51 protein-coding genes (1 of these 51 running past the window's edge) are annotated in these 57,671 nt (G+C 64.7%); 25 read left to right on the top strand and 26 right to left on the bottom strand.

Annotated features, from left to right (window positions below; translation table 11 throughout):
• The 6 genes from acs to V6N07_RS15235 form a co-directional block, all read right to left on the bottom strand.
• A protein-coding gene (gene acs / locus V6N07_RS15260) for an acetate--CoA ligase (RefSeq protein ID WP_371157329.1) crosses the window boundary here: on the bottom strand, positions 1–420 show its beginning. 1,539 nt of this gene lie to the left of the window's left edge; 420 of the gene's 1,959 nt are visible here — the first part of the coding sequence; it begins with the start codon at positions 418–420; its stop codon lies off the left edge, out of view.
• Positions 421–493: 73 nt separating this feature from the next.
• Entirely contained in the window at positions 494–1,249 is a 756-nt protein-coding gene (locus tag V6N07_RS15255) for an ABC transporter ATP-binding protein (protein WP_371157327.1), read from the bottom strand.
• An 80-nt stretch (positions 1,250–1,329) separates the two neighbouring features.
• Positions 1,330–2,091, bottom strand: coding sequence for an ABC transporter ATP-binding protein (locus V6N07_RS15250; RefSeq protein WP_371157325.1), 762 nt, complete (start codon positions 2,089–2,091; stop codon positions 1,330–1,332).
• Between the two features lie 5 nt (positions 2,092–2,096).
• A complete protein-coding gene (locus V6N07_RS15245) occupies positions 2,097–3,380 on the bottom strand; it encodes a branched-chain amino acid ABC transporter permease (RefSeq protein ID WP_371157323.1) in 1,284 nt (427 codons plus the stop codon).
• Positions 3,381–3,384: 4 nt separating this feature from the next.
• The gene (locus V6N07_RS15240; protein WP_371157321.1) at positions 3,385–4,416 is read right to left on the bottom strand and encodes a branched-chain amino acid ABC transporter permease; all 1,032 of its coding nucleotides are present in this window, start codon (positions 4,414–4,416) and stop codon (positions 3,385–3,387) included.
• Between the two features lie 141 nt (positions 4,417–4,557).
• Entirely contained in the window at positions 4,558–5,934 is a 1,377-nt protein-coding gene (locus V6N07_RS15235) for a substrate-binding protein (protein WP_371157319.1), read from the bottom strand.
• A gap of 242 nt (positions 5,935–6,176) precedes the next feature.
• Between V6N07_RS15235 and V6N07_RS15230 the strand changes: the two genes are divergently transcribed.
• The 8 genes from V6N07_RS15230 (at position 6,177) to V6N07_RS15195 (ending at position 14,500) form a co-directional block, all read left to right on the top strand.
• Positions 6,177–7,424, top strand: a complete 1,248-nt coding sequence (locus V6N07_RS15230; RefSeq protein ID WP_371157317.1) for a short-chain fatty acyl-CoA regulator family protein — start codon at positions 6,177–6,179, stop codon at positions 7,422–7,424.
• 100 nt (positions 7,425–7,524) lie between these two features.
• Positions 7,525–7,956, top strand: a complete 432-nt coding sequence (locus V6N07_RS15225) for a response regulator transcription factor (RefSeq protein WP_371157315.1) — start codon at positions 7,525–7,527, stop codon at positions 7,954–7,956.
• Positions 7,946–8,254: a hypothetical protein gene (locus V6N07_RS15220; protein WP_371157313.1), complete on the top strand. Its 309-nt coding sequence runs from the start codon at positions 7,946–7,948 to the stop codon at positions 8,252–8,254. The genes V6N07_RS15225 and V6N07_RS15220 overlap by 11 nt, the downstream gene beginning before the upstream one ends.
• A 2-nt stretch (positions 8,255–8,256) precedes the next feature.
• Positions 8,257–10,932, top strand: coding sequence for an ATP-binding protein (locus V6N07_RS15215; RefSeq protein ID WP_371157603.1), 2,676 nt, complete (start codon positions 8,257–8,259; stop codon positions 10,930–10,932).
• A gap of 123 nt (positions 10,933–11,055) precedes the next feature.
• Positions 11,056–12,249: a hypothetical protein gene (locus V6N07_RS15210; protein ID WP_371157311.1), complete on the top strand. Its 1,194-nt coding sequence runs from the start codon at positions 11,056–11,058 to the stop codon at positions 12,247–12,249.
• 302 nt (positions 12,250–12,551) lie between these two features.
• The gene (locus V6N07_RS15205; RefSeq protein WP_371157309.1) at positions 12,552–12,686 is read left to right on the top strand and encodes an RSP_7527 family protein; all 135 of its coding nucleotides are present in this window, start codon (positions 12,552–12,554) and stop codon (positions 12,684–12,686) included.
• Between the two features lie 63 nt (positions 12,687–12,749).
• Positions 12,750–13,958: an RSP_2647 family RNA methyltransferase gene (locus V6N07_RS15200; RefSeq protein ID WP_371157307.1), complete on the top strand. Its 1,209-nt coding sequence runs from the start codon at positions 12,750–12,752 to the stop codon at positions 13,956–13,958.
• On the top strand, positions 13,955–14,500 hold the full coding sequence (locus V6N07_RS15195; protein WP_371157305.1) for an RSP_2648 family PIN domain-containing protein: 546 nt from the start codon (positions 13,955–13,957) through the stop codon (positions 14,498–14,500). Before V6N07_RS15200 ends, V6N07_RS15195 begins: the two co-directional genes overlap by 4 nt.
• A 20-nt stretch (positions 14,501–14,520) precedes the next feature.
• Here the strand turns inward: V6N07_RS15195 and V6N07_RS15190 are convergent, their stop codons facing one another.
• On the bottom strand, positions 14,521–16,980 hold the full coding sequence (locus V6N07_RS15190; protein ID WP_371157304.1) for a penicillin acylase family protein: 2,460 nt from the start codon (positions 16,978–16,980) through the stop codon (positions 14,521–14,523).
• 79 nt (positions 16,981–17,059) lie between these two features.
• Between V6N07_RS15190 and V6N07_RS15185 the strand changes: the two genes are divergently transcribed.
• Positions 17,060–17,938 (top strand): NAD(P)-dependent oxidoreductase, encoded by an 879-nt coding sequence (locus V6N07_RS15185; protein WP_371157303.1) that lies wholly within the window; start codon positions 17,060–17,062, stop codon positions 17,936–17,938.
• Between the two features lie 99 nt (positions 17,939–18,037).
• Here V6N07_RS15185 and V6N07_RS15180 read toward each other — a convergent pair whose 3' ends face one another.
• The 18 genes from V6N07_RS15180 to V6N07_RS15095 all read right to left on the bottom strand — a co-directional run bounded on the left by V6N07_RS15180 (position 18,038) and on the right by V6N07_RS15095 (position 35,972).
• On the bottom strand, positions 18,038–19,342 hold the full coding sequence (locus V6N07_RS15180) for a TRAP transporter large permease (RefSeq protein ID WP_371157302.1): 1,305 nt from the start codon (positions 19,340–19,342) through the stop codon (positions 18,038–18,040).
• 2 nt (positions 19,343–19,344) lie between these two features.
• On the bottom strand, positions 19,345–19,851 hold the full coding sequence (locus V6N07_RS15175; RefSeq protein ID WP_371157300.1) for a TRAP transporter small permease: 507 nt from the start codon (positions 19,849–19,851) through the stop codon (positions 19,345–19,347).
• Positions 19,852–19,909: 58 nt separating this feature from the next.
• A complete protein-coding gene (locus V6N07_RS15170) occupies positions 19,910–20,893 on the bottom strand; it encodes a TRAP transporter substrate-binding protein (RefSeq protein WP_371157298.1) in 984 nt (327 codons plus the stop codon).
• A 347-nt stretch (positions 20,894–21,240) separates the two neighbouring features.
• Positions 21,241–22,449: an NAD(P)/FAD-dependent oxidoreductase gene (locus tag V6N07_RS15165; protein ID WP_371157296.1), complete on the bottom strand. Its 1,209-nt coding sequence runs from the start codon at positions 22,447–22,449 to the stop codon at positions 21,241–21,243.
• The gene (locus V6N07_RS15160) at positions 22,449–24,137 is read right to left on the bottom strand and encodes a hydantoinase B/oxoprolinase family protein (RefSeq protein ID WP_371157295.1); all 1,689 of its coding nucleotides are present in this window, start codon (positions 24,135–24,137) and stop codon (positions 22,449–22,451) included. Before V6N07_RS15160 ends, V6N07_RS15165 begins: the two co-directional genes overlap by 1 nt.
• Positions 24,134–26,233, bottom strand: coding sequence for a hydantoinase/oxoprolinase family protein (locus V6N07_RS15155; RefSeq protein ID WP_371157293.1), 2,100 nt, complete (start codon positions 26,231–26,233; stop codon positions 24,134–24,136). The genes V6N07_RS15160 and V6N07_RS15155 overlap by 4 nt, the downstream gene beginning before the upstream one ends.
• A gap of 81 nt (positions 26,234–26,314) precedes the next feature.
• Positions 26,315–27,232 (bottom strand): LysR family transcriptional regulator, encoded by a 918-nt coding sequence (locus V6N07_RS15150; protein WP_371157291.1) that lies wholly within the window; start codon positions 27,230–27,232, stop codon positions 26,315–26,317.
• Between the two features lie 185 nt (positions 27,233–27,417).
• A complete protein-coding gene (locus V6N07_RS15145) occupies positions 27,418–28,410 on the bottom strand; it encodes an ABC transporter substrate-binding protein (protein ID WP_371157289.1) in 993 nt (330 codons plus the stop codon).
• A gap of 58 nt (positions 28,411–28,468) precedes the next feature.
• Positions 28,469–29,386, bottom strand: coding sequence for an ABC transporter permease (locus V6N07_RS15140; RefSeq protein ID WP_371157287.1), 918 nt, complete (start codon positions 29,384–29,386; stop codon positions 28,469–28,471).
• The gene (locus V6N07_RS15135; protein WP_371157285.1) at positions 29,383–30,372 is read right to left on the bottom strand and encodes an ABC transporter permease; all 990 of its coding nucleotides are present in this window, start codon (positions 30,370–30,372) and stop codon (positions 29,383–29,385) included. Before V6N07_RS15135 ends, V6N07_RS15140 begins: the two co-directional genes overlap by 4 nt.
• Positions 30,369–30,548, bottom strand: a complete 180-nt coding sequence (locus V6N07_RS15130) for a hypothetical protein (protein WP_371157284.1) — start codon at positions 30,546–30,548, stop codon at positions 30,369–30,371. The genes V6N07_RS15135 and V6N07_RS15130 overlap by 4 nt, the downstream gene beginning before the upstream one ends.
• The gene (locus V6N07_RS15125; protein WP_371157282.1) at positions 30,545–31,324 is read right to left on the bottom strand and encodes an ABC transporter ATP-binding protein; all 780 of its coding nucleotides are present in this window, start codon (positions 31,322–31,324) and stop codon (positions 30,545–30,547) included. The genes V6N07_RS15130 and V6N07_RS15125 overlap by 4 nt, the downstream gene beginning before the upstream one ends.
• Positions 31,317–31,742, bottom strand: a complete 426-nt coding sequence (locus V6N07_RS15120; protein WP_371157281.1) for a hypothetical protein — start codon at positions 31,740–31,742, stop codon at positions 31,317–31,319. The genes V6N07_RS15125 and V6N07_RS15120 overlap by 8 nt, the downstream gene beginning before the upstream one ends.
• Positions 31,743–31,794: 52 nt before the next feature.
• Positions 31,795–33,258 (bottom strand): dihydropyrimidinase, encoded by a 1,464-nt coding sequence (gene hydA / locus V6N07_RS15115; RefSeq protein ID WP_371157280.1) that lies wholly within the window; start codon positions 33,256–33,258, stop codon positions 31,795–31,797.
• 60 nt (positions 33,259–33,318) lie between these two features.
• A complete protein-coding gene (locus V6N07_RS15110) occupies positions 33,319–33,603 on the bottom strand; it encodes a hypothetical protein (RefSeq protein ID WP_371157279.1) in 285 nt (94 codons plus the stop codon).
• A gap of 4 nt (positions 33,604–33,607) precedes the next feature.
• The gene (locus tag V6N07_RS15105) at positions 33,608–34,348 is read right to left on the bottom strand and encodes a class II aldolase/adducin family protein (protein ID WP_371157278.1); all 741 of its coding nucleotides are present in this window, start codon (positions 34,346–34,348) and stop codon (positions 33,608–33,610) included.
• 152 nt (positions 34,349–34,500) lie between these two features.
• Positions 34,501–34,722: a hypothetical protein gene (locus V6N07_RS15100; protein WP_371157276.1), complete on the bottom strand. Its 222-nt coding sequence runs from the start codon at positions 34,720–34,722 to the stop codon at positions 34,501–34,503.
• Positions 34,719–35,972, bottom strand: coding sequence for a Zn-dependent hydrolase (locus V6N07_RS15095; RefSeq protein ID WP_371157274.1), 1,254 nt, complete (start codon positions 35,970–35,972; stop codon positions 34,719–34,721). The genes V6N07_RS15100 and V6N07_RS15095 overlap by 4 nt, the downstream gene beginning before the upstream one ends.
• Before the next feature lie 154 nt (positions 35,973–36,126).
• Here V6N07_RS15095 and V6N07_RS15090 point away from each other — a divergent pair, with 154 nt between their 5' ends.
• From V6N07_RS15090 to V6N07_RS15035, 12 genes are all read left to right on the top strand, one after another.
• Positions 36,127–36,741 (top strand): TetR family transcriptional regulator C-terminal domain-containing protein, encoded by a 615-nt coding sequence (locus V6N07_RS15090; RefSeq protein WP_371157272.1) that lies wholly within the window; start codon positions 36,127–36,129, stop codon positions 36,739–36,741.
• Between the two features lie 92 nt (positions 36,742–36,833).
• Entirely contained in the window at positions 36,834–39,005 is a 2,172-nt protein-coding gene (locus V6N07_RS15085; protein WP_371157270.1) for a methyl-accepting chemotaxis protein, read from the top strand.
• An 88-nt stretch (positions 39,006–39,093) separates the two neighbouring features.
• Positions 39,094–39,288 carry a preprotein translocase subunit SecE gene (secE, locus tag V6N07_RS15080; protein WP_371157268.1) on the top strand — a complete coding sequence of 65 codons (195 nt, stop codon included), beginning with the start codon at positions 39,094–39,096 and terminating at the stop codon, positions 39,286–39,288.
• A 167-nt stretch (positions 39,289–39,455) separates the two neighbouring features.
• Complete coding sequence (gene nusG, locus V6N07_RS15075) at positions 39,456–39,989, top strand: transcription termination/antitermination protein NusG (protein WP_371157266.1); 534 nt, start codon at positions 39,456–39,458, stop codon at positions 39,987–39,989.
• A 106-nt stretch (positions 39,990–40,095) separates the two neighbouring features.
• Positions 40,096–40,545 (top strand): 50S ribosomal protein L11, encoded by a 450-nt coding sequence (gene rplK, locus V6N07_RS15070; protein WP_371157264.1) that lies wholly within the window; start codon positions 40,096–40,098, stop codon positions 40,543–40,545.
• Complete coding sequence (rplA, locus tag V6N07_RS15065; RefSeq protein ID WP_371157262.1) at positions 40,545–41,249, top strand: 50S ribosomal protein L1; 705 nt, start codon at positions 40,545–40,547, stop codon at positions 41,247–41,249. The genes rplK and rplA overlap by 1 nt, the downstream gene beginning before the upstream one ends.
• 255 nt (positions 41,250–41,504) lie before the next feature.
• Positions 41,505–42,017 carry a 50S ribosomal protein L10 gene (gene rplJ, locus V6N07_RS15060; RefSeq protein WP_371157261.1) on the top strand — a complete coding sequence of 171 codons (513 nt, stop codon included), beginning with the start codon at positions 41,505–41,507 and terminating at the stop codon, positions 42,015–42,017.
• 77 nt (positions 42,018–42,094) lie between these two features.
• On the top strand, positions 42,095–42,472 hold the full coding sequence (rplL, locus tag V6N07_RS15055; protein ID WP_371157260.1) for a 50S ribosomal protein L7/L12: 378 nt from the start codon (positions 42,095–42,097) through the stop codon (positions 42,470–42,472).
• A gap of 251 nt (positions 42,473–42,723) precedes the next feature.
• A complete protein-coding gene (gene rpoB, locus V6N07_RS15050) occupies positions 42,724–46,863 on the top strand; it encodes a DNA-directed RNA polymerase subunit beta (RefSeq protein ID WP_371157258.1) in 4,140 nt (1,379 codons plus the stop codon).
• Between the two features lie 79 nt (positions 46,864–46,942).
• Positions 46,943–51,184 carry a DNA-directed RNA polymerase subunit beta' gene (gene rpoC / locus V6N07_RS15045; protein ID WP_371157256.1) on the top strand — a complete coding sequence of 1,414 codons (4,242 nt, stop codon included), beginning with the start codon at positions 46,943–46,945 and terminating at the stop codon, positions 51,182–51,184.
• A 111-nt stretch (positions 51,185–51,295) separates the two neighbouring features.
• Positions 51,296–52,162: a glycosyltransferase gene (locus tag V6N07_RS15040; protein ID WP_371157254.1), complete on the top strand. Its 867-nt coding sequence runs from the start codon at positions 51,296–51,298 to the stop codon at positions 52,160–52,162.
• Positions 52,159–53,040 (top strand): DMT family transporter, encoded by an 882-nt coding sequence (locus tag V6N07_RS15035; protein ID WP_371157252.1) that lies wholly within the window; start codon positions 52,159–52,161, stop codon positions 53,038–53,040. Before V6N07_RS15040 ends, V6N07_RS15035 begins: the two co-directional genes overlap by 4 nt.
• A gap of 76 nt (positions 53,041–53,116) precedes the next feature.
• Here V6N07_RS15035 and V6N07_RS15030 read toward each other — a convergent pair whose 3' ends face one another.
• Positions 53,117–53,923: a glycosyltransferase gene (locus tag V6N07_RS15030; protein ID WP_371157250.1), complete on the bottom strand. Its 807-nt coding sequence runs from the start codon at positions 53,921–53,923 to the stop codon at positions 53,117–53,119.
• A gap of 347 nt (positions 53,924–54,270) precedes the next feature.
• Between V6N07_RS15030 and rpsL the strand changes: the two genes are divergently transcribed.
• The 4 genes from rpsL to V6N07_RS15010 form a co-directional block, all read left to right on the top strand.
• A complete protein-coding gene (rpsL, locus tag V6N07_RS15025; protein ID WP_371157248.1) occupies positions 54,271–54,642 on the top strand; it encodes a 30S ribosomal protein S12 in 372 nt (123 codons plus the stop codon).
• A gap of 84 nt (positions 54,643–54,726) precedes the next feature.
• The gene (rpsG, locus tag V6N07_RS15020) at positions 54,727–55,197 is read left to right on the top strand and encodes a 30S ribosomal protein S7 (protein ID WP_371157246.1); all 471 of its coding nucleotides are present in this window, start codon (positions 54,727–54,729) and stop codon (positions 55,195–55,197) included.
• Positions 55,198–55,280: 83 nt separating this feature from the next.
• Positions 55,281–57,407: an elongation factor G gene (fusA, locus tag V6N07_RS15015; protein ID WP_371157244.1), complete on the top strand. Its 2,127-nt coding sequence runs from the start codon at positions 55,281–55,283 to the stop codon at positions 57,405–57,407.
• An 87-nt stretch (positions 57,408–57,494) separates the two neighbouring features.
• Positions 57,495–57,671: GTP-binding protein (locus tag V6N07_RS15010; protein ID WP_371157601.1), on the top strand; the 177-nt coding region annotated here is incomplete at its 3' end.

The raw sequence follows: 57,671 nt of genomic DNA, 5'->3' as shown, positions 1-57,671 counted from the left end.
GAGGACGACACGGTCCCCCTTGGTGACGCCGAGGGACTTGAGGACGTTCGCCATCTTGCAGACATGCGCGTGCAGCTGCTGATAGGTGATATGCTGTGCCTCGTCATCGGGGCTGTCTGGTTCCCAGATGATGGCGGTCTGCGTTCCGCGGTCCTTGAGGTGGCGATCGATGCAGTTGGCCGCCACGTTCAGGGTGCCGTCGTCGAACCATCTGATGTCGATATTGCCGGGGGCGAAGGACGTCTGCTTGACGCGGGTGAATGGCTTGATCCAGTCGATCCGCTTGCCATGCTCGGCCCAGAAGGCCTCCGGGTCTTCGATGCTGGCCTGATACATCGCGTCATAGGTGGCGCGGTCGGCGTGGGCGTTTGCGGCCATCTCGGCGGATGGCGCGTAGGTCGGGTTCTTTTCGTCGAGCATGTGGGTCTCCTCCGGTTGCCCCTTGGGGCGGAGGCGGGGGCAATCCGGTGCCCCCGCAGGTCGTTTGGGTCGGTCAGATCGCGAGGTATTCGGCGCGCAGGCCTTCGTCCGCCAGCACCTCGGCGGCCGTGCCATCGAATACGACACCGCCGGTGTCGAGGATGACGGCCCTGTCGGACAGCTCCAGCGCACGGACGGCATTCTGTTCCACGATGATCGTGGTCATGCCCAGCTTGCGCACCTCGTGAAGCGTTCTCTCGATCTCGTCCACGATGACGGGGGCAAGGCCCTCGTAGGGTTCGTCCAGCAGCAGCAGCTTGATATCGCGGGCCAGTGCGCGGGCAATGGCCAGCATCTGCTGTTCGCCGCCCGAAAGCGTCACGCCCTCCTGCTTGCGCCGCTCGCCCAACTTGGGAAACAACTCGTACAACCGTTCCAGCGACCAGCCGATGGGCGGGGCGATCTGCGCCAGCTTGAGGTTTTCCTCCACGGTCAGACCGGGGATGATGCGGCGATCCTCGGGCACGAGGCCAAGGCCCGCGGCGGATGCCTGATGCGCCTTCATCGTATGCAGCGGCTGGTGATCCAGCCAGATCTCCCCTCGCTGCAATTCCGGGTCACCGACACGGGCGCAGGTGCGCAGGGTAGATGTCTTGCCTGCGCCGTTGCGTCCCAGCAGGGCCAGGATCTCGCCCTCGTGGACGTTGAAGCTGACGCCTTGGACGATGTAGCTCTCGCCGTAGTAGGCGTGGATGTCATGGACGCTGAAATAGGCGGGTGCGGTCATTGCCTGGTTCGCGTTGCGGGTGAAGTCTGGTTTGACGTTCATCTGTCTGTTCCTTCCTGAAGAGGCGACGCGGTGATCCGCGCCCTACGGTGGGGGTAGGGCGGGATCGCCCCGCCGCTTCCTTAGTGACCGGAGCTTTCGCCCAGGTAGGCTTCGCGCACCTTGGGGTGGCCCTTGATCTTGTCGGGCGTGTCTTCGACCAGGGGTGTGCCCTGTGCGAGCACGGTGATCCGCTCGGCCAGAGAGAACACGACATGCATGTCGTGTTCGATGATCGCGATGGTGATCGGGCGGGTTTCCTTGATCTGCTTGAGCAGGTCGATGGTGTTGTTGGTGTCCGCCCGCGCCATACCCGCGGTGGGCTCGTCGAGCAGCAGGAGGCGCGGTTCCTGCGCAAGACACATGCCGATCTCCAGACGCCGCTTGTCGCCGCGCGACATGGAGGCCGCGTGCATGTGCCGCTTGTCCGCCATGTTCATGTCCTCGAGCATGTGCTCGGCACGATCTGTGATCTCCTTGTCGCCAAGCAGCGACTTGTAACCGTTCAGGGCGAAAGAGCCGTCGCGCTTGGCGAGGCAGGGGATCATCATGTTTTCCATGACCGTCAGGTCGCCGAAGATTTCCGGCGTCTGGAACACGCGGCTGATGCCCATCTGGTTGATCTCGTGCGGCTTGCGCCCGAGGACCGATTTACCTTCGAACGAGACGGAGCCCGTGTCGGGGATCAGCTTGCCCACGAGGCAGTTGAGCAGCGTCGATTTGCCAGCCCCGTTCGGTCCGATGATCGCATGGACCGTGCCTTCGGCGATGGAGAGGTTGACGTCGCCCAGTGCCTGAAGGCCACCGAACCGCTTGCCGACGTTCTTGACTTCGAGAATGCCCATGTCCGTTACTCCCCGGCTGCGCGTTGATCTGCGGCGGCCTTTTCGGCATCCGCGGATTTGCGGTCACGGCGGAATACCGTGGCCAGTTTCTGACCGCCCTGCACGAGGCCGCCGGGCAGGAAGATCACCACCGCCATGAACAGCAGGCCCAGTGTCAGGTGCCATCCCTTGCCCACGAAGGGGTAGATGATGGCGACGACGACGCTTTGCAGGCCATCGGGCAGGAAGGCGAACCATGCGTTCAGGGTCGATTCGTTGATGGTCGAGACGATGTTCTCCATGTACTTGATGAAGCCCGCGCCAAGGACCGGCCCGATCAGGGTGCCCGCACCCCCGAGGATGGTCATCAGGACAACTTCGCCCGAGGCGGTCCAGAACATGCGTTCCGCGCCGACCTGCGTGTCCATCGCCACCAGCAGACCACCGGCGAGGCCCGCGTACATGCCCGAGATCACGAAGGCCGCGAGGGTGTAGGGCTTGGGCGAGATGCCGGTGTAGTTCAGGCGGTTCTGGTTGGACTTGACCGCCTTCAGCATCATCCCGAAGGGCGAGCGGAAGATGCGGATCGACAGGTAGAAGGCGGCCAGCATGGCGATGCCCGCGATGTAGTAGCCCGCGTTCAGCGTGAAGAGCCACGATCCGACGACCAGTTCATAGCTGCTGCCCATCTCCAAGCCAAAAAGGTTGGCGCGGGGCGTGGTGCCTTGCTCGAGTGCCCCGTCGAGGATGCGGGGATCGAAATACTTCAGCTGCAGGCCCGTCTCGCCACCGGTGATCGGCGTCAGGACGGAATAGGCGAGCGCGAAGGACATCATCGCGAAGGCCAGCGTCAGGATCGAGAAGTAGATCCCGGAGCGGCGCAGCGAGATCCAGCCCACCAGTAGCGAGAACAGGCCCGCCACCAGCACCGACACGACGATCGAGGGGATGACGTTCAGCGTCAGCAGCTTCATCGACCAGATGCCCGCGTAGGAGCCTACGCCGAGGAAGGCCGCGTGACCGAACGACAGGTAGCCGGTCAGGCCGAACAGGATGTTGAAGCCGATGGCGAAGATCCCGAAGATCACGAAACGCTGCATCAGGTCGGGATAGCCCGCGTTGAACTGTGCCATCGCCGAGCCTTCGGGGAAGGGGTTCAGGATGAAGGGGGCCGCGAACACCAGGATCGCCACGAGGATCAGCAGGCCGCCGTCCTTTTTCGTCAGGCCGAGGAAACCGCCGGAGGATCTGGTGGCGGGGCGCGAGGCCCCCCCGGTTGCGATGGGTGTGTTGGATGTCTGGTCGGTCATTGGATTATTCCTCCATCACGCCCTTGCGGCCCATGAGGCCACGCGGACGGGTCAGCAGCACGACGATGGCCACGAGGTAGATTACGATCTGGTTGATGCCGGGCAGGACTTCGAGAACCTGCGTCATGGAGGCGAAGGCCTCGACGATGCCGAGCAGGAAGCCGGCCAGCACCGCACCGGGCAGGGAACCCATGCCGCCGACGACGACGACCACGAAGCTGAGCACGAGGAAGTCCATGCCCATGTGGTAGTTGGGCGAGTTGATCGGCGTGTACATCACGCCCGCCAGGCCCGCGACGGCGGCCGCGATCCCGAACATCATGGTGAAGCGCTTGTCGATGTCGATGCCCAGCAGGGTCACCGTCTCGCGGTCGGCCATGCCGGCGCGGACGACCATTCCGAAGGTGGTGAACTGCAAGAAGGCGAAGACGGCGGCGATGATGATGGCGGCGAAGAAGAAGTACACGAGGCGCCAGTAGGGATAGACGATCGATCCCGCATCGAAGCCCAGCATCAGGCCGAAGTCGAACGAGCCGACGAAGGCCGATGGGGCGGGCGTCGGGATCGGGTTGGCGCCGTAGAAGTACTTGATGACCTCCTGCAAGACGATCGCAAGGCCGAAGGTCACGAGGATCTGGTCGGCATGCGGACGCTTGTAGAAGTGCTTGATCAGCCCCCGTTCCATGAAGACGCCGATGGCGATCATGACGGGAATGGCGAACAGGATGGACAGCGGCACGGCCCAGTCGATCACGGTCGCCCCCGCGCTCTCGCCCAGCCAGTCGTAGAGATATGGCACCTCGACCGTTGCGGGGTTGCCGAGGAAGTCCGTCTTGGTCGGATCGACCACGGTGTGCGAGACCTGCAGCAGACGGCTGAAGGTGACGGCGCAGAAGGCGCCCATCATGAACAGCGCACCATGGGCGAAGTTCACGACACCCAGCGTGCCGAAGATCAGCGTCAGGCCCAGAGCGATCAGCGCGTAGGCGCTGCCTTTGTCGAGACCGTTGAGAATTTGTAGGATTATGGCGTCCATGACGTGCCCCCGGCGCGGCTATCGGATCAGGAAGATGGTCGCGGCCCGCGCAAGGCGGCGACAATATCGGGCTGTCGTCGCGGCCCGCGTGGGGCCGCGACGGGGCGGGCGGTCTGTGCCGCCCGGTATAAGGTCGGTGCCTTAGGCGCCGGGGTTACATTCACCCAGCGAGCCACCGGCGAACTGCGGGTGGTCGGGGGCGTAGGTAACCTGGTCGGCAGGGGTGACCTCGACGATTTCGACCAGGTCGAACTCGTTCTCGGGGTTCTCCTTGCCGCGCACCACGACGACGTCCTTGAAGCACTGGTGGTCGTCGGCACGATACAGGGTCGGGCCGTTGCCAAGGCCGTCGAACTCGTAACCCTCGAGGGCCTCGACGACGGCACAGGGGTTGAACGATCCGGCACGGGTGACCGCATCCGCATAGAGCAACGTCTGCACGTAGCAGGTGTGTGCGGCCTGCGACGGCGGGAAGCCGTACTTGGTGCCGAACGACTGCACGAAGGCATTGGTGCCCGCGTAACGGTCACCCAGCTGGTTCTCCAGCTTCCAGTCCCAGTTCTGCGAGCCGAGGATGCCGGCGATGTTCTGACCCGCACCGCGTGCCATCAGCTCCGAATACAGCGGCACGACGATCTCGAACTGCTTGCCGTTCACTTCGCGGGCACGCAGGCCGAACTGCACGGCGTTGGTCAGCGAGTTGACCATGTTGCCGCCGTAGTGGTTCAGCACGAGGATGTCGGCGTCCGACTGCAGGACCGGCGCGATGTAGGACGAGAAGTCCGTCTGCGTCAGCGGCGTCTTGACGGTGTTCACCGTTTCCCAGCCCATGGCTTCGGTCGAGGAGGTGATGGCCTCCTCGGTGGTATAGCCCCAGTTGTAGTCGGCGGTCAGGTGATACGCCTTGCGGTCGGTGCCGTACTGCGCGGCGAGAATCGGGGCCAGTGCGGCGCCGGACATGTAGGAGTTGAAGAAGTGACGGAAACCGTTCGCCTTCTTGTCCTTGCCGGTCGTGTCGTTGGCATGGGTCAGACCCGCCATGAAGATGATGCCGGCTTCCTGGCACAGGGCCTGAACGGCGACGGCCACGCCCGAGGACGATCCACCGGACACCATGATGGCGCCGTCCTTTTCGATCATCGAGCGCGCCGATGCGCGGGCCGCGTCGGACTTCGTCTGCGTGTCGCCGGTCACGAAGCCGACCTTGCGACCCAGGATGCCCGTGCCGTCCAGAACCTTGGACGAGAAGGTGGACAGCATGCCGCCGTCGCCTTCGCCGTTCAGGTGCTCGACCGCCAGCTGGAAGGCGCGCAGCTCGTCGGCGCCCTCGTCAGCGTATGGACCGGACTGCGGCACGTTGAAGCCAAGGGTGACACCGTCCGCGCCGGGCGCATTGGTGAAACCGGTGTGCCCGTCGGCCCAGACGTTGCTGGTGAACAATGTCGGAGCGGCGAGTCCGGCGCCTGCGGCAGCACCGGTCTTCAGCACGCCACGGCGGGTGAAGTTCGATTTGGTCATTGAGACCTCCCTTATGGTGGTTCCGCCTCTCCTCCTCCTGAAGGGGCGGTGGCCTGTCGCGTTGACAGGACACCCGCAGTATCGTCCCGGCGATGAAAATAATTCAATAAGTCACTGGTGGATGCTACGTTTTTTTGTAAACAAAATGACAAGGCGGCTGGCTGTGGTGTAAATTTGTTTTCGCGCTCATGCGGCAAATGGTCATTCGCAGGCGCAGCAATCGTGCTGAAACAGGGGGTTGAGTGGCAACAATCGGTTCAATCGGTCTGCGCATCCGGGAGCAACGTCTGGCCCGCGGGATCCGTCAGGCGCATCTTGCGGCCGAGGTCGGCATCTCTGCGTCCTATCTGAACCTGATCGAACATGACCGACGACCGATCGGGGGGCGGTTGCTCTTGCAGCTTGCGGAATCGCTTGACCTCGACCCCGCGGGGCTGTCGTCCGGCGTGGACGACGACCTGCTGGGGCGGTTGCGGTCGGCCGGCGCCGCGCAGGGGTTGCCCCCGTCGAGCCTTGCCACCGCGGACGAACTGGCCCGGCGCAACCCCGACTGGGCGCAGGTGATCGCGGCGCAATCGGCCACCATCGCGGCGCAGGCCCGAACGATCGAGGCCCTGTCGGATCGCCTGACCCATGATCCGGCCTTGGCCGAAGCGATGCACGAGCTGCTGTCGACTGTTTCGGTGGTGCGGTCCACGGCCTCCATTCTGGCACAGACGCCAGAGATCGATCCGAACTGGCTGGGACGGTTCCACGCCAATCTCGATGCCGACAGCCGCCGACTGGCGGATGGGGCAGAGGCGGTCGTGGGTTACCTCGACCGGGCGGCCGCGCGCGGCGATGACCGTCTGACCCCCTCGGAAATGGTCGCGCGTTTTCTGGACGGGCATGGTCACCGCTTTCCGACGCTGGAGGCCGAGGGACCGAGCGCGATCCCAGACATCGTTTCGGAGATCACCGAGCCGCAGGCACGGGCAATGGCCGCCGCGTTGCTTCAGGGGGATGCCGAGGATGCCGCGCGCTTGCCGCTGGATGTGGTGACCGCCACACCCGAGCCGGATGCCCTCCTGCCACTGGTCGCGGGTGAGGCTGCGGTCGTTCTGCGCAGGCTCGGGGTGGTCGATGCCGCCCGGGGACTGGTCGTGGCCGACGCATCGGGTGCGATGATCCGGCGCAAGCCGGTTGCGGGCTTTGCCCTCCCGGTGATTGGCGCGGGCTGCCCGCTCTGGCCGCTATACGAGGCATTGTCGCAACCGGGACGTCCCCTTGTCCGCGTGATCGAGATGCCGGACGGGGCGCAGTGGGTCGCCCATGCGGTCGCCGACCTGCGGCAGGCATCGGCGTTCGGGGCGGCGCAGGGTCTGCATGCGACGATGTTGCTGACGCGGGCGGTGCGGTCCGGGTCTGCCACGCCCGTCGGGCCGGGGTGCCGGGTTTGTCCGCGCGAGGGGTGCGCGGCACGCCGGGAACCGTCGATCCTGCCTGCGTGACCTGTCTGACGCGGTTCGGTCAATGATGCGGACAGGGTCTGGACATGGCGCGGCGAAGCATCGACAGTCGGGCCTTACGTGACCGGAGGGGAGGCCGGGCATGAGTGACAGCACCAAAGCCTATCCGAACGGTCCCGTTGCCGCGCCACGCCGCGTCCTCTTGATCGAGGACGAGGCGAACATCGCGACGGCCATCGCCTTCATTCTCGGACGTGCCGGTTGGCGCGTGTCGACCCATTCGGATGGCGCGACGGCCCTTGATGCCATCGTGCGCCATGCGCCCGATGTCGTCGTTCTGGACGTCATGCTGCCCGGAAGATCCGGTTTCGATGTGCTGGCCGCGATCCGCGAGGGGGATCGCCCCGACTTGCCGGTCATGATGCTGACCGCCAAGGGGCAAACCAAGGACCGGGAGCGTGCGGAGGCGCTGGGCGTCAGCCGGTTCATGACCAAGCCCTTTTCCAATCAGGATCTGTTGGACGCGGTCGACGGGTTGATCGCGCCGGGCCGCGCGGTGGACGATGGCCGCTGATCGACCCGCTTCGCCCAGCAGCGCTGCCAGCGCGGCCCAACGGCAGGCATGGCGAAAGGACAGGTTGCGAGACGCGGCGCGGCTGCTGCCTGTCCTCGGACTGGCGGCCCTCCTGTTGCCGGACCTCGTTCTGTCGGGTTCGGATGCCGCGACCGGTGCGACCCGGCCATGGCTTGTCTATCTCTTTGCCGCCTGGGCGGGCCTGATCATCCTCGCCATCTGGATTGCCCATCGCATCCGGTCCGAGACCCCCCATTCGACGGGGGACGAGGGGGACGCCCCCGGAGGGGCACCGTGACCCTGACGCTGAACCTGCTGGTTGCAGGGTGCGTCGTCTACGTCGCCTTCCTGTTCATCGTGGCCTTCATGGCAGAAAGGGCCGCCGAGGCAGGGCGCATGACCCTTTTGCGCGGGCCGTGGATCTATACGCTGTCCCTGTCGATCTATTGCACGGCCTGGACGTTCTATGGTGCGGTCGGATATGCCGCGCGGTCGGGGCTGGAGTTCGTGACGATCTACCTTGGCCCCACGCTTGTATTCATCGGCTGGTGGTGGCTGTTGCGCAAGTTGGTCCATATCGCGCGGACCGAGCGGATCACCTCCATCGCCGACATGATTTCCAGCCGCTATGGCAAGTCGAACGCCTTGGCGGTCCTCGTCACCATCCTCGCCGTCGTGGGCACCACGCCCTACATTGCCCTGCAATTGCAGTCGGTCACGCTCAGCTTTGCGGTTTTCGCCGCGCCCGGCACGCTGGCCGAGGATCTGACGTCGCTTGCCTTCTGGGTCGCCGCAGGACTGGCCGTGTTCACCATCCTGTTCGGGACCCGGCGACTCGACGCCGGAGAGCGTCACCACGGCATCGTCAGCGCCATCGCGGTCGAAGCGGTGGTCAAGCTGATCGCCTTGTGTTCGGTCGGTGTGTTCGTCGTCTGGGGGCTGAACGACGGACTCGTGGGCGTTGGACGGGCGATCGAGGCTTCGCCACTTGCCGACTGGACCGCGACACCGGGGCGCTGGGCGGGCCTTATCGTCGTGTCAGGGGCTGCGGTGATCTGCCTGCCGCGCATGTTTCAGGTGCTGGTGGTCGAGAACACGGACGAACGCCATCTCATGACGGCATCATGGGCCTTCCCGCTCTACCTCATGGCAATGTCGGTCTTCGTGGTGCCGATCGCGGTCACGGGCCTTGCGCGCATGCCTGCGGGGTCGAACCCCGACCTCTTCGTTCTGACCCTGCCGGTGGCAGAAGGGCGGGACGGGCTGGCGATGCTGGCTTTCCTCGGGGGATTCTCGTCGGCCACTTCGATGGTGATCGTCGCGGCGGTGGCCCTTGCGACGATGTTGTCGAACCATATCGTCATGCCCCTGTGGCTTTCGTTTCAGGGCGAAGGCCGGGCCACGATTTCCGGCGATGTGCGGACCGTTGTTCTGCGCGCGCGGCGTGCATCCATCCTGATCGTGCTGGCGCTGGGATATCTCTACTATCTCGTCACGGGCGGCACGGCTGCGCTCGCCTCGATCGGGTTGATCTCCTTCGTCGGCGTGGCCCAGGTCCTGCCCGCGCTGGTGTTCGGCCTGTTCTGGAAAGGGGCGACGCGTCTTGGGGCCGGGGCGGGCATCCTGACCGGGTTCGCCCTTTGGGCATGGTCGATGCTGATGCCGGTGTTTGCGGGCGGGGCGGCCATCGACGGGATCCTCGCGTCCGGCCCATGGGGGGTGGAATGGTTGCGCCCGCAGGCGATGTTCGGCGTGTCCGGCGACCCGTTGCTGTCGGCTGTCATCGTCTCGCTCGGCCTGAACTGTCTGGCGTTCTGCGTCGTTTCCCTGCTCAGCCTGCCATCCCCGCTGGAACAGCTTCAGGCCCCGAGGTTCGTGCAGGTTTTCGACCGCGCCGCCACGCCCCGCGGACGTCAGGGCGGTCGCGCCGGCGCCGAGGAACTGATGGTGATGGCCCAGCGGATTCTGGGCGATGCCGAGGCGCAGCATCTGTTCGCGCAGGAGGCGCGCGCCCAGGGCCGCAACGGCGACCTGCCCGAACCGACACCAGACATGATCGAACGTCTCGAACGGCGCCTTGCGGGGTCCGTGGGGGCGGCGACGGCAAACGCCATGGTGACGGGCATCACCGGCGATTCCGCCGTATCCGTCGAGGACCTGATGGCCGTGGCGGACGAGACCGCGCAGATCATGGAGTATTCGGCCCGCCTCGAAGCGCAATCCACCGAACTGACCCGAACCGCGCGGGAATTGCGGGAAGCGAACGACAAGCTGACCGCGCTCGGGGTGCAGAAGGACGCGTTTCTCAGCCAGGTCAGTCATGAACTGCGCACGCCCATGACGTCGATCCGTGCCTTCTCGGAGATTTTGCGCAGTGGCGGGCTGGAGCCGGAGGAGGCCGAGCGGTATTCCGGGATCATACTGGATGAAAGCCAGCGCCTGACCCGGTTGCTGGACGATCTGCTGGACCTCAGCGTTCTTGAGAACGGGCAGGCTCAACTGACGCAGACACATGTCACGCTGCGCGATGTTCTTGATCGTGCCGAGCGGGCGTCTTCCTTGGCGCAGGCGCGATTGCGTGTTCTGCGCACGCCAGGGGGCGAGGACATCACCATAGCGACGGACCCTGACCGTCTCAGCCAGGTCTTCATCAATCTGATCACGAATGCCGCGAAATACTGCACGGCGGATGCGCCGGAATTACGCATCGACGTGACGTATGTGGGGGGCGACGTTCTTGTCGATTTCACGGACAACGGCGCAGGCATCGCGCCGCGCGACCGGGGGCTGATCTTCGAGAAGTTCGCCCGCCTCAGCGATCAGGCCGCAGCCGGAAGTGCCGGCCTCGGCCTCGCCATCTGCCGCGAGGTGATGGCCAGACTTGGCGGGGGAATAGACTATCTGCCGGGCCGCAATGGCGCATCTTTCCGCGTGCGCCTGCCGGGCGTGAGCGACGTTCAGGAAGCTGCGCAATGATGCGGGCCCATGTGGGGGCAAGGCTTTGTTAACCTGAATGGGCCAGAACAGTCTCGCATCTTCAGCTTGCCGAGTTTCATGCCCAGCGATTCGTCCAAATCCATTCTTCGCCACATGGCGGGCATGACCGCACCCGCAACGTCGGAGGCGCCACAGCCACCATCGCCGTTGGAGCGTGCCCTTGCCACAGCGGCAATGCGTATTGCGGACGGCATCCCGGCCCTCGGCCTGTCCGTCCGCGCGCGCACATCGCACAGCGGCGCGGCCGAGACGGCCTTCGACGGATTGCCGGACCTTGGCCTGTGCCTGATGATAAACCCACCGCAACCCGCCGGTATGGCGGAGCCGTCCGCCGAACGGCTGTCCATGACCAGCGGTGCGATCGTTCTGGACGGGGCCCTCGTCGACAGCATGATCGAGGTGCAGACCATCGGCCGGGTCGAGGGCGCCGCCCGCCCCGCCCGCCGTCCGACGCGTATCGATGCCGCATTGTTGCAGCCTTTTGCGCAGGACCTCGTGGATCAGGCGGCGACCCTGCTTCCGCGTGACCACTGGGGGCCGCGGCCCGGGCGGATGCGGGCGGGCACCTATCTTGCCGGGACGGCATCCCTGCCCATGGTTCTGACGGCGGCACGGTATCTGACGGTTGCAATCGACCTGTCCCTCGGCGATGGCGCGCGGAGTTCGACCCTGACGCTGCTGCTGCCGGACGGGGCAGGCGACGAGGCGGAGGACGATGTGCAGATCGTTCAGCCCGATCCCGAGTGGTCGCGCAAGATGGATGCCACGGTCCGATCCGCCCCCGTCCGCCTGGAGGCCGTGCTGCCGCCCATCAAGATGACCTTGGCCGGTTTGGTCGCCCTGCGACCGGGGGACCTGATCGAGGTGGAGGGGCAGGCCTTGCAGGATCTGCGGCTGACGCCCGGGTCGCTTGGGTTGGGCGCGGCATCCCGGCCTCGCATGCCCGTCGGTGCACGGATCGGCGCGCGGCTCGGTCAACTCGATGGCGCGCGCGCGGTGTGCATCCAGACCTGCCCGAACGACCGGAAGACCGCTGACCGGGATCGCATGCAGGAAATTCCGGTCCGATCCGGCATGGCCCTTGTCGATGGCAGGGCGCTTGGCGGCGAACAGTCTTCTGCCCCGGATCGGACCGCCGCTATCCACGGGGACGACACCGGAATGCCTGCACCAAAGGTCGCGGCGGGCGGCGGCGCCAAAGCCGAAGACGACTCCCTTTCAGGCCTCGGCGATCTTCCGGATCTCCCGGACCTGCCGGGTTTGGGGGATCTGCCCGATCTGCCGGACGTGCGTTGATCACATGCCAATGCCGCACCGGACACGATCCCGACGATGATCGCTTCACGACGGGCAAAGACCTCGTCCGTAGCGGACGATCCGAATGGTCCCGCACGGGGCGGACATCGTCACCTTGGCAGGCGCGACGACTGCGTCGGCAGGCTTGGAATATCTGTCTGAGGCAAGACCATCATGCGGCTGACGCAGGACGGGGTTTCTGCGCGTGCATTGGTCATTCTGCACCTGCACACGTATATCGGTCTCAAGGAACACGGACGCTTGGCCATGGGGGTCACGGTGTCCGAAACCGGAGAAGCAAGATGCCCAATACCGTTGAAATCGACTTTGTAGAAATCGAAAACCGTGCCCGTGCCCTGCGTGCCGCCTATGTCCGCGAGCTGTTCGCATCGGTCGCCGCGCGTTTCCGCCTTCCTGCCCGCACCGCAGAAGCCTGATCCGATTGCCCGGCCCTGCGGGTCGGACATTGAACCCGCGCCGGGGCAGCGCTAGGGCAGGGCATGACTGATACGCCCGCGTCCTCCGACCGCCCCGTTTTGCGCCTGAAACCCAAGGCCGATGCCCGCCGCCTGCGCCACGGGCACCCTTGGGTCTATACAGACGATATCGTGACTGACCGACGCGCCCGCGCCTTGACGCCCGGGACGATCGCCGTCCTGCAGGACGCCGAGCGGGTGGATATCGCCACGGTCGCGGTCAACCTGTCGTCGCGGATCGGCGCGCGTGTCCTTGACCGCGACCCCACTGCGCGCATCGATGCCGGTTGGCTGAAGCAGCGGCTGTCTGCGGCGCTCGACCACCGGACCCGGCTGTTTTCCGAACCCTATTATCGCCTCGTGCACGCGGAAGGCGACGGCCTGCCCGGTGTGGTCATCGACCGTTTCGGGGACTTTGCCGTCTTGCAGCCGAATGCGGCTTGGGCCGACGACATGGCGTCGGTCTTCGCCGACGTCCTCGGATCGCTGGGCATGCCCCAGGTTCTGCTGAACGCCAGCGGACGCGCCCGCAGTGCTGAGGGGCTGGCGGGCGAGACGCGCTGGCTTGCCGGTGGGCAGGATGCGCCGGTGCCGGTCACCATGAATGGCGCGACCTACATGGCCGACCTTACCGGGGGGCAGAAGACCGGTCTCTACTATGACCAGCGACCGAATCATGGGTTTGTCGCCGAACTGTCAAAGGACGCGCGCGTTCTGGATGTGTTCAGCCACGTCGGCGGCTTTGCCCTCGCTGCCTTGGCCGGGGGGGCGAGGCAGGCGCTGTCCGTCGATGGGTCTGCGCCGGCGCTGGCTCTGGCCGAAGCCGGGGCAGAAGCGATGGGCCGCGCTGAAGATTTCGCGACCCGCAAGGGCGATGCCTTCGACGTCATGACCGCCCTCGCGGAGGAGGGAGCCTTGTTCGACGTCGTCGTGGCGGACCCCCCCGCCTTCGCGCCTGCGAAACCGGCCCTGACCGCCGGTCTGCGCGCCTATGAACGGGTTGCCCGGTTGGCGGCGCCATTGGTGGAGCAGGGCGGCTATCTGACCCTATGTTCGTGCAGCCATGCGGCGGATATGGTCAAGTTCCATGCCGCCTGCGTGCGCGGGATCGGTCGCGCCGGGCGCAGCGCGCAGCTGATCCGCACGGGATATGCCGGGGCGGATCACCCCGTACACCCGCAACTGGCCGAAACGGGATACCTCAAGGCGCTGACTTTCCGCCTGCTGCCGTGAAGGTCTTTCTGGACGCCTGTGTCCTTTACCCGACGGTCCTGCGCGAAATCCTGATCGGGTGTGCCGGTGCCGGGCTCTATCAGCCGTTCTGGTCCCCGCGGGTGTTGGAGGAATGGGCCCGCGCCGCCCGCAAGATTCCGGGGGGCGAGGTCGTGGCGCGCGGCGAGATCGCGCTGCTGCGGGCGAATTGGCCAAGGGCCGAAACAAGGCCGGGCGAGGCGACGCAGGCGCGTCTGTGGTTGCCGGACGAGAACGATATTCACGTTCTGGCGGCCGCATCCGATGCCGGGGTGGATCGTCTGGTGACCCTGAACATTCGCGATTTTCCCCGTGCCGATGTCGCGGCCGAGGGGATCGACCTGCAACCGCCGGACGCGTTCCTGATGGACCTGTGGATGCAGGACGGGCGCGCGGTGGCCGATGTGGTCGAAGGGGTGCGCGCCACGGCGGAGCGTCTGTCGGGAGAGCGGTGGCCGCTGCGCCCCCTGATGAAGCGCGCCCGCCTGCCGCGTCTTGGCAAGATGCTGACGTCCGGGGCCTGACCCCGAGGCGGCGATCCGCCCTATTGCATCGGCAGGAGCGTGGTCACCCCGACCGCGCCCGCGCGGGCCAGCGTCGGATCGAGCGTCATGGGAATGTATTCCCCCCTGCGCCACAATTCCCCGAGGTCATCGTAGTGACGCGACAGCGGGTGACCGGATTGGCCCGTGGAAGTGATGAAGATCGAACTCTCGGGATCCGCGAAGTCATAGACCCCGCGATAGGTGGCCGCGTGAACATTGGCGAAGGGGGTCGGCATTTCGCCGGACGTTCGCCCCCGGTTCAACGTGTTGTCCCCGCCCGAGGTCGACTGACGGATGTTCACCACCGCCCCCAGAAATGGCACGTCGCCCAATACGGGGTGATCGTGGCGCGCCTCATGGGCGTCGCCCCAGCGCCACGCTTCGACCCGTCCGCCGTAGGTTTCGTCGAGGTAGGTAAGCGCGTCGTCCAAGGCCAGCCGCGCAATGTCGGTGCAGCTTTCCACGACGGATGACTGAATGACGTCGCACCAGGCCGCCGCCCCGTCGGTATTGCGGAACACCCGTTCTATCAGCAGCGGTTCCAGCCGGTTGTAGGCATCCGCGAGCGGGCCGATGTCGTCGCGGATCAGACGATCCTGCAAGGCGCGCATCCAGGCCGCGTAGATCAGCGGTTCCGGCAGGTGTTCCGACATCTCGCCGTTCCACGCCGCCAGAAGTTGTAGCGCTGTCTGGCGTCGGCGTTCGGGGGTGCCCGCGGGCGCCGCCTCACCGGTGAACCACAGATCGGCACCCACCAGAGGCAGGAGGGCGCGCGCGGCGTTCGAAACCGTGTCGAGCTGCGCCTCGATCAGGCTTTCGCGCGTGTGGATATCGCGCGCTTGCATCAGGCGTTCCATGCGTTGCACGCGCTGACTGTCGCCCCAAACATATGTCAGGTGGCCGGGGAAGGGACGATCGACGACCTTGTTGTTCGTGTTGCCCAACAGGCCCGAGGCCGGGTCCAGCCAGACGGGGTTGTCGGTGAACGGGCGCAGACCATCCCAGCGGTTCGACGCGATCCAGCCGGGCGCGGGGATGCGGCCCTGGCTCTGATGGGCGGGGTCGCGGGCGGGCTGCCGCCCCATTACCTGCATCGCGATCCTGTTCCGATCCGCCAGCATCAGATTCTGCGCAGGTGCCACGAAATGACGGGCCGCCATCAGGCCATCCTCGATGGTCGTGGCGCGCATCAGGTCCAGCCCGGTGCGCAGCGACGTATCCTCGGGTGACAGGCCCGTCCACGACATTGCGGCGACATGACCCGGCGGCGTGACCGTGCCAAGGTCGAACTGGCTGCCGGTCAGAATGGGTCCATTGACGGATCGGCGCAGGGTCAGGGTCACGGGGGGCGCGTCCTTGATGGTGATGATCGACCGCTCCGTCTCGAATGCCGCAAAGCCGTCGGGCGTCTCGTATTCCTGCGGATTGTCCGGGTTCAGGCGCTCGATCAGGATGTCCTGATCGTCCATGTAGTTGGACGTCAGCGCCCAGCCGAGTGATTGGCTGCGTCCGGCCAGAATAATCGGCATTCCGGGGATCGTGCCGCCAATGACCCCGCCGGAGGTCAGTTCGAGCCGGGCGAGATACCACAGGGTCGGCGCGGTCAGGCCCATATGCGGATCGTTTGCCAACAGGGCACCGCCCGCCGCCGAATGGTCGCTTGCCACCGCAAAGCTGTTCGACGCACCGGCCAGCCCACGCTCGGGCACGGGCCAGAGGGTGGGGCGCTCCGAAGACGCGTAGTGCCGGGGCCCGAGCGTCGGGAAAAGGTCGGCGGCCATGGCCAGTTCGGCGGTTCCTGCGCCGGGAACGTCGGGATGCAGATCGCGCAACCTCTCCTCGGGCAGCAGGAGCGAGGCGCGTGCGCGCAGGACCTCCTCGCCGACATGGCCGGACAGTTGCAGGGCCATCAGTTTGACCACCGCGATGCTGTCCGCCGGTTGCCACGGCGCGACCTGTGGTTCGAACAGGAAGAATTCCGGCGCGCCCCGGCCCGAGGCGTCACGGTTCAGCACGTCGATCCGGGCGTTCACTCCGGCGGCATAGGCCTCGAGCATGGCGAGGGTGTCCGGATCCTGCGCCGAGACGCTGGCCGTTGCCGCGCGGTAGAGGCCAAGTCTGCGCAACAGTTCGTCCGTGCGCAGGGTCCGGTTGCCGAAAATCTCGGACAGGCGCCCCTGCGCGGTCCGGCGCAGCAGGATCATCTGCCAGAGGCGATCCTGTGCATGGGCATAGCCGAGGCCGAAGAACACGTCGTCATCGGTCGAACCGAAGACATGGGGCACGTTGTGCGTGTTGCGCACGATCTCGACCGGAGCGGTCAGGCCGCGCACCTCCTGTGTCTGATCGTATTCGGGCAGGGATCGCGAGGCGAGCCAGAGCGCAAGCGCAAGCGCCACGCCAAGCAGGATCAAGGTCAGGGTGACGATCCGGAAGGACCAGCGAAACACCTGCTGCATTCAGTAAACCCCCTGTTGACCCGATGGCCCGGGCCTGCATCTAACCGTCTGCAAGTATGGATGCAAAGGGAGGGTCGTCATGGCCAACGTCGCGTTTTTGGGAATGGGAGTCATGGGGGCGCCGATGGCGGGCCACCTGGCCGAGGCCGGTCATGCGGTGCGGGTCTACAATCGTACGGCCACCAAGGCCGAGGCCTGGGTCGCCAAGCACGGCGGCGGTCACGGCGAGACGCCGCGCGCGGCCGCCGAGGGCTGCGACATCGTGATGGCCTGCGTGGGCAATGACGACGATCTGCGGGGCGTCTGCCTCGGCGAGGACGGGGCATTCGCCGGCATGGCCAAAGGGTCGCTGTTCGTAGATCACACCACCGTTTCCGCCGGCGTCACGCGGGAATTGGCCGAAGCGGCCGCCGAACAGGGGATCGCCTATGTCGATGCGCCCGTCAGCGGCGGGCAGGCCGGGGCCGAAAACGGCCAGCTGGTCATCATGTGCGGTGGCGCGTCGGACGACTACGACCGGGCCGAACCGATCATGGCCAGCTATGCGAAGTTGACCAAGCGGATGGGCGATGTCGGCGCGGGCCAGCTGACCAAGATGGTCAACCAGATCTGCATCGCCGGTCTGTTGCAGGGGTTGTCCGAGGGGATGGCCTTTGCCCAGAAAGCCGGACTGGACGGTGAGGCGGTCGTCGATGTCATTCAGGGGGGCGCCGCCGGGTCGTGGCAGATGGTCAACCGCCACAAGACGATGCTGGCCGGGGAATACGATCATGGTTTCGCGGTCGACTGGATGCGCAAGGACCTTGCGATCTGCCTGTCGGAGGCCGAGGCGATCGGCGCCCCGCTGCCGGGAACGGCCCTGATCGATCAGTACTACAAGGACGTTCAGGCCATGGGCGGCGGGCGTTGGGATACCTCCAGCCTGATGGCACGTCTCAAGGCCCTGTCCGAGGGCTAGACATATCGGTCACCCGGAGCATCGCGGGCGCCGATGTTCCGGGTGTGTTTCCGGCCGCGCGCCGTCATGATGCGGGCCGCACCCGCGACGGCACGAACCCTACCTGAACATCAGGTTCGGCAGGAATGTCACGATCGCCGGGAAGGCGACGATCAGGACGATCGCGAACAAAAGCAGCAACAGGAAGGGCAGGGTTGCCTTCGCGATCTCTCCGACGCCCCGCCCTGTCATCGACTTCAGCACGATCAGGTTGAAACCGACCGGTGGCGTGATCTGTGCGCATTCGATGACGATCACCGCATAGACCCCGAACCAGATCGGATCGATGCCCGCCGCCTGGATCATCGGCAGGACGACCGAACTGGACAGGACGAGGATCGAGATTCCTTCGAGAAAACATCCCAAGATCAGGAAGAATACTGTCAGAACCGCGATCAGGCCGATGGGCGACAAGTTCATGCCATCGACCCACGATGCGACGACCCGCGGGATGTCGGCAAAGCCGACTGCGATCGACAGGCAGGCGGCGCAGGCGATGATGAAGGCGATCATGCAGGAAATGCGCGTGGCCGACAGAAGGCTGTCGATGAACATCTGGCGGCTGAGCGTGCGGTTGATGCCTGCAAGGATCAGCGCCCCGAGGATCCCGATCGAGGCGGCCTCGGTCGGGGTGGCGATGCCGCCGTAGATCGACCCGATGATGGCCACGATCAACAGGACCACGGGGATCAGCTCACCCGAGGCACGCACCCGTTCGCGCAGGCGCATGGCGGGGGGGACGTCTCCGTTGCGGTCGGGGTTCAGACGCGACCAGATGGCGATGTAGCCCGAGAACAGCAGGACCAGCATCAGCCCCGGCAGGATGCCCGCGATGAACAGGCGTGCAACCGATTGTTGTGCCACGACGCCGTAGACGATCATGATGATCGACGGCGGGATCAGCAGGCCGAAGGTGCCCGCCCCGGCCAGTGAGCCGACCATCATCCGGTGATCGTAGTTGCGGGCGCGCAGTTCCGGCAGGCTCATGCGGCCGACGGTTGCACATGTCACGGCGGAGGAGCCGGAGACCGCCGCCATCACGCCACACCCGATGACGTTCACATGCATCAGCCCGCCGGGCAGCCCCGCGACCCACGGTGACAGGCCCCGGAACAGGCTGGACGACAGGCCCGAGCGCATCAGGATTTCGCCCATCCAGACGAACAGGGGCAGGGCCGTCAGGGCCCAGTTCCAGCTGGCGTCCCAGATCGTCGACGCAAGGATCGATCCGGGCGGCAGCGGCGCGAAGAAGGCGAAGGTGATGAACCCGGCCGTCAGCAGGGACAGGGCGATCCAGACACCGCTGCCCAGCAGGACCAGCAGCGACAGGACAAGGACGAGCGAGGCGAGCGCGACAGGATCCATGCCTATTCCGCCACGCCATCATCGTTGGTCGCATAGTCCGGTTCCTGCCCGCGCAAGACGACGACGGCCTGTTCCAGCAGGGCCAGCACAAGAACGGCGAGGCCAAAAGCGACGGCCGATTGCGGTATCCACATCGGGATCGCCAGCAGGCCCGGGCTAAGTTCGTTGAAGCGCCATGTTTCGAGTGCAAAGAACCCGACCTGCCATGTCATGAAGCCGGTGATCGCGAGTCCTATGGCGCAGCACCACAACTCGACGATGCGGCGCACGCCGTCGGGCACGAATTGCGACACGAGGCTGACGCGCACATGTCCGCCGGCGATCAGGGTGTAGGCCAAACCGAGGAAGGTCGAAGCGGCGAGGAAAAAGCCCGAAAGTTCGGTCATCTCGATCGGGTGGCCAAACTGGCGCGCGCCGATCTGGACCAATGTGGCCACCGCGATCGCGGCAAGAAAACCGGCGGCAAGCCAGCCGCAGGCAGTGGCAAGGGCATGGACGGTGCGGCGCATGTGGGGTCTCCTGCAAGTAAAAGGGCGGCGCCCCGAAAGGCGCCGCCCCCGGGGGGTGTTACTGCGTTGCGTCGCGATAGGCCTGCAGGACGGCCAGCTCCGCCTCCGAGGCTTCGGCGCTCCATTCCTCGATCATGGCATCGCCGATCTCGGCCAGTTTCGCCTGAAGCTCGGGCGAGGCATCGCTGACGGTCATGCCCGCGTCGCGCAGCCGCTGCGTTGTGGCGTCACCGGCTTCGCGGCTCATCTCCCACGCGCGTTCGGTCGCGCGTTCGCCTGCGGCGATGATGGCCTCCTGCAACTCGGGCGACAGGCGCGCCAGAGCACGTTGATTTACGATCATCCCGTTCTTGTTGTGCATCGATCCGGTGTAGGTGAAGTGATCGACGTAATCCCAGGCCTGGATGTCGTTGCCGGTCTGGGCCGACGTGAACAGCGCCTCGATCAAACCGGTCGAGAAGGCCTGCGGCACTTCGGCGAAAGGCAGGATCGTGGCTTCGAAGCCCAGAAGCTCTCCCATCCGTTGGGTTGCGGGGGAATAGATGCGCAGTTTCACACCTTCGAACTGGGCGCCATCCTCGACCGGGAAGGTCGTATAGAACCCCTGGCCCGGCCAAGGGGAATAGCTGATGACCTTGGCGCCCGCGGCCTCGAAGGTCTCGTCGAACCAAGGTTTCTGCGCCTCCATCAGGGCCCAGCCGGATTCGTAGTCGCCCGCCACGTTGGGCAGGCTGTCCAGCGTGTACATGGGGCTTTCGTTGCCATAGACGCCGAACCGGATCTGGCCGATCTGGATCTGGCCGGACTGAACAGCGCGGCGGATGGCGTCCAGCTTGATCAGCTCGCCGTTGGGGCGCAGATCGATCTCCAACTCGCCGTTCGACGCCTCTTCGACCTCTTCGATGAACATGCGGATGTTCTTCGTGAAGAAGCTGTCCTCGGGATAGCCGGAGGCCATGACCCAGGTTGTCTGCGCAAGCGCAGGGGCCGACACGGCGAGGGTGGCCGCCAGCGCGGCGCCCAAGGCTTTGGTATAGGTCATGTAGTCTCTCCTTTTAGTGGTCGTGGGGGGCGGCGCCGGAGGCCAGCCATCGTCTTCGCGTCACAGGTTAAGATGCGCGCGCTTGCTGTTGCCTAGAGCGAGACAGGCAATCGGATCGTCGTGACAGGTGTTTGCCGGATCGTCGGGCGCCATCGGACCCCGTTCGGCGTAGAATTCAGCAGCCGAGGATTCCCTGCCGTAGCAAGGACGGCAACCATGGTGCTGCACGCGACAGACGCGCGTCCCCCAGCACGGGAAAGTCGCGGATCACCCGGGCAGGTGCGGGCTGGATGATATGCAGGGGGCAGGTCGCAAAACCCGTGCCAGATGGTTGGTGGGGCGCGGGCTTAGATCACCGCCTTTTCGACATAGGGGCGGTTGGCCGGAATGCGGTCATAGGCGAAGGGTGTAAGGTCGAGGCTGCGATAGGCGCCATGGGTGATCCATTCGGCAAGGCCGCGTCCCATCGCAGGAGATTGCTGCAACCCGTGGCCCGAAAACCCGTTTATGAACAGGAAGTTGCCGACCTCCGTATGGGGGCCGAGGATCGCGTTCTGGTCGAAATGGTTGTATTCGTAGTGCCCGGCCCATTCGGCGGTGACGCGGATCGCCTCGAACTGGGGGATGCGCGTGGCGATCTGGGGCCATGCGTGGTCCTGCCAGATCGCGTCCTCCATCGGAAAATGATCGAAGGCGGGCGGCGTGTCGTCATGCGGCTTGCATCCGGCCAGATAGGTGCCGCCGCCGTTTTCGCGCACGTGCACGCCCGACGGATCGATGGTCAGCGGCAGGCGTCGGTCCAGCGGCTTTTCGGCCTTGAAGATCCAAGTGTAGCGCAGCCGCGGCTCTACCGGCAGGTCCGGGATTCCGGCCATAACCGCCGTGACGGCCGCGCGCGGGCCGGTTGCATTGACCAGCATGCCGCAGCCGATCGTTTCGCCCGTGCTCAGGGTGACGCCCGTGACCCGGTCACCGTCGCGACCGATGGCCGTCACCTCGGCCTCGACCCATTCCACGCCCCGTTCCCGCGACTGGCGGCGCCACCAGTCCCCCATGGCGAGGCCGTCGAAGTAGCCTTCGTCGCGGGTGCCGTGGCTGCCCAGCAGGATGCCATCCAGATCGTAGAAGGGGTATTCCGCGGCGATTTCCTCGGGGGACATCAGGCGCGTGCCCGCCCCTGCCGCGCGCTGAATCTCGTAGGAGCTGCGCAGGGTTGCCGCGCCCGTCTCGGTACTGGTCAGATACATGTAGCCATAGTCGTGGATCGGCAGGTCGGGCACGCGCGCATCCCCACCCATCCAGTCGCGCATGTTGCGTACGAACTCCGCTCCGAACTGGCTGATCCGGACATTGATTTCGGTCGAGAACTGCTGCCGGATGCAGCTGTTGGTATGGGTCGTGGTGGCCTTTTCGAAAGTCAGGTCGCGATCCAGCACGAGAACGCGCCCGTCGAACCCCTCGTGCGTCAGCCACCATGCGACCGACGCGCCCATCTGCGCGCCGCCGAGGATGATGACGTCATATGTGCCATGCGCGGGCGTCGTCGCTGTTGCCATCAGATGTCCGTCCCCTTGCGTGCGGCGGCAAGAACCGCATCGACCCTGTCCTGCGGCATGCCATAGACATCCCGCGCCGTCGCCGCGTCGATGTAGCCGCGTGCCAGATCGCGGGCGACGGCATCCCCGTCGCGTGCCGCCGGATCGCCGTAGCCACCGCCACCCGGAAACGCCATGACGACGCGGGCGCCTTCGGGAACATGCTGCTTGCCCTTCACCTGCATCGCCGCGCCGTCGGAACGCCCGATCAGCGTGGCCGCACCGGAGGCCCCGCCGCGGCGGCCACGGGCCGGGTGGTCGCGGCGGTCGAACATCGCCTGCAGGTCGAACTCGTGACCGGGCAGGGTTCCGACCTCCATATGCTGACCCAGCCCCCCCCGACGTTCGCCCGCGCCACCGGATCCTTCGCGCAATTCCTTGCGCCAGATCACCACCGGGCCGGCATGTTCCGTGGCTTCGACCGGCATCGTCATCACGCCGGACGGAAAGGCCGTCGCATTCAGCCCGTCCGCCGTCGGTCGCGCGCCCGAGCCGCCGGAATTGAAGGTCAGCACCTCTGCGCGACGCCCGCCTGCGCCCGTGGGCCGCACAGAAACCTGGAAGTTGCACAGGCACCCGGCCCCCTCGGCGGGGACGAGATCGGGCACGATCTTGTCGAAGGCGTCGAAGACCGTGTCGGGCACGAAATGCCCGACGATATGGCGCAGGGCGACCGGCGCGGGGTGGACGGCGTTGACGATCGTCCCCTCCGGGGCCGTCACCTCGAACGGGGCCAGCGAGGCATGGTTGTTGGGAATGTCCGGCGCGATCGTGACCTTCAACGCATAGCAGGCATAGGCCTTGGTATAGACCAGGGGACAATTGATGCCCTTCGGATCGACGGCGCTGGTTCCATCGAAATCGGTGACGATCCTGTCTTCATGCACGGTCACGGTCGCGCGCAGGGTGATCGGCGTCGCAAAGCCGTCCACCGTCATTTCCCCCATTGCGGTCATGCGGGGCAGGGCTGCGATCCGCTCCAACGTGGCGCGGCGGGATGCGCCAAGGATGAAGTCCGATACCTGTGCCAGGTCGGACAGCGCGAATTCCCGCATGGTTTCGACCAGACGGCGGTGGCCGATCTCGTTGCAGGTGGCCAAGGCATAGAGGTCTCCGACCAGCTGATCGGGTTCGCGCACGTTTGCGCGCACGATCCTGATCAGGGCCGGGTCGACGGTGCCGCGATCGGCGAACCGCATGATCGGCAGGCGCAGCCCTTCCTCGTAGACCGAGGCGGCATCCGCGCCAAAGCCGCGTCCGCCGATATCCACAATATGCGCCGTGCAGGCGAAATAACCGACCAGCCGCCCATCGAGGAACGACGGCGTGACCATCGTGATGTCATGCAGGTGACCGGTGCCCAGCCACGGATCGTTGGTCAGGTAGACATCGCCCTCGGCCATGGTGTCGAGGCCGATGGCCTCGATGAAATGCGCAACCGCATCTGCCATGGCGTTCACGTGACCGGGCGTGCCGGTCACGGCCTGCGCCAGCATCCGCCCCTCGGCATCGTAGACACCCGCGGACAGGTCACCGGCTTCGCGTACGGAGGTGGAAAAAGCGGTCCGCACGAGGGCCTGTGCCTGCTCCTCGACCACCGAGATGAGGCGGGTCCAGATGACCTGGAGAGCTACGTCAGCAACGCTCATGCCGCGTCCTCCGCTTGGGTGTTCGAAAGAATGAGGTCGAGACAGCCATCGGGCTGTCGGATGGCGGTGTAGCCGACGGGTACGATCACCGTCGTCTCGTCCTCGACGATGGCGGCTGGGCCCGCGACGCGCGCACCGGTCGCAATGTCGGCACGGGCGACCTCGTGGGCCTGTGCCTGCGTGCCGAGGCCTGCGTCGAACAGGCGACGGGGAACGCCCTGAACCGCGTGGCCCGCCGGCGCGGCGGCGATCCGGTCCACGGCGTCGGTCGCGGTCGCGGCGTTGACTGCCCAGACCGTGATCTCCACGTCCAGTCCCGCCACCGTGCGCGAGAACAGCCTTGCGTAATCCGCTTCGAACCGCGCAAGGATCGCATCCGCATCGGGGGCAGCCGCAAGATCGGCGTCGAGGGTGATGGGAATTTCCCATCCCTGTCCGACGTAGCGCATGAACAGTTTCACCTCGGTATCGATCCGCGCCTCTGCGTCGCAACTGCGTACGAAGCCGGTCGCCTCCTGCGACAGTTCTGCGAGAAGATGCCGCGCCGCATCAGCATCGAAATCACCCATCCGCATGTAGGCCGAGCGCGTCGCCTCGAAGCTGGCCGGCGCGCGCAGGAACCCGATGGCCGAGCCGACACCCGCACCCTCGGGCACCAGCAGCCGCGAAATACCCAGTTTCTGGGCCAGCCGCCCGGCATGAAGCGGGGCCGCGCCGCCAAAGGCGATCATGGTATAGCCGGACAGATCCTCGCCGTTTTCGACGGCGTGAACGCGGGCCGCGTTTGCCATCGTCTCGTCCACCACTTCGGCCACGCCGTGGGCGGCGGACTCGGCATCCATGCCAAGACGGTCCCCGACATGTGCCGCCAACGCGGCAGCGGAGCGGTCCGGGTAGAGGGGGATCGTCCCGCCGGCAAAGTTCGCAGGGTCCAGCTTGCCCAGCACGAGGTCGGCATCCGTCACGGCGGGACGCTCGCCCCCGCGGCCATAGCAGGCAGGGCCGGGTTCCGACCCTGCGCTTTCCGGGCCGACCTGAATGCGTCCCATGGCGTCGACCGATGCCAGCGATCCGCCGCCGGCCCCGATTTCGACCATGTCGATGACCGGGATCGAGATCGGCATCCCCGATCCCTTCTTGAACCGATAGCTGCGCGCCACTTCGAAGACGCGCGCGGTCTTGGGCGCGCCGTCCCGGATCAGGCAGATCTTGGCCGTCGTGCCCCCCATGTCGAAGCTGAGCACGCGGTCGAGGCCGTGCTGCATCGCGATATGGGCCGCGAACACGGCTCCGCCCGCGGGCCCGCTTTCGACAAGGCGCACCGGATAGGCCGAGGCATCGGCAACCGACATGATGCCCCCGCCCGAATGCATCAGGAACACCGGGCAATCCGCGCCCGCATCGGCCAACCTCTGTTCCAGCCGTCCGAGGTAGGAGGCCATGAGCGGTTTGATATAGGCATTGGCCACGGTCGTGTTGAACCGTTCGTATTCGCGCATCTGGGGCGAGACATCGGACGACAGGGAAACCGACACCTCGGGCAGGCGTTCGGCCAGTACATCGCGCACCAGGCGTTCGTGGATCGGATCGAGGTAGCTGTGCAGCAGGCCGACGGCCACGCTCTGTACCTCCGCCTCGGCGAGGCGGTCGGCAAGCGCCTCCACCTCTGGCCGGTCCAGCGGAATTGCGGTCGCGCCATCCGCCGTCACCCGTTCTGACAGGGTGAAACGCATCTGCCGGGGCAACAGCGGCTCGGGCAGGGTCAGGTTCAGGTCATATTGTTCAAAGCGGCTTTCGGTGCGCATCTCGATCACGTCGCGAAAGCCTTCGGTGGTGATCAGCGCGGTCTTGGCGCCGCGCCGTTCGATCAGCGCGTTGGTTGCCAATGTCGTGCCGTGAATGATCTGCGATATCGCGCCCGGATCGATCCCGGCTGCGGCGCAAACGCGGCCCATCCCCTCCAGTATGGCATTCTCGGGGGCTGCGTAGGTTGTCAGGACCTTGGTGGAATGGCGCTCTCCCCCGGTCGTTTCCAGAACGACGTCCGTGAAGGTTCCGCCAATATCCACGCCCAGCCGGGCTTTCGATCCAGTCATTGTGCCTACTGTCCAGTGTTCTTGAGGTGCCTTCCCGAGAATGAGCACGGGGCCTAGGATCGCGCAAATCGTTTGTTTTCATCAGGGCGATCGGAAATCGCGATCCTCCGCTGCGACTTCCTTGGCGATCTTTACGCTGTGCAGGACGACCGGTGTTGCGCGGTCGGGGGCAAACCGGGCCAGCACGTTCAGCGGGGAAGGTGACCAGTCCGGATGGATCTGTTGCAGCGCGCCTTGCGCGACGGAGCCACGGGCCATGGCCAGCGGGATCAGCGCGACACCCATGCCGTCCTCGGCCATTTGCAGGCAGGATGCGCCACTGGATGAACAGACGATCCGGTGCGTCGGCAACCCCTCACGCGCGCAGACCGCCAACAGGTCCTGCACCGCGGTCGTATGTCGCGAATGCGTCAGGATCGAATGCGGCATCAGGTCGGCCAACGAAGGGGAGGGGGCAAGCGCCTTTGCGATGTCGGGCGGGGCGAACCATGCGAATGGTTCGAGGCCAAGGTCATGGTCGCCCGGCCCGGATGCCGGTTCCGCGCCCGCCATCAGGATCAGATCGCATTCCCCGTCCCGCAAGCGGCGGGCGATTTCGATCGACAGGTCGATGCCAAGCTCGACATCGACCGAAGGGTACACCGCACGGAAGCGGCGCAGGAACGCGCGCAACCATGTGGCCGCGACCAGTTCCGTCGTGCCCAGCCTCAGCCGTCCTCCAATCGCATCGCGGCGGCCGGCGGCCTCCAGCAAGGCATCGGCGGCGCCCAGAACCGCCCGTGCCTTGACGAGCAGCACCTCGCCCCGTTCCGTGAGGCGCACGGAGCCAGCGTTGCGATGCATCAGGCGAACGCCGAGCAATGCTTCGAGCGCGGCGATCCGGCCTGAGACATTCGATTGCGTCGTGGCCAGAAGCTCGGCTGCACGCCGGAACGAGCCGGCATCGTTGACGGCCGCGAAGGCTTCGAGCTGTTTGAGGGTGAGGCGGCTGATGTTCATGTCTGCGGCCCCGTTGCCGTTCGTTTGGGACGTTCAGCACGGTCCGATTGCCGCGTGCGGCCGGACGGCGGCGCCCCGCAATCCATGCGATGTTGTGATCAGTGGATATGTCCGCCAAGCCACGGAGCATGGCGCGTCGTTGGCCGCGGGATGCCAGCCCGGCACCCCGCGGCCACTGTCATCACCTAGTTGAGCGCGGCGTCGGTGATCACGGAGGTCCAGGCACCCTCGGGCTGTGCCGTGATGACCGGGTCGGAGCCACCTGCCAGCAGGGTGTCGACCGTCCGCTGGAAGTCGGCCTCATCCAGAGACCCGTCGGAGCCTGCGGTCAGCTTGGCGATCTCGCCCATCATGCGGACCTGATGCGCTTCCGACTGTGCGCCTGTCTCATCGTTCTCGAGCACGATCTCGGCGGCCTCTTCGGGGTTCGCCTCGGCGTATTTCCAGCCCTCCATCGAGGCGCGGACAAAGCGGGTCATCTTGTCGACGAACACCGGATCTTCGAGGTTCTCTTCGAGGACGTAGATCCCGTCTTCGAGGGTCGCGACGCCCATGTCCTCGTACTTGAAGGTCACCAGTTCATCCTCGGAGACGCCCGCGTCCAGAACCTGACCGTATTCGTTGTAGGTCATGGTCGAGATGCAATCGGCTTGCCGCTGCAACAATGGATCGACGTTGAAACCCTGTTTGAGAACCGTGACGCCATCTTCGCCACCGTCGGTGGAAATGCCTTCCTGGCTCATCCATGACAGGAACGGATACTCGTTGCCGAAGAACCAGACGCCGATCGTCTTGCCCTTGAAGTCCTGCGGACCCTCGATGCCGGTATCCTTCCAGCAGGTCAGCATCAGGCCGGAGGTCTTGAACGGCTGCGCGATGTTAACGACCGGCAGGCCCTTTTCGCGTGCGGACAAGGCCGAGGGCATCCAGTTCAGCATGGCGTCCGCGCCACCACCGGCCAGAACCTGCGGCGGAGCGATGTCGGGGCCACCGGGCAGGATGGTAACGTCGAGATCCTCGGCTTCGTAGAAACCCTTGTCGAGGGCGACGTAGTAGCCCGCGAATTGTGCCTGGGTGACCCACTGAAGTTGCAGGGTGACGGTGTTGGCGTGACCATCGGCAAATGCGCCGCCGGTCATGGCCAGCGCGAGGGCGGCGGAGGTGATCAGGGATTTCATCTGTGTCTCTCTGTTGTTGTGGGTCCGGCGGTGCCGTCCCGGTGGGTGCGGCGCGGGTTCAGGCCCGTGCTCTTTGCGAAGGATGCCAGAAGGTCAGCCGTTTCTCCAACAGCGCAATTGCACCGTAGGACAGACTGCCCGCCACGGCAGCGACAAAGATGGAGGCCCAGACCATCGGCAGGTTCAAGCGCCCGACCTCGGTCGAGATGCGGAAGCCCATGCCTATCGTCGGACTGCCGAAGAATTCGGCGACGATGGCGCCGATCAGGGCAAGGGTCGTTGCAATCTTCAGGCCGTTGAAGATGAACGGAAGGGCGGCCTGAAACTTGAGGTAGCGCAGCTCCTGACCGCTGCTGGCGCCATAGGTCCGCATCAGGTCGCGTTGCATCGGTGATGTATCCGCAAGCCCCGCGACGGTGTTGATCAGCACCGGAAAGAACACCATCACGACGACGACGGCGGCCTTGCTTTCCCACCCGAAGCCGAACCACATCACGAGGATCGGCGCGGTGCCGACGATGGGCAGGGCGGCGACGAAGTTGCCCACCGGCAGCAGGCCGCGGCGCAGAAAGTCCGAGCGCGCAACCAGAAGAGCCGTGGCGATGCCGGCAGACGCGCCGATGATCCAGCCGGACAGCGCACCCTTGAGCACCGTCTGGACGAAATCGCCCCAGAGGATCGGCAGGTTCCGGACCACGGCGCCCGCGATCAGGCTGGGCGCGGGAAGGATCACCGTAGGCACGTCATAGAGACGGACCGTCAATTCCCACAGCATCAGAAGGGTCACACCGAACAGGATCGGCGCGGCCCAGTGCCCGATGCGGGACCGGGCCAATGCCGCGTTCGCGACCCATAGGGCGATCCATGCGGCGAAGATCGCGAGCGCCTTGAGTGCGCCTGTCGCCACGAGGAGGAGCGCCACCAATGCCGTCAGGGCGAGGCGCCATCCCGCGCCGTTGATCGTGCGCGCGCTCATCGGGTCAACCCCATGCGGCGCAGGGTGACGCGTTCGATCAGGGCGATGACCATGACCAGCAGGCCCGCAACGATGGCCGCCGCGAACAGGGCCGACCAGATCTGCACCGTCTGGCCATAGTAGCTGCCGGCCAGCAGGCGCGCGCCAAGGCCACGGACGGCCCCGGTGGGCAATTCGCCAATGATGGCCCCCACAAGGGCGGCGGCGACGGCGATCTTGAGCGACGCGAAGAGGTAGGGCAGCGAATTAGGTAAGCGAAGGCTGACCAATGTGCGCATGGCCGAGGCGTTCCATGTCCGCATCAGGTCGAGGTCCGCGGCCGAGGGCGCGCGCAGGCCCTTCACCATGCCCACCGTCACCGGAAAGAACGACAGGTAGGCGGAGATGATCGCCTTGGGGATCAGCCCTTGTACCCCGACGGAGTTCAGGACGACGATTATCATCGGGGCAATCGCAAGGATCGGGATCGTCTGCGAGGCGATGGCCCAGGGCATGACGCTCAGGTCCATCACCCGGCTGTGCACGATGCCGATGGCCAGAGCGACCCCCGCGAGGGACCCGATGAGAAAGCCGAGCAGGGTCGGTCCAAGGGTGATGCCCGCATGGAACACGAGACTGCGTTTGGAGGTGATCTTCTTGCCGACCGTCGTGTCCCAAAGCTCTGCCACGACCTGATGCGGGGCAGGCAGGCGGGGACGATCCTGCACATAGGCCCCGGCAAGGGCGGGGCCGGGGTTGGCGACCGCGATGGCAAGGCCCGCCATGTCGCGCCTCTCGGCTGCTGTCGGTGGGGTGATGGTCGCGCCCGCGCGCTCTGCCTCCAGCACGGATTGCTGCGCGTTCATGGGAATGCAGGCGGCATACCACAGGGCGATAATCGTCAGGGTGACGACGACGACAGGCAGAAGGTGACCGGTCACGGACCGCAGGCTGCGCCCGATGCCAGCGCCGGGGGCGCTTGCGGGGGCTTCGGTTGCGGCCGTCATGGCCGCTGCCTCAGGCGTTGAATGATGCGCACCGCGGACAACAGGATCACGAACAGCGCCACGGCATCCAGAATGCGTTTGTAGGGGATGTCGGCGAAGTCGGCCGAAAAGATGAACCACAGGGCGATGACGATCCCGAGGATATCGCCCAGGGATTTGCCCAGAACGGCGATCATGCGGCCTCCATCCCGTCCCGCAGGCCTTCGCGCACACGGTGCGCCACGGCAAGGAATTCGGGCGTGTCGCGGATGTCGAGGGGGCGGTCCCGCGGCAGGGGACTGTCGATGATGTCGGTGATCCGCCCCGGACGGGGGGACATGACGACGATCTTGGTCGACAGGAAGACGGCCTCGGGGATCGAATGGGTGACGAAGAGGGTCGTCTTGTTGGTGCGTTTCCACAGCGCAAGCAGTTCTTCGTTCAGGCGGTCGCGGACGATTTCGTCCAGCGCGCCGAAGGGTTCGTCCATCAACAGGATCGGTGCGTCGAAGGCGAGGGCACGCGCGATGGAGGCGCGTTGCTGCATTCCGCCCGACAACTGCCACGGATACTTGTTGGCGAACTGATCGAGTTCGACGAGGGCGAGGACATCCTGCATCCGCTGCGCACGGTCCGCCTTGGAGTATCCCATTATCTCCAGCGGCAGGGTGACATTCCTGCCGATGGTGCGCCAAGGATAAAGGCCCGCAGCCTGAAAGACGTAGCCATAGGCGCGCGCGCGGCGCGCCTCGTCCGGGGTCATCCCATTGATGCTGAGGGTGCCGCCAGTGGGGGTCTCAAGCGCCGCGACACAGCGCAGGAACGTCGTCTTGCCACAGCCCGAGGGGCCGATAAAGGAGACGAACTCGCCTTCGTTCACGTCGAGGGAGACATCGGACAGGGCATGGACGGGGCCGTCACCGGTCTGGAAGGTGAGGTCGAGGGAATGGGCGGAAATGACGGGGTCAGGCATCGAATATCCTTCGGTGAGGCAGCAGGGCCCAGATCACGGCAAGCGCGATGCCCCCGCCGATCTGGAGCGCCCAGCGCAGGACGCTGAATCCGTCCCGCTGCGCCAAGGCAAGCTCGACGATCGTGGCGGCGGGGACCAAGAAGGCGAGGGTGGCCGCTGCGCCCGCGACGATGCGGCCGCGCGGGTGCAGAGCCGCTAAGACGCGCCGAACCACTGGCGCCCCGGCAAGGGCGAAGACGAGGGCGAAGGGCGTCGCAACAGGCAGCAGCCAGTAGAGAGACGTGACCACCTTCCAGACTGCGCCCGCGAAGGTATCGGCCTCTGCCCTGGTCAGGAGGAAATAGACCAGAACGGCGTTGCCGTAGGTCAGGAGGGCGAGCCGCAAGTGGAGCGCGCGGTCGTACGGCGCGCGCCTCATGCGAACACCCGTGACCGGGCAGCCGCGGTCCACGCCGGGTTTGCGTATCCCATCAGACCCCCGCCGGGATGTTCATCGGATCACGCTCGATCTTGCGGGGCGTGTTCAGGGCCTTCCACTTCGACAGCGCCTTGGACGGCGACGCCATGGGCGGGCGTGACACGAAACGGCCGCGTCCCGGCTGCGGCTGGCTGTTCTGGCCGTGGGCCCAGATGACTTCGCCGCGCGACAGGGTGAACCGGGGCGCGGCTTTCAGCTCCATGCCCTCGAACACGTTGTAGTCGATGATCGACTTCTGGGTGCTGACCGACACGGTGCGGTGGATCGACGGATCCCAGACCACCAGATCGGCGTGGCCGCCGCGCATGATGCCGCCCTTCATCGGATAGATGTTCAGGATCTTGGCAATGTTGGTGGAGGTGGTGGCGACGAATTCCTCGGGCGTCAGGCGACCCGTTTCGACGCCCTTGGTCCAGAGCATCGACATGCGTTCCTCAAGTCCCCCGGTGCCGTTGGGGATCAGGGTGAAATTGTCGAGGCCCATGCGCTTCTGCTCATCCGAGAAGGCGGCGTGGTCGGTGGCGACGACCTGGAGCGAGCCGGAAGACAGGCCCGCCCAGAGGCTGTCCTGATGCATCTTGTTGCGGAAGGGCGGGGACATGACGCGGCGCGCGGCGTATTGCCAATCCTTGTTGAAATACTCGGATTCGTCCAGCGTCAGGTGCTGGATCAGCGGCTCGCCGTAGACGCGCATTCCCTTTTGGCGGGCCCGCCGGATCGCCTCGTGCGCCTGTTCGCAAGAGACGTGGACGATGTAGAGGGGGCAGCCTGCCGCATCGGCGATCATGATGGCGCGGTTGGCGGCCTCGCCCTCCACCTCGGGAGGGCGGGAATAGGCGTGACCCTCCGGCCCGGTGATGCCGTCGGCCAGCAGCTTCTCCTGCATGGCCTGCACGATGTCGCCGTTTTCGGCATGGACCAGGGGCAGGGCGCCCAGTTCGGCGCAGCGGCGGAAGGAGGCGAACATCTCGTCATCCTCCACCATCAAGGCGCCCTTGTAGGCCATGAAGTGCTTGAAGGTGTTGATGCCGCGGTCGCGGACCACGGCCTCCATCTCGTTGAAGATGCCCTCGTTCCAGCCGGTGATGGCCATGTGGTAGGAGATGTCGGTGCAGATCTGGTCCTTGGACTTGGCGTCCCAGGCATCGATCGCGTTGAGCAGGCTGCCATCCTCGCCGGGCAGGCAGAAGTCGACCAGCATCGTGGTTCCGCCCGCGGCGGCCGCAAAGGTGCCGGATTCGAAGGTTTCCGCGGCCGTCGTGCCCATGAAGGGCATTTCCAGATGCGTATGCGGGTCGATGCCGCCGGGGATGACATAGGCGTCGGTGGCGTCGATCACCTCGTCTGCGGTCAGGTTCTCACCGATCTGGGCGATATGTTCCCCCTCGATCAGGACGTCTGCCTTCCATTGCAGGTCGGCGGTGACGATGGTGCCGTTCTTGATGACCTTGGACATGGGGCGGTCTCCTTGGTGAGGGCGAGGTGCGGCGCGGCGCCGGTTGGGAATGGGGCGGCGTCAGATGCAGTACTGCGTGCCGCGTGGGTTGAGGACGGGATAGACGACCCCGCCGGAGGCGTAGCCGTAGCAATTGTCGCGCACCCGGACGTCGGATTCGATGACACCGCGTGGCAGCAGGCTGCGCACGGCGAAGGGCACGGGGGCGTCGGTCTGTAGGTACAATTCCGGGCTCGCGACGGGGTTGCGCAGCGAAGCGGCACAGCCCGCAGCCATCAATACGGACAGCCCGATGCAAAGCAGGGCAACGCGGTGATGGGCGCGCGACAGGGTGGGGGGGATCATCGGGTCACTCCGCATAGTCGGGTTGTTCGTCGTCGAGGATACACTTCATTTCCGCGAAATGCGCCACCTCGGCATCCTTGTAGACAGCCCACCCTGCGGCCGTCTCCTCGGCCAAGGCATCATCCATGACGGCGAGGTCGCGCCCTGTCGACAGGGCCAGAACCATGGTGCGGGCTGCCCGCTCCAGATGATACATCGCATCCCATGCTTCCGCGACGCTGCGCCCGAGGACGGTAACCCCGTGGTTTCCCATCATCACCGCGTCGTGGTTGCCGATCGCTTGCGCGATCCTCGCGCCTTCCTCGGCCTCGTGGGCGATGCCGCCGAAATCGCGGTCATAGGCCAGGCGGTTGTGCCACCGTGCGGTGACCTGATCGATGGGCAGGATGCGCGGGTCGCGAAGTCCTGCGAGCGCCGTGGCATAGGGCGGGTGCAGGTGCAGGGCGACACGCGCCTGCGGCAGATCGCGGTGCAGCGCGGAATGGATGGCCCAGGCCGACGGGTCGGGGGCGTCCGGTCGGTCCATCGTCGTGGGGTCATCCGCGTCCACCTCGATCAGGTCGGACGCCCGGACGCGGCTGAAATGCTTCCAGCGCGGATTGACGAGGAACTGCCGTCCATCTTCGGACGTGGCGGCGGAAAAGTGGTTGGCGACGCCTTCGTGCCACCCTTCGCGGGCCGCAAGCCTGAGGACGGCGGCAAGATCGATGCGCAGCTGGGTGATGGTGTCCGGTCGGGTCAGCACTGGTTTATCCGTCCTTTGGTCAAGATGATCCGGCAAGAAGGTTGCACATCAACGCGCGGCTTCTGCCACAAGGGGGGGCGTATCGATCGCCGTCTTCAGGATTGCATGGCGGCGACCCTCATAGCGTTGCCCATTGCAGTCCCGAACGACGGTCACGGCGAAATCCCTTTCGTGCCAAGCACGATGAAACGGACCGCCCAGCCTATGGCGAATGGCAGCGGCGCGAAGAGATATCCGACGCCGACATATTCCATGAACCTTGCAAAGCTGTAGTACGGCCAGCCTTCTACCGTCCCGTATATGCAGAACGCCAGGAACAGGACGGAGCCGAGCATGCCGACCCAGTAGAGGACCGTGATGGCCCGTTCCTTCACGCCACCACCTCTGCCGTTTCCAGCACGGCATGCAACAGGACGTCTGCCCCGGCACGGGCCCAGTCCTTCGTGATGTCTTCCGCCTCGTTGTGGGACAGGCCGTCCACACAGGGACACATGATCATGGCCGTCGGCGCGACGGCGGCGATCCAGCAGGCGTCGTGTCCCGCGCCCGAAATGATGTCCATATGGCTGTAACCCAGCCGCTCGGCTGCGCCACGCACCGCGGTGACGCAACTCTCGTCGAAGGTGACGGGGTCGAAGCCGCCGACCTTCTCGAACGCGACCTCGAGGCCCATTTCATCGGCAATCCGTGTGGCCGCCGCATGCAGCCGGGCCTCCATCTCTTCGATCACCTTGATGTCGGGGGAACGGAAATCGACGGTGAACACCGCCTTGCTGGGGATCACGTTGCGGGAATTCGGGTAGATATCGATATGCCCCGCCGCGCCGACGGCATGCGGTGCATGGGACAGGGCAATGGCGTCCACCTCCTCGAGGATGCGGGCCATGCCAAGACCGGCGTTCCGGCGCATCGGCATGGGGGTGGACCCGGTATGCGCCTCGCGACCCGTGACGGTCACCTGCGTCCACGACAGGCCCTGACCATGCGTGACGACGCCGATGTCCTTCTCCTTTGCCTCGAGGATCGGTCCCTGCTCGATATGCAGCTCGAACATGGCGTGCATCTTGCGCGCGCCGACCTCCTCGTCTCCGCGCCATCCGATCCGGTCGAGTTCGTCGCCGAAACGCTTGCCCTCCGCGTCCGTCCGGTCCTCGGCCCATTGCTGCGTGTGGATACCGGCGAACACGCCGGACGCCAGCATCGCGGGGGCGAACCGCGTGCCTTCCTCGTTGGTCCAGTTGGACAGGACGATCGGATGCTTCGTCTTGATGTTTAGGTCGTTGAGCGTGCGGATCAGTTCCAGCCCGCCCAGCACCCCCAGAACGCCGTCGTATTTGCCGCCCGTCGGCTGGGTATCCAGATGGGATCCGACATAGACGGGCAGGGCATCCGGATCGGCGCCCGCGCGCGTGGCGAACATGTTGCCGATGCGGTCGACGCCCATCGTCATCCCGGCCGCTTCGCACCAGCTCTGGAACAGGGCGCGCCCTTCCGCGTCGGCATCCGTCAGGGCTTGACGGTTGTTCCCGCCGGCAACGCCGGGGCCGATCTTAGCCATCTCCATCAGGCTGTCCCAAAGGCGGTCGGGGTCGATACGCATGTTCTGTCCCGCTGTCGTCGCCATCTTCCGTTCCCCCGTCCAAAGATTTGACCGTCTGGTCAAAGCGACGCTATCACGGGGCAGCGATCAGTCAACCGGCGCTCCTCTCCCCGAGTGATCGGACAGCGTCTGCTGAGAAATTTGGCAGAATGCTGCAGTAGTCGCCCGAGGAGCGCGCATGCCCGACGACGCCGGACCGACCCGAATCCAAGCCCGCAACCGGGCCCGCATCCTCGAAGCCGGCCTCGATGTCTTTTCGACGGATGGATTCCGGGGGGCAACCTTGGATGCGATTGCCGGCGCGTCCGGTCTGTCGAAACCCAACCTGCTCTACTACTTCTCCTCCAAGGAGGCGATATACCTCGCATTGCTCGACAGCCTCCTTCAGACATGGCTCGACCCGCTGCGCGCGCTCGACCCCCATGGGGACCCGGTCGAGGAGATACTGGCCTATGTCCGTCGCAAGCTGACCCTCGCACGCGACTTTCCCCGTGAAAGCCGCCTGTTTGCCGGAGAGATCCTGCGCGGCGCGCCGCAGATCGAACATGCCCTTGCCGGCGATCTGAGGGACCTTGTCGATTCCCATGCCATCATCCTGTCGGAATGGATGCGCGCCGGTCGGATCGCACGGTCCGATCCCCATCACCTGATCTTCTCCATCTGGGCGTTGACGCAACACTACGCGGATTTCGACGTTCAGGTCCGCGCGGTCCTCGGGGACGAAAGGGACGCATGGGCCGAGGCCGCGACAGAGGTGGAGCAGCATTTCCGCCGCGTCCTGCGGCCGGACTAGCCGCGCATGACTTCGGGTCGCAGGCGTCGATCACGAAAGGAATTCTTCAGGTTTGAGGCTTAGCGCTGTCGTCACATGCAGGAGTGACGGTTATGGCCAGCGACCTTCCAACCCTTACAGGACCCGTCGAGGATGCGCAGGGCCCGGACCCCGACATTTCGCGGGCGGATGGCGCCAGAATTGCACCGGTCTGGAGGTCACTGGCGTTTCGGTGCGCCGCCGGAATCTGTGGTGTCCTCATCCTCGGTTTCGCCGTCATGCATTGGTTTGCGGCACGCAGCATCGATGCGGGGCTGTCGCAGCAGTTCGAGATCATGATCCGCGGTGACGGGGAATTGCTTGCCGATCAGCTGTCAGAGGTGCTTCTTGCCGGGGACATGGCGGCCGCAGAAGATCTGGCGCGCGCCAGGGTCGACGCGCAGCACAATCAGATTGCGGGCATCCGCGTCGTTACTGCCGATGGTCGCCTGCTGATGGAGGCTTTTGCAGACACCGCCGATAAGCCGGTGTTTCCAGCAGTCGCGTCGAACGGATCAACACAGCAGGTTTCCGTCACCCGTCTTGGCGAGACATCCGTCGCGGTGTTTCCGGTTTCCGATGGCACGGGGCAACCGTCGCTTTCGGTCCAGGTTGCGTATTCGCGGGCGATGGTGGCGGCATCCCGCGGCAACATCCTGGGCGCCCTGTTCTGGACGGAACTGCTCCTGCTGATCGCAGGCTGCGCCACGGTCATCCTGCAAGTTCACCTGCACGTGGTGCGCCCTGTCTCGAAGATGACGGAGGCCATGCAGGATATCGCAGAGGACCGATTGGAGGGGGCGCTTCCAAAGGCGCATACGACGGAGATCGACAGGATCAGGCATGCGTTGGAGATCATCCGCGTAAGCGTCGCATCCCGGCATGCGGCCGAGGAGCGGAGCCGGCGTGCCGAAGCGGAGAGGGCCGGCCTCGAGGCGGAGAAACGCCTTGCCGTCGAAAAGGAGCGGCAGGCAGAGGTCGCCCGGGCAGATGCACGACACGCGGCATCCACCTTGCGTTTCGAGGAGCAGGCCAAGCTGCAGGATGATCTGCACAGGCTTGTCTCGGCGGCCTCGGACGGAGATTTCGCGGTCCGCATGGACGAGACGCATGTCGCCGAAGATCAGGTCGCGCTGAGACAGATGCTAAACAGTCTGTTCGGCAAGATCGAGCAGGGTTTCGCGGATGTGATCGATCTGACCGCCGAGCTGGCCGAGGGCCGTCTCTACGCACGGATGGAGGGCGAGCGCAGCGGCGTTTTCGCCTTGCTGCAGGAAGCGATGAACCGGGTCGCGTGCAATACGCAGGAAGCGTTCGAAGACCTGTATCGCAACGCGTCCGAGGTGATGGAGGAAACCAGCGACCTGTCGGCCTCGGCCGAGGAATTGTCGAAACGGACGGAGCGGACGGCGGGGTCGCTGGCCGAAACGACAGGCGCGGTCGAGCAGATCACAGGTGCGATCGGTGCAACGGCGAAACTTGCCCAGGACGCGAAGGGCTTTACGGAATCGGCGCGGGAAGACGCACGGCAGAGCGATGAGGTTGTCCAGAAGGCCATCGAGAGCATGCGCGAGATTCAGGCCGCCTCCGACGAGATCTCGCATACCCTTGGCGTCATCAACGATATCGCGTTCCAGACCAACCTTCTGGCCCTGAATGCCGGTGTGGAGGCCGCACGCGCCGGCGAGGCAGGGCGGGGGTTTGCGGTCGTCGCCTCCGAGGTGCGGGCCCTTGCCCAGCGTGCATCGGACGCGGCCCAGCAGATCGGTGTCCTGATCACACGGAGTTCTGACCAGATCAGTCTCGGCGTCCAGCGCGTTGCGCGGACGGGCGATACCCTTGTCACCCTGGGCGAGCGGATCGACCGGATCGGAGACCAGGTCGCAGAGATTGCCCAATCGGCCGACGATCAGTCCGGATCGGTGGCGGAAATCAATCGCGCCATGGGCGAGATCGATACGGCAACGCAGCAGAACACCGCCATGTTCGAGGAGATGTCGACAGCAAACCTGTCCCTCAAGGAAGCGGCCTCGCAGATATTGTCACAGATCGAACGCTTCGATCGCCATCCCGGGGTCGACCGGGCGATCAGCGGTGCCGCAGGCGTTCCGCGCAAACCCGTGGCGCGACAGCCGGTGGTTCCGCCGCGGGAGTACGGCGTCCTGACCGCGGATGCCGAAGAGGTGCGCAAATGGGATCTGGCGCTGTCATCATCCGCACCGCTGCCGTCACGATCGGCATCCTGAAGGTATTCCGTGCCAAGCAGCCGACAGCATGCTTGCGCTTTGCCGCATCTCGCCATATCTGCGGCGGACGTAGCGAGAGGAACATGCCGTGGCAAAGACCAACCCGGTCCAATTCGTGCAGCAGACCCGAGCCGAGATCGGAAAGATCGTCTGGCCCGGACGTCGTGAGGTCGTCCTCACGACGGTGATGGTGTTTCTTCTCGCAATCGTCGCGGCGACATTCTTCTTCTTTGTGGATCTGATCATCCGCACGGGCCTGACGGAAGTTCTCGCCTATTTCTGACCGACCGGATCGCAGGCCTTGTGCCTTCTGTCCTGCGGGGGTATGGGGTCGCGACTTGATCACAGAGCTGGCGCACATTGATTCGGATGTGCGCCGTTTCACGTTTTAAAGACGGGTTCTCGGCGCGATCAGGCGGACGGAACGCAAGGCAAGGGCGGACGAGGTAGATGGCGAAGCGATGGTATTCAGTCAGCGTGCTGTCCAACTTCGAGAAGCGGGTCGCGGAGCATATCCGCACCGCTGTTGAGGAGCAGGGCCTCGAGGATCAGATCGAAGAGGTTCTGGTCCCGACCGAAGAGGTTTTGGAAGTGCGTCGCGGCAAGAAGGTGACCTCCGAGCGTCGTTTCATGCCCGGTTATGTCCTTGTCCGCATGGAAATGTCCGACGAGGGGTATCACCTCGTCAACTCGATCAACCGGGTTACCGGTTTCCTTGGTCCGCAGGGTCGGCCGATGCCGATGCGCGACGCCGAGGTGAACCAGATCCTGAACCGCGTTCAGGAAGGCGAGGAAACGCCGCGCAGCCTGATCACCTTCGATGTGGGTGAGGACGTCAACGTGACGGACGGGCCGTTCGAGGGGTTTGCTGGTCAGGTCGAGGAAGTCGACGACGAGGCGCAGAGCCTGAAGGTAAGCGTGTCGATCTTTGGGCGTGCGACGCCGGTGGAATTGAAATTTACGCAGGTCAGCAAGGCCGCGTAAGTCGGACGTGGGAGGCAGCGCCGAGGCGTCGTCGAACCACGGCAGAACGTCCCGCAAGGGGCACATGTAGGGCGGGAATTCCCCGCCGCCGTAAAGGAGAAAGCCAATGGCGAAGAAGCTCGTCGGCAAGATGAAGCTGCAGATCCCTGCAGGCAAGGCCAACCCGTCGCCCCCCGTGGGCCCGGCGCTGGGTCAGCGCGGGATCAACATCATGGAATTCTGCAAGGCGTTCAACGCCAAGACGCAGGAGATGGAGGCCGGTGCGCCGTGCCCGACCGTGATTTCCTACTACCAGGACAAGTCCTTCACGATGGAAATCAAGACGCCGCCCGCGTCTTATTACCTCAAGAAGGCTGCTGGTCTGAAGCCCGTCGGCAAGCGCAACCGCCCCAAGGGCGCGGTTCTGCCGGGTCGCGAAACCGTCGCGACGGTCACCGTCAAGCAGGTGCGTGAGATCGCCGAAGCGAAGATGAAGGACCTGTCGGCAAACGACGTCGAAGCGGCAATGAAGATCATCGTGGGGTCCGCGAACTCCATGGGCATCGAGGTGAAGTGATGGCAAAACTCGGTAAGCGCGCAAAAGCGGCCCGCGAGGCATTCGCCGGCAAGGAAAACATCTCGGTCGAGGAAGCCGTTGCTCTGGTCAAGAACAACGCCAAGACGAAGTTCGACGAGACTGTCGAGATCGCCATGAACCTTGGTGTTGACCCGCGTCACGCAGACCAGATGGTCCGCGGTGTGGTCAGCCTGCCGAACGGCACCGGCAAGACGGTCCGCGTGGCCGTGTTCGCCCGTGGTGCCAAGGCCGAGGAAGCACAGGCCGCAGGTGCCGACATCGTCGGTGCCGAGGACCTGATGGAGACGGTTCAGTCGGGCAAGATCGATTTCGATCGCTGCATCGCGACCCCTGACATGATGCCGATCGTCGGTCGTCTGGGCAAGGTGCTGGGCCCCCGGAACCTGATGCCGAACCCGAAGGTCGGCACGGTGACCATGGACGTCAAGGAGGCCGTCGAGGCCGCCAAGGGCGGACAGGTTCAGTTCAAGGCCGAGAAGAACGGCGTCGTGCATGCGGGTATCGGCAAGGTTTCGTTCGACGAGGCCAAGCTGACCGAAAACCTGAAGGCTTTCGTCGACGCGGTCTCCAAGGCTAAGCCGGCGGGTGCCAAGGGCTCCTACATGAAGAAGATTTCGCTCAGCTCCTCCATGGGGCCGGGCGTGTCGGTAAGCGTCGATAGCGCGACCGGCAACGAGGCGTAAGCTTCGACGCATCTGGTCCGTGCCTGACGGCGCGGGCCGGTCGGCGGGGTGGCGACACCCCGTTCTGTCCGAGACGGAGGGTAGGGGGCGACCCTGTTAAATCCTTCCCGAGATGGGACCCGAAAGAGATTTCCGACCTGGTCGGGCGATCTGGACGGGGCCCGTAAGGACCCTGAGAGGGATGGTAAGGCCCATCCTAAATGAGCTGGGGGAAACCCCATCCGCGAGGTAACTTGCGGTTATTGGAGAGAAACTGTGGATAGAGCCCAGAAAGAGAAATTGGTCGACGAACTCGGCCAGATCTTCGAAAGCTCTGGCGTCGTAGTGGTCAGCCACTACGAGGGTATGACAGTTGCCGAAATGCAGGACCTGCGCGCACGCATGCGTGAAGCGGGCGGGTCTGTACGCGTTGCCAAGAACAAGCTCGCCAAGATCGCCCTGCAAGGCAAGCCGGTGGAAAGCATCACCGACTACCTGACGGGCATGACCGTACTCGCCTATTCCGAAGATCCCGTCGCTGCGGCGAAGGTGGTCGACGCATATGCCAAGGAAAACCAGAAGCTGGTGATCCTGGGCGGTGCGATGGGCGAGAACGCGTTGGACGTCGACGGTGTGAAGGCCGTTGCTCAGATGCCGAGCCGCGAGGAGCTTATTGCCTCCATCGTGGGTTGCATCGGTGCACCTGCTTCCAACATCGCCGGGGCCATTGGCGCGCCTGCTTCCAACATCGCCAGCATTCTTTCGACCATCGAAGAGAAAGCTGCCTGAGGCAAAACCTGTCATCCCTCGTCGTGGTCTTGAATGGCACGACACCGGAACACATCTAAACGAACGGAAATCGAAAAATGGCTGATCTGAAAGCACTCGCCGAAAGCATCGTCAACCTGACCCTGCTGGAAGCCCAAGAACTGAAAACCATCCTCAAGGACGAGTATGGCATCGAGCCCGCCGCTGGCGGCGCGGTCATGATGGCCGGTCCCGCTGGCGACGCCGGCGCGGCTGCTGAAGAGCAGACCGAATTCGACGTCATCCTGAAGTCGGCCGGCGCCTCCAAGATCAACGTGATCAAGGAAGTCCGCGGCATCACGGGTCTCGGCCTGAAGGAAGCCAAGGACCTGGTCGAAGCCGGCGGCAAGCCCGTCAAGGAAGGCGTCGACAAGGCCGAAGCAGAAGAGATCAAGGCCAAGCTGGAAGCAGCCGGCGCCGAAGTCGAACTGAAGTGATCGGACGGCGGTTGGCTTTGCCCCACCGCTACTGACACCAAGATTGGGTGGGATCGGGCAATCCGGTCCCACCCTCTCCTGTCTCGAAAAGCCGCGCATGGCGGTTTTTCCGGTCAGGAGGATGGAACGGGGGCGTGTCCGTGGGACGATGCGCCAGATGGTTCCGACCTCAACGACCTCTTCGCTGGCCCACGGCGTCCGATGCCCGACGGACACCCGTGCGCGCGAAACCGAAAGAAAGAGACCACCACATGGCTCAGACGCAAGCGTCCTCCAAACGTATCCGCAGGTATTTTGGCAAGATCGACGAAGTCCTCGCGATGCCGAACCTGATCGAAGTCCAGAAGTCGTCCTATGACCTGTTTCTGCGGTCCGGCGATCAGGATCAGCCCGTCGACGGCGAAGGGTTGAAGGGCACGTTCCAGTCCGTCTTCCCGATCAAGGATTTCAACGAGACCGCGACGCTGGAGTTCGTCAGCTACGAGCTGGAAGAGCCCAAGTACGACGTCGACGAATGCCAGCAGCGTGACATGACCTATGCCGCGCCGCTGAAGGTCAAGCTGCGCCTGATCGTCATGGATATCGACGAGGACACTGGCGCGAAGGACGTCAAGGACATCAAGGAGCAGGATGTCTTCATGGGCGACATGCCCCTGATGACGCCGAACGGCACCTTCATCGTCAACGGCACCGAGCGGGTCATCGTTTCCCAGATGCACCGGTCCCCCGGCGTGTTCTTCGATCACGACAAGGGCAAGACGCACAGCTCGGGCAAGCTGCTGTTCGCCTGCCGCATCATTCCCTACCGCGGGTCCTGGCTGGACTTCGAGTTCGACGCGAAGGACCTCGTGTTCTGCCGCATCGACCGTCGCCGCAAGCTGCCGGTGACGACGCTGCTCTATGCGCTCGGCATGGATCAGGAAGGCATCATGGATGCCTATTACGACACCGTGACCTACACGCACCGCAAGGGTGAAGGCTGGGCGACCAAGTTCTTCCCCGAGCGGTATTCCGGCACCCGTCCCGCGATGGACATCATCGACGCCGACAGCGGCGAGATCGTGATCGAGGCGGGCAAGAAAGTGACGCCGCGCCAGGTCAAGAAGCTGCGCGAAGAGGGGGGTATCAACGATATCCTCGTGCCGTTCGACGCGATCGTCGGCAAATTCGCCGCGCGCGACATCATCAACGAGGAAACCGGCGCGATCTACGCCGAGGCCGGTGATGAGCTGACGTGGGAAATCGACAAGGCGGGCGAAGTCTCGGGCGGCACCCTGAAGGAGCTGCTGGACGCGGGTGTCGAAGAGATCCCGGTTCTCGACATCGACAACGTCTCTGTCGGTCCGTACATGCGCAACACCATGGCGGCGGACAAGAACATGGGTCGCGAAACCGCGCTCATGGATATCTACCGCGTCATGCGCCCGGGCGAGCCGCCCACCGTCGAGGCCGCGCAGACCCTGTTCGACCAGCTGTTCCGCGACAGTGAGCGTTACGACCTGTCGGCCGTGGGCCGGGTCAAGATGAACATGCGCCTCGCACTGGATGCCGACGACACCGTCCGAACCCTGCGCGACGAAGACATCATGGCCTGTATCAAGGCCCTGGTGGAGCTGCGCGACGGGCGCGGCGACATCGACGACATCGACCACCTCGGCAACCGCCGCGTGCGGTCGGTCGGCGAACTGATGGAAAACCAGTATCGCGTCGGCCTGCTGCGGATGGAGCGCGCCATCAAGGAGCGTATGTCCAGCGTCGAGATCGACACGGTCATGCCGCAGGACCTGATCAACGCGAAGCCTGCTGCCGCCGCGGTGCGCGAATTCTTCGGTTCGTCGCAGCTGTCGCAGTTCATGGACCAGACGAACCCGCTGTCCGAAGTGACGCACAAGCGTCGCCTGTCGGCCCTCGGGCCGGGTGGTCTGACGCGCGAACGTGCGGGCTTCGAGGTGCGCGACGTGCACCCGACCCACTATGGTCGCATGTGCCCGATCGAGACGCCGGAAGGCCCGAACATCGGTCTGATCAACAGCCTCGCGACCTTCGCGCGCGTCAACAAGTACGGCTTCATCGAGACCCCTTACCGCAAGGTGGTCGACGGTGTCGTGACCGACGACGTTCAGTACATGTCGGCGACCGAGGAAATGCGTCACACGGTGGCGCAGGCCAACGCGCAGATGACCGAGGACGGGCGCTTCGCCAACGAGTTGGTGAGCACGCGTCAATCGGGCGACTACATGCTGCAATCGCGTGACAACGTCGACCTGATCGACGTGTCGCCCAAGCAGCTGGTCTCCGTTGCTGCCGCGCTGATCCCGTTCCTTGAAAACGACGACGCCAACCGCGCCCTGATGGGTTCGAACATGCAACGTCAGGCCGTGCCCCTGTTGCAGGCGGATGCACCTTTCGTGGGAACCGGCATGGAAGCCGTTGTGGCGCGCGATTCCGGCGCGTCCATCATGGCCAAGCGCGGCGGGATCATCGACCAGGTCGATGCCCAGCGTATCGTTGTGCGTGCGACCGAAGACCTGGCCCTGGGCGACGCGGGCGTGGACATCTATCGTCTGCGCAAGTTCCAGCGCTCCAACCAGAACACCTGCATCAACCAGCGTCCGCTGGTGAAGGTGGGCGATACCGTTCGCAAGAACGAGGTTCTGGCCGACGGTCCGTCGACCGACATGGGGGAGCTGGCGCTCGGCAAGAACGTCGTCGTCGCCTTCATGCCGTGGAACGGCTACAACTACGAGGACTCCATCCTCATCTCCGAGCGGATTGCCCGTGACGACGTCTTCACCTCGATCCACATCGAGGAATTCGAAGTCGCCGCGCGTGACACCAAGCTCGGGCCGGAGGAGATCACGCGCGACATTCCGAACGTCGGTGAGGAAGCCCTGCGCAACCTCGACGAGGCCGGGATCGTCTACATCGGTGCGGACGTAGAGCCGGGCGACATCCTCGTGGGCAAGATCACCCCCAAGGGTGAAAGCCCGATGACGCCGGAAGAAAAGCTCCTGCGCGCCATCTTCGGCGAAAAGGCATCGGACGTGCGCGACACCTCGCTGCGGGTGAAGCCGGGCGACTACGGCACCGTGGTCGAGGTGCGTGTCTTCAACCGTCATGGCGTCGAGAAGGACGAGCGCGCCCTCCAGATCGAGCGCGAGCAGGTGGAACGCCTTGCCCGCGACCGCGACGACGAGCGTGAAATCCTCGACCGCAACATCTATGCGCGTCTGCGCGGGATGATTGCGGGCAAGACCGCCGTGAAAGGCCCCAAGGGCGTCAAGCCGAACACCGTCATCACCGACGATGTCCTGTCCGACCTGTCCTTTGGCCAGTGGTGGCAGCTGGCGCTGGAAGGCGAGGAAGACGCCCAGCAGGTCGAGGCCCTGAACGAGCAGTACGAAGTGCTCAAGCGTGGTCTGGACGCACGATTCGAGGACAAGGTCGAGAAGGTCCGCCGCGGCGACGACCTGCCGCCGGGCGTGATGAAGATGGTCAAGGTCTTCATCGCGGTGAAGCGCAAGCTTCAGCCGGGCGACAAGATGGCCGGCCGTCACGGCAACAAGGGCGTCATCTCCAAGGTCGTTCCGATGGAGGACATGCCCTTCCTCGGTGACGGCACGCCGGTCGATTTCGTGCTGAACCCGCTGGGTGTGCCTTCGCGCATGAACGTCGGCCAGATCCTGGAGACGCACATGGGCTGGGCCGCACGCGGCATGGGCATTCAGATCGATGATGCGCTGGACGAATATCGCCGTTCCGGCGACATGACCCCCGTGCGTGACGCGATGAAGATCGCCTATGGTGAGCAGGCCTACGAAGACTGGCTGGCCGAGATGTCCGAGGAAGGCTTCCTCGAGGCGGCGGGCAATGTCACCAAGGGTGTTCCGATTGCCACGCCGGTGTTCGACGGTGCCAAGGAAGGGGACGTCAACGACGCCCTGACCCGTGCCGGGTTCTCGACCTCCGGTCAGTCGGACCTGTTCGACGGACGTACGGGCGAGAAGTTCAGCCGTCAGGTCACCGTTGGCGTGAAATACCTGCTCAAGCTGCACCACCTCGTGGATGACAAGATCCACGCCCGTTCCACGGGGCCGTACTCGCTCGTCACGCAGCAGCCGCTGGGTGGTAAGGCGCAGTTCGGTGGTCAGCGCTTCGGTGAGATGGAGGTCTGGGCCCTCGAGGCCTACGGCGCCGCCTACACCCTGCAGGAAATGCTGACGGTCAAGTCGGATGACGTCGCGGGCCGGACCAAGGTCTACGAGAGCATCGTCAAGGGCGAGGACAACTACGAGGCGGGCGTTCCCGAGAGCTTCAACGTGCTCGTCAAGGAAGTCCGCGGTCTCGGCCTGAACATGGAACTCCTGGATGCGGAGGAAGACAGCGAGTGACGGTTTCGACCGTCACTTGCCGGGCGGGGATCACCCCGCCCATCGCTTCCCCACGCGCCCCTTTTCAAAAGGTTACCAAATGAACCAGGAACTGACGAACAACCCGTTCAACCCGATCGCCCCGCAAAAGGTGTTCGACGAAATCAAGGTCTCGCTGGCCTCGCCCGAGCGGATCCTCTCGTGGTCCTATGGTGAGATCAAGAAGCCCGAGACCATCAACTACCGCACGTTCAAGCCCGAGCGTGACGGCCTGTTCTGTGCGCGCATCTTTGGTCCGATCAAGGACTACGAATGCCTGTGCGGCAAGTACAAGCGCATGAAGTATCGCGGCGTCGTCTGCGAGAAATGCGGTGTGGAAGTCACGCTGCAAAAGGTCCGCCGCGAGCGGATGGGCCACATCGAACTGGCCTCGCCCGTCGCGCACATCTGGTTCCTCAAGTCGCTGCCCTCCCGCATCGGCCTGATGCTGGACATGACGCTGCGCGATCTGGAGCGGATTCTCTACTTCGAGAACTACGTCGTGATCGAGCCGGGTCTGACCGACCTCGAATACGGTCAGCTGATGTCCGAAGAGGAGTTCATGGACGCGCAGGACGCCTATGGCGCCGACGCGTTCCAGGCCAACATCGGCGCGGAAGCCATCCGCGAGATGCTGGCCGCCATCGACCTGGAGCAGGAAGCCGCCACGCTGCGCGAGGACCTGAAAGAGGCGACCGGTGAGCTCAAGCCCAAGAAGATCATCAAGCGCCTGAAGATCGTCGAGTCCTTCATCGAGTCGGGCAACCGCCCGGAATGGATGATCCTGACCGTGATCCCGGTCATCCCGCCCGAGCTGCGTCCGCTGGTGCCGCTGGACGGTGGCCGTTTCGCGACCTCCGACCTCAACGACCTGTATCGCCGCGTCATCAACCGCAACAACCGCCTGAAGCGGCTGATCGAGCTGCGCGCGCCCGACATCATCGTCCGCAACGAAAAGCGGATGTTGCAGGAATCCGTTGACGCGCTGTTCGACAACGGCCGTCGTGGCCGCGTCATCACGGGCGCCAACAAGCGCCCGCTGAAGTCGCTGTCCGACATGCTCAAAGGCAAGCAGGGCCGCTTCCGCCAGAACCTTCTGGGTAAGCGGGTCGATTTCTCGGGCCGGTCGGTCATCGTGACGGGGCCGGAGCTGAAGCTGCATCAATGCGGCCTGCCCAAGAAGATGGCGCTGGAGCTGTTCAAGCCGTTCATCTATTCACGGCTGGAGGCCAAGGGCCTGTCGTCGACGGTCAAGCAGGCCAAGAAGCTGGTCGAGAAGGAGCGCCCCGAGGTCTGGGATATCCTGGACGAGGTGATCCGCGAGCACCCCGTCATGCTGAACCGTGCGCCGACGCTGCACCGTCTCGGCATCCAGGCGTTCGAGCCGGTTCTGATCGAAGGCAAGGCCATTCAGCTTCACCCCCTCGTCTGCTCGGCCTTCAACGCCGACTTCGATGGTGACCAGATGGCCGTCCACGTTCCGCTGTCCCTCGAGGCTCAGCTGGAATGCCGTGTTCTGATGATGTCCACGAACAACGTTCTGTCGCCGGCCAACGGTGCACCGATCATCGTGCCGTCGCAGGATATGATCCTCGGGCTTTACTACGTCTCCATGGACCGCAAGGGCATGAAGGGCGAAGGCATGACCTTCTCGTCCATCGACGAGGTGACGCATGCGCTGGACGCGGGCGAAGTGCATCTGCACGCCCGCATCAAGGCCCGCATCACCGAGATCGACGAGATGGGCGAAGAGGTCTTCAAGATCTACGAGACCACGCCGGGTCGCGTGCGTCTCGGGTCCATGCTGCCGCTGAATGCCAAGGCGCCGTTCGAACTGGTGAACCGCCTTCTGCGCAAGAAAGAGGTGCAGCAGGTCATCGACACGGTCTACCGCTACTGCGGTCAGAAGGAGTCGGTCATCTTCTGCGACCAGATCATGACCCTCGGCTTCCGCGAAGCGTTCAAGGCCGGCATCTCGTTCGGCAAGGACGACATGGTCGTGCCCGACAACAAGTGGCCGATCGTCGATGCGACCCGCGAGTTGGTCAAGGATTTCGAGCAGCAGTACATGGACGGCCTGATTACTCAGGGCGAAAAGTACAACAAGGTGGTCGATGCCTGGTCGAAGTGTAACGACAAGGTCACCGAGGCGATGATGTCCACGATCTCGATCGCGGGCGAAGATGCCAACGGCGCCGAGAACGAGCCGAACTCGGTCTACATGATGGCGCACTCCGGTGCGCGTGGCTCGGTTACGCAGATGAAGCAGCTGGGCGGCATGCGCGGCCTGATGGCCAAGCCGAACGGCGACATCATCGAGACGCCGATCATCTCGAACTTCAAGGAAGGTCTGACCGTTCTTGAATACTTCAACTCGACCCACGGCGCCCGCAAGGGTCTGTCGGATACGGCCCTGAAGACGGCCAACTCCGGTTACCTGACCCGTCGTCTGGTTGACGTGGCCCAGGACTGCATCGTTCGCATGGATGACTGCGGCACCGAAAAGGCGATCACGGCATCTGCCGCGGTCAACGACGGTGAAGTCGTCGCCTCGCTGGCGGAGCGTATCCTTGGCCGTGTTTCGGCGGACGACGTCTATGCGCCGGGCACCGAGGACATCATCTGTCATGCAGGTGAGTTGATCGACGAGCGCAAGGCAGATGCCATCGAGGCGGCCAACGTCGCAACGATGCGTATCCGCTCGCCGCTGACCTGTGAGGCCGAGGAGGGCGTTTGCGCGACCTGTTACGGTCGTGACCTGGCGCGCGGCACCAAGGTGAACCTTGGTGAGGCCGTTGGCATCATCGCGGCCCAGTCCATCGGTGAGCCGGGCACGCAGCTGACGATGCGGACCTTCCACATCGGCGGCGTTGCCCAGGGTGGTCAGCAGTCCTTCATGGAGGCCTCTGCCGCCGGTAAGGTCGAGTTCCGCAACAGCAACGTCCTGACCAACGACGCCGGTCAGGTCCTCGTGATGGGCCGCAACATGTCCATCGCGATCCTCGATGCTGCGGGTGAGGAGCTGACGTCGCACAAGCTGGGCTACGGTACGGTTCTGCACGTCACCGAGTTCCAGGAAGTTGCGCGCGGCGACAAGCTGTTCGAGTGGGACCCCTTCACGCTGCCGATCATCGCCGAAGCCGACGGCAAGGCGAAGTTCGTCGATCTCTACGCGGGCATCTCCGTCCGGGACGAGACCGATGACGCGACCGGCATGACCCAGAAGATCGTCACCGACTGGCGCTCCGCCCCCAAGGGCAACGAGCTCAAGCCGGAGATCATCCTGGCGGGCGAGGACGGAGAGCCTGTGCGCAACGAGGCCGGCAATCCGCTGACCTACACCATGTCGGTGGATGCGATCCTGTCGGTCGAGGACGGCCAGCAGCTCAAGGCCGGTGACGTCGTGGCGCGTATCCCGCGCGAAGGCACCAAGACCAAGGACATCACCGGCGGTCTGCCGCGGGTGGCGGAATTGTTCGAGGCCCGCAAGCCCAAGGACAACGCGATCATCGCGGAGGCCGACGGCTATGTGAAGTTCGGCAAGGACTACAAGAACAAGCGCCGGATCACTGTCATCCCCGAGGATGAGAGCCTGGAGCCGATCGACTACATGGTGCCCAAGGGCAAGCACATCCCGGTGGGTGAGGGCGACTTCATCCAGCGCGGTGACTACATCATGGACGGCAACCCCGCGCCGCACGACATCCTGCGCATCCTCGGGGTAGAGGCCTTGGCCGACTACCTCATCGACGAGGTGCAGGACGTCTACCGGTTGCAGGGCGTTAAGATCAACGACAAGCACATCGAGGTGATCGTCCGCCAGATGCTGCAGAAGTGGGAGATCCTGGACTCGGGTGATACCACGCTGCTCAAGGGTGAGAACGTCGACAAGGCCGAGTTGGTCGAGGCGAATGCCAAGGCCGAAAAGCGGGGCGACCGCCTTGCCAAAGCCGAGCCGATCCTGCTGGGCATCACGAAGGCGTCGTTGCAGACCCGTTCGTTCATCTCCGCCGCCTCCTTCCAGGAGACGACGCGCGTTCTGACCGAGGCGTCGGTGCAGGGCAAGAAGGACAAGCTGGTCGGCCTGAAGGAGAACGTCATCGTGGGTCGCCTGATCCCGGCGGGCACCGGTGGCGCCACGCAGGAGATGCGCGCCATCGCCACCAAGCGCGACAGCGTCGTCATCGAAGCCGCCCGGATCGAGGCCGAGAAGGCCGCGGCACTTGCCGCGCCCGAGCCGACGACCTCGGCGGACGACGTGTTCAAGCCGGCACCGGCCACGACCTCGGCCGACGACGAATAAGCCGGTCGCAGGACCGCGCAAGACAACCGCCCCGCCGGAGCGATCCGGCGGGGCTTTTTCGTGCCCGTCACCCTTCTTGCCCCGGCCCGCGCCCCGTGCAACGAACCTCCCATGGCCATTCGCAACCAGATCATCGGCGTCATGCGCTTTTCCTATCCGGCGAAGGAGGGGTTCGCCGTCAGCCAGATGGACGAGGCCGCGCTCGAGGCGCATCTCTACGATGAACCCCGCCTGTTGCAGCGCTTCATCTACCTCGAGACGATCACGCTGCCGTCCCTTGCCGCGCAAACGGACATGGATTTCCGCCTAGTCATCCTGTCAGGCACCAGCCTGCCGATGCGCTGGCGCAAGCAGCTGCGCACGCTGGAGGAACGCTATTCTTGGGTGAAGATCGTCTTCCTCGACCGCATGGGGGCGCTCGCGGCGGCCAAGCGCAGTTTCCGGCGCGGCACGGATGAGGGCACGACCCATATCACGGGCTTCCGTATCGATGACGACGACGCCGTCGCCACCGATTACATTGCCCGCACACGCGACATCGCGGACCGCACCCTGCACGCCGGGCTGGCCGATGACCCCTATGCCATCGCCTTCAGCCGGGGCATCTACTGGAACCTCTACGACCCCGATCAGCCGTTCCATGAGTTTCGGGAGCCGCAGCCATTGGGCTTGGCCTGTGCGATGATCACGACCGCCGACCTGCCGACCTGCATCTATCGCTATAACCACCGCCGGCTGGGTTGCTACGTGCCCACCTACATGGAGCCGGGGCGCGACTACATGTTCCTGCGCACATTGCACGAGCACAACGACAGCGGCCGCTCCATCCCGCCGCACGCGGTTGAGATGGCGACGCGACGTGGGCGCAAGCTGCTGGGGGAGCGGTTCGGACTGGACCCCGAGGCCGCGATCTCGCTGATGCCCGAGGCGCCGCGCGGCGACGGGCGCGACATGGGGCCGAAGGGGCCGCTGACGTGACCGACAACCTGCGTGGCGCCACGTTGATGATGGCGTCCATGGCGACTTTCACCTTCAACGATGCCTGCATCAAGTATCTGGCCGAAGGCCTGCCGACGTTTCAGGCCGTATTCCTGCGCGGCGTCGGCGTCTCGATCCTGCTGACCGTCCTTGCGTGGCGCACCGGCGCGCTGACCCGTCCGATCCCCGTGGGCGACCGTGGTCGCGTTGTCGCCCGCTCGGTCGCGGAGGTTTGCGCCTTTCTACCGTTCATAATCGCACTGACCCACATGCCGTTGGCAAACATCACCGCCATTCTCCAGGCCTTGCCCCTGACGATCACGGCGGCCGGTGCGCTGCTGTTGCGTGAAACGGTCGGGTGGCGGCGCTGGACGGCAATCCTGATCGGGTTTGCCGGCGTCCTCCTGATCGTGCGGCCGGGAACGGAGGGGTTCAATTCCTGGTCCCTGCTGGCCGTCCTGTCGGTCCTGATCATCACGGCGCGCGATTTGATAACCCGTCGTCTGTCGCCCGAAGTGCCCAGCCTGAAGGTCGCCCTGATCACCGCCGTCGGCGTGACCCTTCTGGGGCTTGCACTGTCGCTGCGCGAGACATGGCAGATGCCGACCGGCGGGCAGGGGGGTGTCGTCCTGCTGGCCAGTGTATTCATCCTCGGCGGCTACCTGTTTTCGGTCATGGCGATGCGCGTGGGTGAGGTCGCGGTCGTCACGCCCTTCCGCTATACCGCGATGATCTGGGGCCTGCTGCTTGGCTACCTCGTCTTCGGGGATTGGCCGACACCATTGACCCTGATCGGGGCCGCGCTGATTGCCGGTACGGGCATCTATACACTCTGGCGGGAAACGCGCGCACCGGTCCGCCCCCTCAGGCCCCATTGAGGGAAACGCGCCCAGCTTCCTTAGTCCCGAGACACATCGGGTGGGTTGCAGGCCGGGTAGAGCGCCCTCCGACCCATCAGCGAAAGCTGCCGGCAATTGCGTCAAGGTCCAGGCCGAACCGATCCGTCAGAACAGCGCGATCCTCATCGGTCGCGGGCTTCAGAAGGTTCGTGCGATCGCGGACGCGGGAATCGTTCGTTCCGTCCACCCCGCGCACCCACATAGGCACTTCGGGAAGGGTGACGGACGGCATCAATCGGCCCAGCTTGTGATGCGGGAAATGAATGCCGGTGCGTTGGTTCGACGCCCGCAGGATGACCGGCTGTGCGACGCCGAGGTGGGTTTCATGCAGGGTCTGCACCCTTGGGCCATCGGGGGTCAGGTGAAGACGCATGCCTTTCGTGAAATCGAGGGCCAGCTTGCCGTGACGCTCGAACAGCGGGGCGACATCGCGGAACGCCTCGCGTGTGCGGGCGACGAAACGGCGCGCGACACCGTCGTCGTCGTCCTGCCGGATATAGGCCACGGGCGGGCCGCCCCGATCGACGCGGGGGCGTATGACCTCGGCCAGGGCGTCCTGCTGTTGCTTGGCGGGGTAGAAGACCGCTTCGGCCCCGTGCAACGTGGCGGCCAGATCCCTCAGACGGTCGGCATGAGGCCGGGGCAGGGCATCGCCCGTCAGGATGATCGTGCGGAATCCTCCGTCCGTCTGTTGCCGCAAGGTCCGCAGGCAGACATGCTCCAGCGTGCGAAACCTTGCCTCAATGCGTTCGGGCGCCCAGAGGTGGGCCTGACGTGCGGCGATGCTGTCATGCTCCGTCTGGAACATGCCCGGGCCGGGATAGGCGAAACGCACGACGAAGAGGATCTGAAGGTCCGACATGACCTGCACGCTGCCGCGCGAGGGCATGAAGGACAAGCTATCTGTGACGTTTCGGCAGGGCGATCGTGTCCGGCGTCAGCGGCAGGGCGTGACAAGTTCGACCGGGCGCGACAGTCAAGTTGACACCCACCTGCGATTCCTTTAGGCGCTGCGTCAATTCGGTCCGGTTGCTCAGCATCCGGGACCGGCAAGCCAGAACCGTCGGTCAAGATCCGGGATACTGCTTCCCGCGTCCTCTGTCACTCAACCGCATTGCCCAGGTCGGAATTCCGGGTGCTGCGGTCGCACGCTTTTGGTCGGTCGGAACCGAACGAGAGATTTGAGATGAACAACCGGGGACACCCTACATGCCCACGATCCAGCAGCTGATCCGCAAGCCGCGTCAGCCCAAGCGTCAGACATCGAAGTCGCAGCACCTTGAAGGGTGCCCGCAAAAGCGCGGCGTCTGCACGCGCGTCTACACCACCACGCCGAAGAAGCCGAACTCGGCCATGCGGAAAGTCGCCAAGGTGCGTCTGACCAACGGTTTCGAGGTCATCAGCTACATCCCCGGTGAAAGCCACAACCTGCAGGAGCACTCCGTGGTCCTGATCCGTGGCGGTCGTGTGAAAGACCTTCCCGGCGTCCGCTACCACATCCTGCGCGGTGTGCTTGATACGCAGGGCGTCAAGGATCGTCGCCAGCGTCGTTCGAAGTACGGCGCGAAGCGTCCGAAGTAAGGGGAACGGCGGGGATCACCCCGCCCTACCGTCACCCATAGGGCGGGGATCACCCCGCCGCCCCATGCCAAGAGGATACACGACATGTCACGTCGTCACGCCGCCGAAAAACGCGAAGTCCTGCCTGACGCCAAGTATGGCGACAAGGTTCTGACCAAGTTCATGAACAACCTGATGCTGGACGGTAAGAAATCGACCGCGGAGCGCATCGTCTACAACGCGCTGGAGCGGGTCGAGACCAAGCTCAAGCGCTCCCCGATCGAGGTCTTCTCCGAGAGCCTCGACAACATCAAGCCGTCGGTCGAAGTCCGGTCGCGCCGCGTCGGTGGTGCCACCTATCAGGTGCCCGTCGAAGTGCGCCCCGAGCGCCGCGAAGCCCTGGCCATCCGCTGGCTGATCAAGGCCGCCCGCGCCCGCAACGAGAACACCATGGAAGAGCGTCTGGCCGGTGAGCTGATCGACGCGGTCCAGTCTCGTGGCTCGGCCGTCAAGAAACGCGAAGACACCCACAAGATGGCCGATGCCAACAAGGCATTCAGCCACTACCGCTGGTGAGTTTCGCGCTTATCTAAGCAATACCACGGGGGCCCACACGGGGCCCCCGAACCCGTTTTCTCCTGCTATCTGAGGCAAGCTTCATGGCACGCGACTATCCCCTCGCCCGATACCGTAACTTCGGGATCATGGCCCACATCGACGCAGGGAAAACCACCTGCTCCGAGCGGATCCTGTTCTACACCGGCAAATCCCACAACATCGGCGAGGTCCATGACGGCGCCGCCACGATGGACTGGATGGAGCAGGAGCAGGAGCGCGGCATCACGATCACGTCCGCCGCGACGACCACGTTCTGGCAGCGTCAGGAAGAGCCGACCAACGACGGCACCTCCGACACGAAATACCGCATGAACATCATCGACACGCCCGGCCACGTCGACTTCACCATCGAAGTCGAGCGTTCGCTGGCTGTTCTCGACGGTGCCGTCGCCGTGCTGGACGCCAACGCCGGCGTCGAGCCCCAGACCGAGACGGTCTGGCGTCAGGCCGACCGCTACAAGGTTCCGCGGATCGTGTTCGTCAACAAGATGGACAAGATCGGCGCCGATTTCTTCAACTGCGTCAAGATGATCAAGGACCGTACGGGCGCCACGCCTGCCCCGATCCAGATCCCGATCGGCGCCGAGAACGAGCTGGAAGGCATGGTCGACCTCGTCACCATGGAAGAGTGGGTCTGGGAAGGCGAAGATCTGGGCGCGTCCTGGGTCAAGAAGCCGATCCGCGACAGCCTCAAGGATCTGGCCGACGAATGGCGTGCGCACCTCATCGAGACCGCGGTCGAGATGGACGACGAAGCCATGGAGAATTATCTGATGGACGGTGCGGAGCCGGACGTCGACACGTTGCGCGCGCTGATCCGCAAAGGCACGCTGGGCATCAAGTTCATCCCCGTCCTCTGCGGCTCCGCGTTCAAGAACAAGGGTGTTCAGCCCCTGCTCAACGCCGTCATCGACTACCTGCCCAGCCCGCTGGACGTTGTCGATTACATGGGCTTCAAGCCGGGCGACGAGAACGAAGAGCGTGTCATTCCCCGCCGTGCGGACGACGAAATGCCGTTCTCGGGCCTTGCCTTTAAGATCATGAACGACCCCTTCGTCGGCTCGCTGACCTTCACGCGCATCTACTCCGGTGTGCTCAAGAAGGGCGAGACGATGCTCAACTCCACCAAGGGGAAGAAAGAGCGCGTCGGTCGTATGATGATGATGCACTCGATCAACCGCGAGGAGATCGAGGAAGCCTTCGCAGGCGACATCATCGCGCTGGCCGGCCTGAAGGACACCACCACGGGTGACACCATCTGTGATCCGTCCGATCCGGTCGTTCTGGAAACGATGACCTTCCCCGATCCGGTCATCGAGATCGCGGTCGAGCCCAAGACCAAGGCCGACCAGGAGAAGATGTCCGCCGGTCTGGCCCGTCTGGCCGCCGAGGATCCGTCCTTCCGCGTCGAAACCGACCTCGAGTCCGGTCAGACCATCATGAAGGGCATGGGCGAACTTCACCTCGACATCCTCGTCGACCGCCTCAAGCGGGAGTTCAAGGTCGAAGCGAACATCGGTGCGCCGCAGGTTGCCTACCGTGAGACGATCGACCGCGAGGCCGAGCACACCTACACCCACAAGAAGCAGTCGGGTGGTTCGGGTCAGTTCGCCGAAGTCAAGATGGTCATCACGCCGACCGAGCCGGGCGAGGGTTTCTCGTTCGAATCCAAGGTCGTGGGCGGCAACGTTCCGAAGGAATACATCCCCGGCGTCGAAAAGGGCGTGAAGTCGGTCATGGACTCCGGTCCGCTGGCGGGCTTCCCGGTCATCGACTTCAAGGTCGCGCTGCTGGACGGTAAGTTCCACGACGTCGACTCGTCGGTCCTGGCGTTCGAGATCGCTGCCCGTGCGTGGATGCGTGAAGCCATGAAGAAGGCTGGCGCCAAGCTGCTCGAGCCGATCATGAAGGTCGAGGTGGTGACGCCCGAGGAATACACCGGTGGTATCATCGGCGACCTCACGTCCCGTCGCGGTCAGGTCAACGGTCAGGACACGCGCGGCAACGCCATCGCGATCGACGCCTTCGTGCCGCTGGCCAACATGTTCGGCTACATCAACACGCTGCGCTCCATGTCCTCGGGCCGCGCGCAGTTCACGATGCAGTTCGATCACTACGATCCGGTTCCGCAGAACATCTCGGAAGAGATCCAGAAGAAATACGCCTAATCGGTGCGGCGGGGGCGACCCCGCCACACTCATACCATCCTGGCAGGGGCCGACCTTGCCCCTTTCCTATCAGAAGGAGACCTTCCCATGGCGAAGGCAAAGTTCGAACGCACGAAACCGCACGTTAACATCGGCACGATTGGCCACGTTGACCACGGCAAGACGACGCTGACGGCTGCGATCACGAAGTATTTCGGTGACTTCAAGGCCTACGACCAGATCGACGGCGCGCCCGAAGAGAAGGCCCGCGGCATCACGATCTCG

The organism is Jannaschia sp. 2305UL9-9, assembly GCF_041403465.1.
GTDB lineage: Bacteria > Pseudomonadota > Alphaproteobacteria > Rhodobacterales > Rhodobacteraceae > Jannaschia.
This window is presented reverse-complemented; position numbering and strand designations above follow the sequence as displayed.

What these genes read in the sequence shown, in the direction of transcription:
- fusA (WP_371157244.1), top strand. Translation starts at nt 55,281, where the DNA reads ATGGCACGCGACTATCCCCTCGCCCGATACCGTAACTTCGGGATCATG.
- V6N07_RS15160 (WP_371157295.1), bottom strand. Translation starts at nt 24,137, where the DNA reads ATGAGCGTTGCTGACGTAGCTCTCCAGGTCATCTGGACCCGCCTCATC.
- V6N07_RS15180 (WP_371157302.1), bottom strand. Translation starts at nt 19,342, where the DNA reads ATGGATCCTGTCGCGCTCGCCTCGCTCGTCCTTGTCCTGTCGCTGCTG.
- V6N07_RS15090 (WP_371157272.1), top strand. Translation starts at nt 36,127, where the DNA reads ATGCCCGACGACGCCGGACCGACCCGAATCCAAGCCCGCAACCGGGCC.
- V6N07_RS15225 (WP_371157315.1), top strand. Translation starts at nt 7,525, where the DNA reads ATGAGTGACAGCACCAAAGCCTATCCGAACGGTCCCGTTGCCGCGCCA.
- V6N07_RS15030 (WP_371157250.1), bottom strand. Translation starts at nt 53,923, where the DNA reads ATGTCGGACCTTCAGATCCTCTTCGTCGTGCGTTTCGCCTATCCCGGC.
- V6N07_RS15155 (WP_371157293.1), bottom strand. Translation starts at nt 26,233, where the DNA reads ATGACTGGATCGAAAGCCCGGCTGGGCGTGGATATTGGCGGAACCTTC.
- hydA (WP_371157280.1), bottom strand. Translation starts at nt 33,258, where the DNA reads ATGTCCAAGGTCATCAAGAACGGCACCATCGTCACCGCCGACCTGCAA.
- rpsL (WP_371157248.1), top strand. Translation starts at nt 54,271, where the DNA reads ATGCCCACGATCCAGCAGCTGATCCGCAAGCCGCGTCAGCCCAAGCGT.
- V6N07_RS15145 (WP_371157289.1), bottom strand. Translation starts at nt 28,410, where the DNA reads ATGAAATCCCTGATCACCTCCGCCGCCCTCGCGCTGGCCATGACCGGC.
- V6N07_RS15110 (WP_371157279.1), bottom strand. Translation starts at nt 33,603, where the DNA reads ATGATCCCCCCCACCCTGTCGCGCGCCCATCACCGCGTTGCCCTGCTT.
- V6N07_RS15140 (WP_371157287.1), bottom strand. Translation starts at nt 29,386, where the DNA reads ATGAGCGCGCGCACGATCAACGGCGCGGGATGGCGCCTCGCCCTGACG.
- V6N07_RS15130 (WP_371157284.1), bottom strand. Translation starts at nt 30,548, where the DNA reads ATGATCGCCGTTCTGGGCAAATCCCTGGGCGATATCCTCGGGATCGTC.
- V6N07_RS15190 (WP_371157304.1), bottom strand. Translation starts at nt 16,980, where the DNA reads ATGCAGCAGGTGTTTCGCTGGTCCTTCCGGATCGTCACCCTGACCTTG.
- rplA (WP_371157262.1), top strand. Translation starts at nt 40,545, where the DNA reads ATGGCAAAACTCGGTAAGCGCGCAAAAGCGGCCCGCGAGGCATTCGCC.
- V6N07_RS15235 (WP_371157319.1), bottom strand. Translation starts at nt 5,934, where the DNA reads ATGACCAAATCGAACTTCACCCGCCGTGGCGTGCTGAAGACCGGTGCT.
- rpoC (WP_371157256.1), top strand. Translation starts at nt 46,943, where the DNA reads ATGAACCAGGAACTGACGAACAACCCGTTCAACCCGATCGCCCCGCAA.
- V6N07_RS15085 (WP_371157270.1), top strand. Translation starts at nt 36,834, where the DNA reads ATGGCCAGCGACCTTCCAACCCTTACAGGACCCGTCGAGGATGCGCAG.
- V6N07_RS15245 (WP_371157323.1), bottom strand. Translation starts at nt 3,380, where the DNA reads ATGACCGACCAGACATCCAACACACCCATCGCAACCGGGGGGGCCTCG.
- V6N07_RS15175 (WP_371157300.1), bottom strand. Translation starts at nt 19,851, where the DNA reads ATGCGCCGCACCGTCCATGCCCTTGCCACTGCCTGCGGCTGGCTTGCC.
- V6N07_RS15150 (WP_371157291.1), bottom strand. Translation starts at nt 27,232, where the DNA reads ATGAACATCAGCCGCCTCACCCTCAAACAGCTCGAAGCCTTCGCGGCC.
- rpsG (WP_371157246.1), top strand. Translation starts at nt 54,727, where the DNA reads ATGTCACGTCGTCACGCCGCCGAAAAACGCGAAGTCCTGCCTGACGCC.
- rplK (WP_371157264.1), top strand. Translation starts at nt 40,096, where the DNA reads ATGGCGAAGAAGCTCGTCGGCAAGATGAAGCTGCAGATCCCTGCAGGC.
- V6N07_RS15135 (WP_371157285.1), bottom strand. Translation starts at nt 30,372, where the DNA reads ATGACGGCCGCAACCGAAGCCCCCGCAAGCGCCCCCGGCGCTGGCATC.
- rplL (WP_371157260.1), top strand. Translation starts at nt 42,095, where the DNA reads ATGGCTGATCTGAAAGCACTCGCCGAAAGCATCGTCAACCTGACCCTG.
- V6N07_RS15095 (WP_371157274.1), bottom strand. Translation starts at nt 35,972, where the DNA reads ATGGCGACGACAGCGGGACAGAACATGCGTATCGACCCCGACCGCCTT.
- V6N07_RS15125 (WP_371157282.1), bottom strand. Translation starts at nt 31,324, where the DNA reads ATGCCTGACCCCGTCATTTCCGCCCATTCCCTCGACCTCACCTTCCAG.
- V6N07_RS15240 (WP_371157321.1), bottom strand. Translation starts at nt 4,416, where the DNA reads ATGGACGCCATAATCCTACAAATTCTCAACGGTCTCGACAAAGGCAGC.
- V6N07_RS15210 (WP_371157311.1), top strand. Translation starts at nt 11,056, where the DNA reads ATGACCGCACCCGCAACGTCGGAGGCGCCACAGCCACCATCGCCGTTG.
- V6N07_RS15220 (WP_371157313.1), top strand. Translation starts at nt 7,946, where the DNA reads ATGGCCGCTGATCGACCCGCTTCGCCCAGCAGCGCTGCCAGCGCGGCC.
- V6N07_RS15040 (WP_371157254.1), top strand. Translation starts at nt 51,296, where the DNA reads ATGGCCATTCGCAACCAGATCATCGGCGTCATGCGCTTTTCCTATCCG.
- V6N07_RS15205 (WP_371157309.1), top strand. Translation starts at nt 12,552, where the DNA reads ATGCCCAATACCGTTGAAATCGACTTTGTAGAAATCGAAAACCGTGCC.
- V6N07_RS15170 (WP_371157298.1), bottom strand. Translation starts at nt 20,893, where the DNA reads ATGACCTATACCAAAGCCTTGGGCGCCGCGCTGGCGGCCACCCTCGCC.
- V6N07_RS15120 (WP_371157281.1), bottom strand. Translation starts at nt 31,742, where the DNA reads ATGAGGCGCGCGCCGTACGACCGCGCGCTCCACTTGCGGCTCGCCCTC.
- V6N07_RS15255 (WP_371157327.1), bottom strand. Translation starts at nt 1,249, where the DNA reads ATGAACGTCAAACCAGACTTCACCCGCAACGCGAACCAGGCAATGACC.
- V6N07_RS15185 (WP_371157303.1), top strand. Translation starts at nt 17,060, where the DNA reads ATGGCCAACGTCGCGTTTTTGGGAATGGGAGTCATGGGGGCGCCGATG.
- V6N07_RS15200 (WP_371157307.1), top strand. Translation starts at nt 12,750, where the DNA reads ATGACTGATACGCCCGCGTCCTCCGACCGCCCCGTTTTGCGCCTGAAA.
- nusG (WP_371157266.1), top strand. Translation starts at nt 39,456, where the DNA reads ATGGCGAAGCGATGGTATTCAGTCAGCGTGCTGTCCAACTTCGAGAAG.
- V6N07_RS15250 (WP_371157325.1), bottom strand. Translation starts at nt 2,091, where the DNA reads ATGGGCATTCTCGAAGTCAAGAACGTCGGCAAGCGGTTCGGTGGCCTT.
- V6N07_RS15165 (WP_371157296.1), bottom strand. Translation starts at nt 22,449, where the DNA reads ATGGCAACAGCGACGACGCCCGCGCATGGCACATATGACGTCATCATC.
- rpoB (WP_371157258.1), top strand. Translation starts at nt 42,724, where the DNA reads ATGGCTCAGACGCAAGCGTCCTCCAAACGTATCCGCAGGTATTTTGGC.